51 protein-coding genes (1 of these 51 running past the window's edge) are annotated in these 57671 nt (G+C 59.3%); 15 read left to right on the forward strand and 36 right to left on the reverse strand.

Features of this window, described 5'->3' with window-relative positions; translation table 11 throughout:
- Positions 1-153 precede the first annotated feature (153 nt).
- Complete coding sequence (locus VH599_13590) at positions 154-1272, forward strand: hypothetical protein (GenBank protein HEY7349341.1); 1119 nt, start codon at positions 154-156, stop codon at positions 1270-1272.
- Between the two features lie 12 nt (positions 1273-1284).
- Entirely contained in the window at positions 1285-3414 is a 2130-nt protein-coding gene (locus VH599_13595; protein ID HEY7349342.1) for an ATP-binding protein, read from the forward strand.
- 36 nt (positions 3415-3450) lie between these two features.
- Here VH599_13595 and VH599_13600 read toward each other — a convergent pair whose 3' ends face one another.
- The 14 genes from VH599_13600 to VH599_13665 all read right to left on the reverse strand — a co-directional run bounded on the left by VH599_13600 (position 3451) and on the right by VH599_13665 (position 16540).
- Complete coding sequence (locus VH599_13600) at positions 3451-4155, reverse strand: ferric reductase-like transmembrane domain-containing protein (protein ID HEY7349343.1); 705 nt, start codon at positions 4153-4155, stop codon at positions 3451-3453.
- On the reverse strand, positions 4146-5246 hold the full coding sequence (locus VH599_13605; GenBank protein HEY7349344.1) for an FAD:protein FMN transferase: 1101 nt from the start codon (positions 5244-5246) through the stop codon (positions 4146-4148). Before VH599_13605 ends, VH599_13600 begins: the two co-directional genes overlap by 10 nt.
- 25 nt (positions 5247-5271) lie before the next feature.
- Positions 5272-6783: a 2Fe-2S iron-sulfur cluster-binding protein gene (locus VH599_13610; GenBank protein HEY7349345.1), complete on the reverse strand. Its 1512-nt coding sequence runs from the start codon at positions 6781-6783 to the stop codon at positions 5272-5274.
- 321 nt (positions 6784-7104) lie between these two features.
- Positions 7105-8628: an N-6 DNA methylase gene (locus tag VH599_13615; protein ID HEY7349346.1), complete on the reverse strand. Its 1524-nt coding sequence runs from the start codon at positions 8626-8628 to the stop codon at positions 7105-7107.
- Between the two features lie 32 nt (positions 8629-8660).
- Positions 8661-9632, reverse strand: coding sequence for an AccI family restriction endonuclease (locus VH599_13620; protein HEY7349347.1), 972 nt, complete (start codon positions 9630-9632; stop codon positions 8661-8663).
- Between the two features lie 120 nt (positions 9633-9752).
- On the reverse strand, positions 9753-10022 hold the full coding sequence (locus tag VH599_13625) for a hypothetical protein (GenBank protein HEY7349348.1): 270 nt from the start codon (positions 10020-10022) through the stop codon (positions 9753-9755).
- Positions 10019-10240 (reverse strand): hypothetical protein, encoded by a 222-nt coding sequence (locus VH599_13630; protein HEY7349349.1) that lies wholly within the window; start codon positions 10238-10240, stop codon positions 10019-10021. Before VH599_13630 ends, VH599_13625 begins: the two co-directional genes overlap by 4 nt.
- A gap of 98 nt (positions 10241-10338) precedes the next feature.
- Positions 10339-11889, reverse strand: coding sequence for an acyl-CoA carboxylase subunit beta (locus VH599_13635; protein ID HEY7349350.1), 1551 nt, complete (start codon positions 11887-11889; stop codon positions 10339-10341).
- Between the two features lie 25 nt (positions 11890-11914).
- On the reverse strand, positions 11915-12367 hold the full coding sequence (gene mce, locus VH599_13640; GenBank protein ID HEY7349351.1) for a methylmalonyl-CoA epimerase: 453 nt from the start codon (positions 12365-12367) through the stop codon (positions 11915-11917).
- The gene (locus VH599_13645; GenBank protein HEY7349352.1) at positions 12364-12933 is read right to left on the reverse strand and encodes a DUF402 domain-containing protein; all 570 of its coding nucleotides are present in this window, start codon (positions 12931-12933) and stop codon (positions 12364-12366) included. The genes mce and VH599_13645 overlap by 4 nt, the downstream gene beginning before the upstream one ends.
- 126 nt (positions 12934-13059) lie before the next feature.
- A complete protein-coding gene (locus VH599_13650; GenBank protein ID HEY7349353.1) occupies positions 13060-13635 on the reverse strand; it encodes a hypothetical protein in 576 nt (191 codons plus the stop codon).
- Between the two features lie 10 nt (positions 13636-13645).
- The gene (locus tag VH599_13655; GenBank protein HEY7349354.1) at positions 13646-14452 is read right to left on the reverse strand and encodes an MBL fold metallo-hydrolase; all 807 of its coding nucleotides are present in this window, start codon (positions 14450-14452) and stop codon (positions 13646-13648) included.
- A 151-nt stretch (positions 14453-14603) separates the two neighbouring features.
- Positions 14604-15617 carry a phosphotransferase gene (locus VH599_13660; protein HEY7349355.1) on the reverse strand — a complete coding sequence of 338 codons (1014 nt, stop codon included), beginning with the start codon at positions 15615-15617 and terminating at the stop codon, positions 14604-14606.
- Positions 15618-15685: 68 nt separating this feature from the next.
- Positions 15686-16540: an amidohydrolase family protein gene (locus tag VH599_13665; protein ID HEY7349356.1), complete on the reverse strand. Its 855-nt coding sequence runs from the start codon at positions 16538-16540 to the stop codon at positions 15686-15688.
- 372 nt (positions 16541-16912) lie between these two features.
- Between VH599_13665 and VH599_13670 the strand changes: the two genes are divergently transcribed.
- Complete coding sequence (locus tag VH599_13670; GenBank protein HEY7349357.1) at positions 16913-17599, forward strand: hypothetical protein; 687 nt, start codon at positions 16913-16915, stop codon at positions 17597-17599.
- 54 nt (positions 17600-17653) lie between these two features.
- Here the strand turns inward: VH599_13670 and VH599_13675 are convergent, their stop codons facing one another.
- From VH599_13675 to rpsO, 4 genes are all read right to left on the reverse strand, one after another.
- Positions 17654-19369 carry a ribonuclease J gene (locus tag VH599_13675; GenBank protein ID HEY7349358.1) on the reverse strand — a complete coding sequence of 572 codons (1716 nt, stop codon included), beginning with the start codon at positions 19367-19369 and terminating at the stop codon, positions 17654-17656.
- A 392-nt stretch (positions 19370-19761) separates the two neighbouring features.
- Positions 19762-20382, reverse strand: coding sequence for a uracil-DNA glycosylase (locus VH599_13680; GenBank protein HEY7349359.1), 621 nt, complete (start codon positions 20380-20382; stop codon positions 19762-19764).
- A 418-nt stretch (positions 20383-20800) separates the two neighbouring features.
- Positions 20801-23260: a polyribonucleotide nucleotidyltransferase gene (locus VH599_13685; protein HEY7349360.1), complete on the reverse strand. Its 2460-nt coding sequence runs from the start codon at positions 23258-23260 to the stop codon at positions 20801-20803.
- A gap of 766 nt (positions 23261-24026) precedes the next feature.
- Positions 24027-24296, reverse strand: coding sequence for a 30S ribosomal protein S15 (rpsO, locus tag VH599_13690; GenBank protein HEY7349361.1), 270 nt, complete (start codon positions 24294-24296; stop codon positions 24027-24029).
- 254 nt (positions 24297-24550) lie between these two features.
- On the opposite strand from rpsO, the gene VH599_13695 reads away from it, so the two are divergent.
- Positions 24551-25171 carry a DUF892 family protein gene (locus tag VH599_13695; protein HEY7349362.1) on the forward strand — a complete coding sequence of 207 codons (621 nt, stop codon included), beginning with the start codon at positions 24551-24553 and terminating at the stop codon, positions 25169-25171.
- Between the two features lie 78 nt (positions 25172-25249).
- On the opposite strand, the gene VH599_13700 is transcribed toward VH599_13695, so the two are convergent.
- Entirely contained in the window at positions 25250-26176 is a 927-nt protein-coding gene (locus tag VH599_13700) for a YihY/virulence factor BrkB family protein (protein HEY7349363.1), read from the reverse strand.
- 119 nt (positions 26177-26295) lie between these two features.
- Here VH599_13700 and VH599_13705 point away from each other — a divergent pair, with 119 nt between their 5' ends.
- The 6 genes from VH599_13705 (at position 26296) to VH599_13730 (ending at position 31824) form a co-directional block, all read left to right on the forward strand.
- Positions 26296-27015 carry a RecX family transcriptional regulator gene (locus tag VH599_13705; GenBank protein ID HEY7349364.1) on the forward strand — a complete coding sequence of 240 codons (720 nt, stop codon included), beginning with the start codon at positions 26296-26298 and terminating at the stop codon, positions 27013-27015.
- A gap of 396 nt (positions 27016-27411) precedes the next feature.
- Positions 27412-28491 carry a ribosome small subunit-dependent GTPase A gene (gene rsgA / locus VH599_13710; GenBank protein HEY7349365.1) on the forward strand — a complete coding sequence of 360 codons (1080 nt, stop codon included), beginning with the start codon at positions 27412-27414 and terminating at the stop codon, positions 28489-28491.
- Positions 28484-29758: an alpha/beta fold hydrolase gene (locus tag VH599_13715; protein ID HEY7349366.1), complete on the forward strand. Its 1275-nt coding sequence runs from the start codon at positions 28484-28486 to the stop codon at positions 29756-29758. The genes rsgA and VH599_13715 overlap by 8 nt, the downstream gene beginning before the upstream one ends.
- A 43-nt stretch (positions 29759-29801) precedes the next feature.
- Entirely contained in the window at positions 29802-30704 is a 903-nt protein-coding gene (locus tag VH599_13720) for a GNAT family N-acetyltransferase (GenBank protein ID HEY7349367.1), read from the forward strand.
- A 148-nt stretch (positions 30705-30852) separates the two neighbouring features.
- The gene (mscL, locus tag VH599_13725; GenBank protein HEY7349368.1) at positions 30853-31302 is read left to right on the forward strand and encodes a large conductance mechanosensitive channel protein MscL; all 450 of its coding nucleotides are present in this window, start codon (positions 30853-30855) and stop codon (positions 31300-31302) included.
- Between the two features lie 132 nt (positions 31303-31434).
- Positions 31435-31824, forward strand: coding sequence for a nitroreductase/quinone reductase family protein (locus tag VH599_13730; GenBank protein ID HEY7349369.1), 390 nt, complete (start codon positions 31435-31437; stop codon positions 31822-31824).
- Between the two features lie 84 nt (positions 31825-31908).
- On the opposite strand, the gene VH599_13735 is transcribed toward VH599_13730, so the two are convergent.
- A complete protein-coding gene (locus VH599_13735; protein HEY7349370.1) occupies positions 31909-33339 on the reverse strand; it encodes a replication-associated recombination protein A in 1431 nt (476 codons plus the stop codon).
- A 377-nt stretch (positions 33340-33716) separates the two neighbouring features.
- Between VH599_13735 and VH599_13740 the strand changes: the two genes are divergently transcribed.
- A complete protein-coding gene (locus VH599_13740; protein ID HEY7349371.1) occupies positions 33717-34931 on the forward strand; it encodes a transposase in 1215 nt (404 codons plus the stop codon).
- A 70-nt stretch (positions 34932-35001) separates the two neighbouring features.
- On the opposite strand, the gene VH599_13745 is transcribed toward VH599_13740, so the two are convergent.
- The 16 genes from VH599_13745 to VH599_13820 form a co-directional block, all read right to left on the reverse strand.
- On the reverse strand, positions 35002-35577 hold the full coding sequence (locus VH599_13745; GenBank protein ID HEY7349372.1) for a WHG domain-containing protein: 576 nt from the start codon (positions 35575-35577) through the stop codon (positions 35002-35004).
- Positions 35567-36286, reverse strand: a complete 720-nt coding sequence (locus VH599_13750; GenBank protein HEY7349373.1) for an MBL fold metallo-hydrolase — start codon at positions 36284-36286, stop codon at positions 35567-35569. The genes VH599_13745 and VH599_13750 overlap by 11 nt, the downstream gene beginning before the upstream one ends.
- A gap of 176 nt (positions 36287-36462) precedes the next feature.
- Entirely contained in the window at positions 36463-37329 is an 867-nt protein-coding gene (locus tag VH599_13755) for a xanthine dehydrogenase family protein subunit M (protein HEY7349374.1), read from the reverse strand.
- A 19-nt stretch (positions 37330-37348) separates the two neighbouring features.
- Positions 37349-39721 carry a molybdopterin cofactor-binding domain-containing protein gene (locus tag VH599_13760; protein HEY7349375.1) on the reverse strand — a complete coding sequence of 791 codons (2373 nt, stop codon included), beginning with the start codon at positions 39719-39721 and terminating at the stop codon, positions 37349-37351.
- A 13-nt stretch (positions 39722-39734) separates the two neighbouring features.
- Entirely contained in the window at positions 39735-40241 is a 507-nt protein-coding gene (locus tag VH599_13765) for a (2Fe-2S)-binding protein (protein ID HEY7349376.1), read from the reverse strand.
- 606 nt (positions 40242-40847) lie between these two features.
- Complete coding sequence (locus tag VH599_13770; protein HEY7349377.1) at positions 40848-41465, reverse strand: enoyl-CoA hydratase/isomerase family protein; 618 nt, start codon at positions 41463-41465, stop codon at positions 40848-40850.
- 14 nt (positions 41466-41479) lie between these two features.
- Entirely contained in the window at positions 41480-41830 is a 351-nt protein-coding gene (locus VH599_13775) for a MazG-like family protein (protein ID HEY7349378.1), read from the reverse strand.
- Positions 41831-41904: 74 nt separating this feature from the next.
- Entirely contained in the window at positions 41905-44202 is a 2298-nt protein-coding gene (locus tag VH599_13780) for a hypothetical protein (GenBank protein ID HEY7349379.1), read from the reverse strand.
- A gap of 146 nt (positions 44203-44348) precedes the next feature.
- Entirely contained in the window at positions 44349-45293 is a 945-nt protein-coding gene (locus tag VH599_13785) for an acetamidase/formamidase family protein (protein ID HEY7349380.1), read from the reverse strand.
- Between the two features lie 71 nt (positions 45294-45364).
- On the reverse strand, positions 45365-46567 hold the full coding sequence (locus tag VH599_13790) for a thiolase family protein (GenBank protein ID HEY7349381.1): 1203 nt from the start codon (positions 46565-46567) through the stop codon (positions 45365-45367).
- Positions 46568-46611: 44 nt separating this feature from the next.
- Positions 46612-47385 carry an enoyl-CoA hydratase-related protein gene (locus VH599_13795; GenBank protein ID HEY7349382.1) on the reverse strand — a complete coding sequence of 258 codons (774 nt, stop codon included), beginning with the start codon at positions 47383-47385 and terminating at the stop codon, positions 46612-46614.
- 138 nt (positions 47386-47523) lie between these two features.
- Positions 47524-48483, reverse strand: a complete 960-nt coding sequence (locus VH599_13800) for a PspA/IM30 family protein (GenBank protein HEY7349383.1) — start codon at positions 48481-48483, stop codon at positions 47524-47526.
- 15 nt (positions 48484-48498) lie between these two features.
- Positions 48499-49026, reverse strand: a complete 528-nt coding sequence (locus VH599_13805; GenBank protein ID HEY7349384.1) for a hypothetical protein — start codon at positions 49024-49026, stop codon at positions 48499-48501.
- Between the two features lie 207 nt (positions 49027-49233).
- Complete coding sequence (locus VH599_13810; protein HEY7349385.1) at positions 49234-50781, reverse strand: SPFH domain-containing protein; 1548 nt, start codon at positions 50779-50781, stop codon at positions 49234-49236.
- A gap of 83 nt (positions 50782-50864) precedes the next feature.
- Positions 50865-51680 carry a hypothetical protein gene (locus tag VH599_13815; GenBank protein HEY7349386.1) on the reverse strand — a complete coding sequence of 272 codons (816 nt, stop codon included), beginning with the start codon at positions 51678-51680 and terminating at the stop codon, positions 50865-50867.
- A gap of 55 nt (positions 51681-51735) precedes the next feature.
- Entirely contained in the window at positions 51736-52203 is a 468-nt protein-coding gene (locus VH599_13820) for a helix-turn-helix domain-containing protein (protein ID HEY7349387.1), read from the reverse strand.
- A 259-nt stretch (positions 52204-52462) separates the two neighbouring features.
- On the opposite strand from VH599_13820, the gene VH599_13825 reads away from it, so the two are divergent.
- The 4 genes from VH599_13825 to VH599_13840 form a co-directional block, all read left to right on the forward strand.
- Complete coding sequence (locus VH599_13825; protein ID HEY7349388.1) at positions 52463-53641, forward strand: citrate synthase; 1179 nt, start codon at positions 52463-52465, stop codon at positions 53639-53641.
- Positions 53642-53775: 134 nt separating this feature from the next.
- Positions 53776-55722, forward strand: a complete 1947-nt coding sequence (locus tag VH599_13830) for a serine hydrolase (protein HEY7349389.1) — start codon at positions 53776-53778, stop codon at positions 55720-55722.
- Between the two features lie 63 nt (positions 55723-55785).
- The gene (locus VH599_13835) at positions 55786-56391 is read left to right on the forward strand and encodes a class I SAM-dependent methyltransferase (GenBank protein HEY7349390.1); all 606 of its coding nucleotides are present in this window, start codon (positions 55786-55788) and stop codon (positions 56389-56391) included.
- Between the two features lie 4 nt (positions 56392-56395).
- Positions 56396-57671, forward strand: the 5' portion of a protein-coding gene (locus VH599_13840) for a sialidase family protein (protein ID HEY7349391.1). It continues 410 nt past the right edge of the window; the window shows 1276 of its 1686 coding nt (coding positions 1-1276); its start codon is at positions 56396-56398; its stop codon lies off the right edge, out of view.

Raw genomic sequence — 57671 nt, forward strand, 5'->3', positions numbered from 1 at the left:
TGTTCGGGAGCGGGTCAGGTGTTCGAGGTCAGCGCGTTCCTCGGGCGTCAGGTCACGTGTGGGCAGGGGACGGGGCATCGGGCACCTCCAGCAAGCAGATGCCCGTATTATAGCAGATACTTACCGGATGGACCACTTAGAAGGAGCCTGGCTATGATTGATCCAGAGAGCCAAAGGGCTTTAAGGCGAGAGATCGTAGAGCGTATGATGGCTGATCGCGTGGTTCTTGATAAGCTAAGGGAAGAAATTCGCCCCCTGCGTGGCGCGATCCGGCTCATTCAGCCAAGGACAACAACATCCATATCCCTGGTGGCAACTGATGGGGGAAATAATAGCTTGCAATTTGACCCCTTTTTGATGCAGCTTGTGAGGATTGTTGATTCTAGTAATAATGAGTATTGTCTGGAAGCTATTACCCCCACGACCAGTGTTGCCAGCCTCAGTGCCAGACAATTCAACGAAGATGGGAGTCCAAGCACTCCGCTTGGGGAAGTGATGGCCTATTTAGGCGTGAGCCACCTGCAAGACCTCAGTCCTATGATCCGCAGTGATGCCGATGGTCGGCCAACCAGCCCAAGTTGGATACAGGATTATAGAGAACTTGTTGAATGGGCAATCCTCTTTCACCTCTTGAGGAAGAAGGACTTTGGAACAGATACATTAATTATCTATGATGGTTTGCTTCGTAGCAAAGTCTTTGCTGGGGATTTGTTTAAGCAATACCTGATGGGTATTGGTGAGGGCATTGAGGCCCAGAAACGGAAAAATCGCAGAAAGTTGTATCTGGCCGGTGTTGCTAAACAGAGCAAGGTTCTTACACGCTATCGGCTGGCAATGATGCTTGAGAATATCCTCACGACAGATTACCCTGCATACTTGGAGATTCCTAGGGAGATCGAGGAAAAGTCTTACCTCTGGAGAGAATATGCCCACGATGATGGTCAGTTTGTTGGGGGCAAGCTGTTCTTTGTGAAGTTTGGGAGTAACCGTCGTGATCCGATCTGGCCGATTGATATTTATCTCTCCCAGGTATCTGAAGCGCAAGATATTCTTGGTTACATGTTGGCAGATGCTATCAACGGGTTCCCTGTCCCGTTTTATCCGCTCTGCCTCCAAAAAGCTCATGAGAGCGCAGCTTTAGTAGACTTTGATTTTGCTGTGCTACAAGATTACATCTATGAGGGCATCCGCCGCGCCCTTGATGATGAGGCTCCAGTGCTGGATACCTTTCGTCTCCAAGTGGATGATCCAGCGCGCAGGCGCTATGAATAGGGGAGCTTGCCGATGGGTTCTATCGACCTCTTCTCCCGCGCTCATATTGTTGGTGTCTTTCGTGGTTTCCGCGAAGGTGGTCTGGAGTTTCATGCAGATTTAACCCTTCCCTACAAGAGCCATTTCCAAAGCATCCCGATGCACGGACAGTTTCTTCTGGTTCAACTAGAAACACCCGATGCTGCGGTGCTTGGAAGAATCGTTTCTCTTTCTTCAGAAGGCAAACTTGCTAGCGGTTCCGGTGAGGAGTTTAATATCCGCGCCGTTCAAGATAATCGCCCTATCCCTGAAGATTTACGCAAGCAATATCTGAAATACCGTGTCAATATTCGAGTACTTGGCGTGCTGAGAATAAACGCGCATGGGAAGTTGGTCTTTGCTCCATCACATCGTAGGCTCCCTCATGTCGGTAGCCCGGTGGCTTTTCCTTCTGAAGAAGTGTTACGGGAAATCGCTGGACACAATAGAAATGGGGCCTCCATCGGCTACTTAGCCTTGGGGGAATATATCTACGCTCAGAAAGGGCAGGATGTTGTTATCGAGGATTGGATGCAGATGATGGAACAACCGGATGTGCTTATCAAATTTCCCATTGAAAATCTTGTCTCCCGACGCTCGTTCATTCTGGCGCGCGCAGGGTTCGGTAAATCAAATCTCAACAAATTACTCTTTAGCAAGCTTTATGAGCAGACGCCCACTGTTAAAAAGCGTAGTGGCAAACAAGTTCCTGTTGGGACGATTATTTTTGACCGCGATGGAGAGTATTTCTGGCCTGATGATAAAGGGCGGGCTGGACTATGTGATGTTCCTACTTTGCAAGATAAGTTGGTGGTCTTTACGTCACGTAAGGCTCCGAGTGCTTTTTATCAGTCGTTTGTTGCCGGGGGGATCAAATTAGACCTTCGTCGGCTCAAGCCAGCCGATGTCATTGGCATTGCGCTTTCAGCAGAGCGGCAAGAACAGCAAAATGTGCGTAAGCTCGCAGCGGTGTCCCAGGAAGGTTGGGTGGAACTGGTAAATCTCATCTCCCCTAATAAAAACCAAACTCCTCTTAAGGAGATTATGCGCCTTCTTCAACTTGACAACAAGCAAGAAATTGAGGCGCTGGCTGCACGTGGAAACATGACTACCATTGTGCAAATGCTTCATGACCCCGGAAGCCAACTCATGGATATGCTATTTGGCGCTCTTTCTGAAGGGAAGCTATGTATTGTTGATGTCTCGCAGATGCGTAGCGGCCCGGCTCTGGTTCTTTCAGGTTTGATTCTACGACAGATATTTGACAGAAATCAAGCAGAGTTTACTGCCGCAGAACCAAAAACTATTCCTACCATTGCAGTTGTTGAGGAAGCACAGGCCGTGCTGAATGAGCGAGCCTCGGCTGCGGAACCTTATATCACCTGGGTAAAGGAGGGTCGCAAATACGACCTTGGGGCCTTACTCATTACACAGCAGCCGGGGAGTATCCCTACGGAAATACTCAGCCAGGGAGATAACTGGTTCATTTTCCATCTGCTTTCATCCGCCGATCTTCTGAACCTCCAGCGTGCCAATGCGCATTTTAGTGAAGACCTCCTCAGCACCCTCTTGAATGAACCCATTGCTGGGCAAGGCGTTTTTTGGAGTTCGGTCAGCGGTACCCCCTATCCTGTTCCGCTGCGCGTACTCTCGTTTGAGCATATGTACAGTGCGCTTGACCCAACCTATACAAAGGGTTCCGTTGATACTTTTGCGCGCAGATTGCAAGCTGAGTATCAGCATCTCATCAAGCAGGCTTTACTGCACAAGCAAGGTGACATGGCAAAGCCCGATGTTACGGCACAAGAGGACCAGCTTACAGCGGATGAAGTTGATCAGGAAGGCCCAGATGTTTTAGAGATTTGCAAGCGCAAAGCCCTGGAAGCCCTCGAACATGATGCTGGCTTCATGCAGAAGATGCAAAATGAGGGAGTATCCTGGGGATTTATTGTAAAGTTCCTTGAAGAGTATTTTCCCTCCACCTTCCAAGATCGCAATCGCATTGCGCTTAATCTGGTTCGAACGGCTCTCGATACATTTTTTGGACGTGAGGGTGAGGGCTGGCATTCTTATAGGGATCTGGAGAGAAACAACAGGCTCTATGTTCGGGCAGGAAAAGGCTAAGCCAATGAAGCTTCCTGGCGATGAAGGAGCTACGCCTTATGACCCCCTGTACGGCCATTTATTAGGCCGACGTGGCGATGCTGGAATGATGACAAATTCGTCATCATCATCGTCATCCTCTGGCAACTCCTCTGGAGCTGGCTCGCGCCGGGGCCGATTGAGGAAGCGCATCAAGACCAGAAAACCAATGGCAGCGGAGGCTCCCGCGTAGAGTGCTCGCATCCAGAGTTCGCCAGCATCACTGCCCGCCAGAAGCCCGTGAAGTGTGACCAGGACAAAGGTGGCAAAGCTGGCATAGTGCAGCATGCGCCAGAAGCGATAGGGAATGGAGCGGCGTATCCACGTGCTGCATAGGACGACTACCAGCGTGTAGAGGGCGACGACCCCCAGATCGACGGCCAGCGGGCGATAGGGTTCGTCGGCAGGCAGGAGGATATTCCCCAATGAAAAGGGAAGGAAAGGATCATAGATCAATGTGACCAGATGCAAGACCACCAGGGCAGCGAAGATTGTCGCCAGCACCTGATGAAGTTCATCTACGACCCAGGATAAGTGCTCGCCAGACCCACGCGCCACCCCGCGCACCATGCCGAGCATGGCGGCAAAGGTCAGCGTCACATAGGCTGATACGGCGGTGGTGCGTGTCAGATACCAAAGCAGCGGGCTGGGGGCTGCTGCGGCCTCCGCCAGCGTGCTGGGTCTTTGCCCCCAAAGGCTGCTCGCCAACAGAGTCACATCCATACCATGCCTCCTCCACCGCAGGTATCAAGATATGCCTGCATGTTTGCGGATAAGACAACCTCGCCCGTGCCAAGGACGAGCAGCAATGCCACGCCTTTATCGGCCTTTACCTGGGCGGCTCCTGCCCAGGCTTGCTCCACCGCATGGAGCGCGTCGGGATAGCCGCGCAACAGCGCCACTTTCGTGGCAGCTTCGGCGCGGGCTGTGGTTGGCGCCAGAGCAGTAGCGGTGGCGATCAGGCGGGCCGATTCGGCTTCTTCCATCTCTTCTTCTCCTGTAAAGGAAATCCAGACATTGGCTGGAAGGCCAGTGCGCGGGTCAAGCAGATGATGCCGCCGCTGGCCTCCCTGCTGCCAAAAGCGATGGGTACCTCCTGAGGTTGCCAGGCCGCCCTGACCCAGCGTCAGGACAGCGATATTTGGCGTTGGGCCTGGGCGGTGATCGTAGCGTGGGTCACGAATGCCGACTGCCCAGTGTTCATCCGGCTGACGTTGGCCGCGCAGGCGCAGGTCGCCCCCAACGTTGATAATGACGTTCTCGAAGGAGCGAAAGCAGCGTTTCAGCGCGGCATCTGCTGCCCAGCCCTTGGCAATCCCACCCAGGTCGAGCCGTGTCCCTTCAGGGAGATGGATGCGCTGGCGCCTGGCGTCCATCTGAATCCTGTGCCAGCTTCCGTCGGAGGCCGAAGGGCCTGTTTGCGTTTCGGGCAGTGTGGCCGCCTCGCTGGTAATCTGCGCAAAGTCTCGATCATAGCCTAGCGCCTCCAGTTGTGGCAGCAAAGTCGGATCGAAGAGACCGTCGCTCATTTCTGCGGCGATTAGTGCTTCCTGCACAGCAGTAAAGGTGAGCCGGGAAACGCCGCGCCAATGACCAGCGGCGTTGTTCAACTGGCACAGTTCACTCTCAGGATTGAAACGAGTCAGCCGCTGCTCGACTTCTCTGAGCCACGCCATACAGGCGGCTATAGCCGCCTGGGCGCTGGCTTCTTCCGCAGGCGGAACGGCTACGTGTACGCTCACGTCTGTCGCCATCATCCGGGTCGTTTGCTCTACCAGCCGGTATTCTTGTTGTGCAATGCTGGCCTGCATCATGTGGCGCCTTCTAGCCTGTGTAGGGTTACGAGGTTCCTGATGTGGCGGTAGGTGTTGGCGTTGGTTTCGGAGGTTTCGGTGTTGGCGTCGGCGTCGGCGGCCTGGGCGTCGGCGTTGGCGTTACCCCTGGCTTCGGCGTTGGCGTTGCCTGTGGCCGGGGTGTAGGTGTTGTTCCTGGCCTGGGTGTGGGCGTTACGCCTGGCCTGGGTGTAGACCCGGAAGGGGCAGCGGTTGGCGTGTTTCCCTGGCTGGCCTGGGTGGGAGTGACGCCCGTTTTCGGCTGAGAGCTTGCCAGAGTGCTTGCTGGCTTGTGATTGGTGAGCATCCAGGAGCCAAAGACCAGCCCGCCTACTGCCAGCAGCGCGGTCAAGCGAGTGCGCATAATGGCAGCGTGTCGTGTGTTGATCATCGCCCCGGGAACGGCTCCAACAGTTGCGCCTCCTGCTGGCGCTCGTCCACCGGAGGCAAGCGTCACATCTCCCTGGGGCATGGCAACACAACTCAGGACATAGCCAGCCCGACGCTCAGCCGCGCTGAGCGCCTCGCCGACGGGGCTTACCTGCCCCGAAAGCACCCTCAACTTGCAGGCGCCACACGCTCCTGCCCGGCAGCTAAAATCGGGGCGATAGCCATGTCGTTCCAGAGTGGCAAGCAGTGTCTCGTTGGCCCGCGCGTCCAGAACCGCCCCCGTTTCTTCCACCCGAACCTGCGCCACGCTGGGCAAACCGCCGCTGATAGCGTTCCCTCCGCGCTCAATGGTCTGAGCCTGGCTGGTTTGCGGCGCAAAGACTTCCGCATGCACCTGCTCGTCGGGAACCTCACACTCTTCTAGCAGCCCGTGCAGATCGCGCTTCAGTGTTTCAGGGCCACACATGTACCAATGCGCCTGTAATGCCAGGTGTTCAGCCTTTGACAACACGGCTTCTGGTGTCATGCGGTTGCCATCAGAGGAGAGATAGAACCAGCGGCTCAGCCAGCGCTCTCTAGGGTCCATCTCTTGTAGTTCGCGGCGGTAAATCATATCCGCCAGCGATCTCGCCGCGTAGTGCAGTTGCACCTGTGGGCAGTATTCCGGCGGGAGGAGCGCCAGCGCGCTGAGCATCCCCATAATGGGAGTGATCCCGCTGCCTACCGCCACAAAAATTAGTGGATCGCCTGGCTGGAGGTTTTTGGGCAGGGTGAAGGTTCCACGCGGTATACTTGCGAAGAGGATCGACCCCTCTTTGACTTTATCATACAAGTAGGTGGAAACGGTACCCAGGTGGAGCCGCTTAATGGTGATTTCCCAGGGCAGGTCGGGCCGTCCATCGCCACAAAGCGAATAGGAGCGATAGATAGTCCCGCGAAATGTCGGCAGGGCCAGCGTGACGAACTGCCCCGGCTGGTACGGCGCAGGAGCCTGCTCGGTATCTGGCAGCACGAGATAGAGCGTGACGGTCTCTGGCGCAATGATCTCACGCTGGAGTACCTGCACCGGCATCATATTGGCCGGTGACACAATTGGCAGTCCGCCAGTCTCGCCATTCCTGGAACTCATGGGGTTCTTCCCTTTCTCAACTAAGCGCTTAACGCGTTAATTGTCCCACTCGGCGTTCACATGAAAGGCAACAAAAGCGCCATTTTTTCCATGATTCAGGTGAGAGTCGGCAAGTCACTGGGCTGCATAGAATGGCACACTGCTTGCCGGGATTGAAAAGCGTCAACAGCTTGACGCTGATAAAGGAAAACTCAGCAATAGCATATCATGGCGCTCGGCTGTTTGTATGCCTTTCAGGCGTCGCTGCTATTATAGAGCCAGGAGTCACTTCTTTGTGATGATGCTATGAGCCAGCTAGCCCATTTTTCCTACATCTGCCTCTCATGAGAAGAGCGTTGGCTGCCTATATTGCTTGACTGCTTCTAGCCCTGCTGCTCTTGAGGCTGAGGCAGGAATCGGAAGGCGCTCCAATGCGCGCGGCTCGACCTTGATGGCTCCAGCCCCGTAGGATTTGCCTACCAGCGGAAGGTTGGCAAGCGTATCGGGATGGGTAAGAGCGCTCCAGAGCTTCTCCAGGAAGGCCGGGTCACTTTCATGAGGGTAGACACAGAGGAAGCCCGTCAAGGGCATGACACTGGCGATGTTGCGAATGAAGCGGGCGTGCCGACGGCCAAGATAGGCAAATAAAAAGGGTGGCACAGCGCGAACCTCCATCTTATACCAGGGGCGTCGTTGCGCGATCAATGGTCGCTGTGGAAGACCAAGTTTTTCACCCTCCAGGAGATAGTGCTGTACGCTTGGTGGAAATCCAGCGAGGGGTCGACCATCCAGCGACAGCAGCAATGTAGGTCGCCCGGCTGCTTGAAGCTGCTGAAGCATTCCTGGGGTAATCGTGTTCCCATCCACGTCGCGCGTGCGCCCGACGGCCAACCGCAGAAACTCATCTGGTATCTCCAGCGATCTGGCCTGCTCTCTGGTCAGGAAGAAAAAGTCGTTGGCGCCCGTAGCAATTCCACGCCAGACCCGCGCTACATCGGCCAGGACTATTCCAGACTGGCGCTCGGCGGCTGGCGGTCGTGAGAGGCCAGTGGAGAGACCTTCGCTAAGTGGTCTGTGGTGAATGCGCAGTGGGCCATCTGGCTCCGCGCCAAAGCCTGATCTGATCCACGTCTGGAGTTGCGTTGTTTCTGCCTGAGCGCACTGCGTCCACCAGAAGTCCGTCGCTGGCTCCGTCTTGCGGATCAGAAAGATCATCGGGTTGGTGTCTACCTGGGGAAAGGGAGATGCGGCTGGGGTGAAGGTTACGACAGCTTCCAGATGATAGCGCTGTGTGATCCACTCCCACAGCGGGCGGGCAAAAACGCCCTCACAGGTATCGGCGGGCATAATGAACGCCAGCCGCCCCCCAGGGGCGAGCAGTTGCAGCGCGCGCAGCAGGAAATAGATATGGAGTCCTGCCCGGCCATCAATGGCGGCTCCTAGCAGATTGGCGCTGTACGTTTTGAGATATGCCTTGACCTCGGCAGGCAGGCGATGGTGTCGGATGTACGGCGGATTAGCGACAATGGCGTTGAAGCGTCTGGCAGGCGGGTGCAAGACAAAGTTGCTCATCTGCACTGAGGCCAGATCATCTGCCGTTAAGCCATGCTGGGCGGCCTGCTGGAGCGCCGCCTGATCAATCTCGGCGCCCAGCAGTTCAATGCGGCTGCCCAGGCGTTCACCAATGACTTTCGCCGCCTTGAAGAAGGCGCCTGCCCCGACTGCCGGATCGAAAATATGGTCAGTCTCGCTTTGCAGCACATAGCTCACCATTGCCTGGGCAATCCAATCAGGCGTCCAAAACTGCCCCTTTTCCCGAAGCGCCTCGCGGGCCGGTCCAGCGGCTGGTAGTCTTTGCGGCTGCATGCTTTCAAGTATCCTCTCACCGGAAACTGCTGCTATCTGCTGGAAGCCGAGTCAAGTTTGCTCAGCGCCTCTGAATGTATCTTTAGCGTACCACCAATAAACTTCACATACGGCAGGATGTGTCCATTCTTATCTGTAATGGAAGCTGCCTCCAGTTTTGGCTCTTCTACAGCCTCGGCAAGCGGGTAGGCATAATGATAGTAAAACTTGTAGATGGTCTTCTTTGTCGTTGCGCCGCCTGGCGCTTGAAATATTTGTGTTGTTGGTTCTATTTTACCGCTCTCAATCAATTCCTGCGCCTCATCCAGGGCTAACCCGAATGCCAGGTCATAGAAAGCCTGCCAGACATGGATAGGCACGCCTCGCTCCACTTGCCACCTGCTTAACGGTGAGAGGTCTTCTTCTTTGATAATCACTGTGGGGAGTACTGCCCTCTTTTTTAAGCCAGGCTTGCCACCCAATCGCTTCTGCGGAGTCAGCTTTGCGCCATAATCTGCCATTTGTCGGACTTTCCAGAGGCTATTCTCGCATTCAACAGCGATAATTGCTTTTGAGAGCAATGTCACCATAGCTGGATGCTCTTCAGGTATAAATGGTAACTCCTGCTCCCCTCCCAGCTTCTCAATGATTTTATTTACGCTTGCCTCATCTTCTCTGCGAAATAGAAGGAGATCAGGGCGCTTGAGCTGGCCGAGTCCAGCCGCTTCCAGCCTCTCAAAATAGAGTTCATAAGCCCTCACATCATGATCTTGATCTGGCGCTGTTCCGCTGGGGCCATATGGCAACGCTAAATATTGCCTTGTCGCATTTACAGCCTGAATCAGACAATGCTCACTCCATTGCCCCTGAGACACGCGCATGAGGAAGTCGCTGCCGCGCAGGCGACGCGGGTTGAGAAGAAAATCCGCCCAGGGTGCAGGGGCTTGCCCCCGAAGTTCCAATTCGATCTCTTCTGGCGTTACGCTCAAGGCATCCTCAAAAAGACTCCAGCGTATGGTTCTCATCAGTGTCTCCTACAGTGGAATGTTGCCATGCTTCCTGGGCGGGTTGGTGTCGCGCTTGTTTTTGAGCATTTCCAGGGTGTGGAGAAGTTTATGGGCAAATGGATGTTCTATCAGACAAGCCTAGAATTGGGCGACAATCTTGTCGTAGTCGGAATGGCTCCCAATCCAAAACCATACGATGTCTTCGCCATCTTGATAGGCCAGAACGCGAAAATGAATACCTACCCTTGCTGAATAGTAGCCGCTTCTGCCTTTCGTTGGCTTGAAGCGCAGGCTTGGATGATAGGGGTTCTGCTGAAAGAGGGCATAGGCATCTTCGGCTTGTTTCTGAACAGAGGCTGGTAGGGAAGCAAGCAAGGCTCGAAAGTCTTTGGTGACTCGTGATCTCATGAGTCATCGCGCAGCGTGTCGTAGACTTCGCCGCGCGCGACCTGCTCTTTGGCGCGCTTCACCAGCGCATCCAGCGCCCGATCTGACCTGGGGTCGGCAAAGGTTGCTTCCCACTTCGCTTCTTCGAGCAATTCCTCCCAACGGCTCGCCAATAGCTCCTGTTCCTGTTCTGAGAGCTTTTCTGCCTCAGCGACCACGGCGCGGAGTCGTTCAATCATCGCTGTGCCTCTCCTTCCTGCTGTGTAGCTCTGCTCTCATAGAGTATAGCACATCTACAGGCAGCTTGCTGGCATGCAACGAGCAATCTGCTAGCCCGCTACAATGGAATGTTGCCATGCTTCCTGGGCGGGTTGGTGTCGCGCTTGTTTTTGAGCATTTCCAGCGCGCGGATGAGTTTGGGGCGGGTGTCGCGCGGCTCGATGATCTCATCAATGTAGCCGCGCGCGGCGGCTTCGTAGGGGTTGGCAAACTTTTCCTGATAGTAGGCGATAAGTTCCTGGCGGCGCGCCGTGGGGTCTGCGGCGCGCTCGATCTCGTCTTTGAACAGGATATTGACCGCGCCTTCCGGCCCCATGACTGCGATCTCAGCAGTCGGCCAGGCGTAGTTGATGTCGCCGCGCACATGCTTGCTGCTCATCACGTCGTAAGCGCCGCCGTAGGCTTTGCGTGTAATAACGGTGAGCTTGGGGACAGTGGCCTCGCAGTAGGCAAAGAGCAGCTTCGCGCCGTGTCGGATGATGCCGCCATGCTCCTGGCCGATGCCTGGCAGGAAGCCAGGCACGTCCTCGAAGGTGATGAGCGGGATATTGAAGCAGTCGCAGAAGCGCACAAAGCGCGCCGCTTTATCTGAAGAGTTGATGTCCAGCACGCCCGCCAGGACGCTGGGCTGCTGGGCGATAACGCCGATGGAACGGCCATTGAGCCGCGCAAAGCCCACGATGATGTTGCGGGCGTATTGCTCCTGCACCTCGAAGAAATCGCCGTTATCCACGACGCGGCGGATAATCTCTTTCATGTCATAGGGCTTGTTAGGGTTGTCGGGGATGATGTCATCAAGCGCCTCGTCTACGCGGTCAGGCGAATCGCCCGGTTCCAGGCGTGGCGGGTCTTCGACGTTGTTGGAAGGGATATAGCTCATCAATTGGCGAATCTGACGCAGGCAGGCGGCTTCGTTGGGCGCGGCGAAATGCGCGACACCGCTGATCGCGTTGTGGACGCTCGCGCCGCCCAGTTCCTCAAAGGTCACATCCTCGTGGGTCACGGTCTTGACGACATTGGGGCCAGTGACAAACATGTGGCTGATCCCATCAACCATAAAGATAAAGTCGGTAATGGCGGGCGAATAGACCGCGCCGCCCGCGCATGGCCCCAGGACCGCCGAAAGCTGGGGGACGACGCCAGAGGCCAGCGTGTTGCGCAGGAAGATGTCGGCATACGCGCCCAGGCTGACGACGCCTTCTTGAATGCGCGCGCCGCCGCTGTCGTTCAGGCCGATGATCGGCGCGCCGTTCTTCATCGCCATATCCATAATCTTGCAGATTTTTTCGGCGTTGGCCTCGGACATGGTGCCGCCAAAGACGGTGAAATCCATCGCAAAGACATAGACCAGACGACCATCAATCTCGCCATAGCCGGTGACAACACCATCGCCCGCGATGCGCTGCTTCTCCAGCCCAAAGGCGCTGGAGCGGTGGGTGACGAACATATCCAGTTCATTAAAGGAGCCGGGGTCCAGCAGCAGATCAAGCCGCTCGCGGGCCGTGAGCTTGCCTTTTTTGTGCTGGGCTTCAATGCGTTTCTGTCCGCCGCCCAGCAGAGCTTCTTGCTTGAGTCGGCGGAGTTCTTCGCGGCGTTCGCGGGTATTCATAGGCGGCTCCTGCTGTGGCCTGGGGTCAGGCCCGTTGTACGAGTTCTAACAAGACGCCATTGGCGCTTTTGGGGTGCAGAAAGATGGCGCGGCCTTCGGCGGCCTGACGCGGCGTGGTATCAATGACGCGCGCGCCGCGCGCGCTGAGATAGGCAAGGGCAGCGGCGATGTCGGGTGTCTCCAGGCAGATATGGTGCAGCCCCTCGCCGCGCTTTTCCAGAAATTGAGCGATGCCAGTTGCGGGGTCAGTCGGTTCGACCAGTTCGATCTCGCTGCCCTGTGGCCCGCCGGAAGGCAGGAAAGCGATGCGCACGCCTTCGCCGGGCAGCGTCTTGATGCCGGAAGGCTGCATGCCCAGCACATCACGATAGAGAGCCAATGCTTGATCGATGCTGCGCACGACGATAGCTACATGATCGATGCGCGTAATCAGATGGCCGGGCAGATCGGCGCTGCTAAGGTCGGACTGGTTGGTCATACGGGATGCCTCACGATAGCTTCGTCGAAGTCGTCAAGAATGGCGTGTATCTCTTCGGGGCTGAGCGTCTCCAGGTCCAGGCGTGGCAGCGCCAGCGGAATAGTCATGAAGGGGCCGTTGCGCTGATTCGCCGAGCGGAGCAGGCCATCGAGGGCCAGCAGCGCGCCGATACGCATGTCTTCGGGGTAGCCCAGCCCTTCCGCCGCCAACTCGAAGGTTTCCATATGCAGCACTTCATGCCGGTAGTTAGGATGGACCAGGAGGCCAAGCTCCAGATCAGTATACGTTGCGCCTTCCCCCAGGGCAGGCGGCAGAATGACGGTGCAGTAAATGGCGTAGAGGTCATGATCACGATAGAGGGCGTTGAGGGTGTACCAACGATCAGGCCAGAAGTGCTGAAGGCTGTGATAGCGCATAGGCCAGTCGCGGGTGGACCAGTGCATGACCGTACCCGCCGGGGTCCAGATGCTCGTGCGCGCTGCGCTGGAAGGCAAGAGATACCCCTCCCATGTTCCTGCGAGCCGGTGATCGTACTTTTCCTGGCGCATGAAAACGCGCGGTAGCATAAGTCTCTCCAGTGCTGCTGGCGCTCACTTCTCCCTGTGCGCCCCAGGCGTAGCAGTGTGATCAGGATGCCAGGCGACTCTCCAGTCGCTTGCACTTAGTAACATACGCAAAAAGTGTGTGAAGAGTCAAGGTTTCACTCGCCCAAAAACCGACATCAGCAGATACCAGAGGCCGAGCGCGCCCAGCACCGCTGTTGGCAGCCAGAAAGAAAGGATGATCTTTGCGGCTGATTCTGATGCGCTGACTGCGAGCAAAAGCAGGCCAAGAACGACCACGACCAGACCTGGCAAGACCGATCCGGGGCGTACCCACGCCGGAACAATGCGCGTGGCCCAGGTGATCGCTAGCAATCCCAGGGCCAGGGCCAGCAGATAGGCCGCTTCGAGGTATTCCCCGCCAATGAGGTCGTAATCGAACAGTTGATTGACAACTCCCAGCGGCAGGACCAGCGCGGTGAGGATGAAGAGGCGGCGGGGGTACAGAAGCCAGCCAAAAAACAGGCCAATGTCCGTCGCAAGGAAGGCGTCCAGGTCGCTGCCCCCATTAATTTCCACGATGGCAGCAGCCAGCGCGAGCAGGCAGAGGAAAAGCCCTTGCAAGAAATGCGCTGCGGTCAAGAAAGGATGCCTTGATGGTCGGGCGCTGCTGCGGCGCTCTTCTGGATCGCCTGGCGCGACAGAAGGCCGGGTGGGTGGCTGCATACGGACGCTCCTAACGCGGCAGATGCTCCCAGATGTCGGCGCTGTCCCATTCCAGCCCAGGGCCAGGCGGCAGGACATCCGGGTAGATGGAAGATGCGCCCAGCCGCGCCAGCCGCGCGGCTATCTGAGCGCGGGCCAGGTCGGGGGTGTTATTCGTGCGGCTGAGGTGCGCCAGCCAGACCCAGCGGGGCGCGTTGTCTACGATGGACTCCAGCGCGTCGGCGGCCTGATCGTTGGAGAGATGGCCGGTGGGGCTGAGGATGCGCTTTTTCAGATGCCAGGGGTACGGGCCTTTGAGCAGGCGCTCGTGGTCGTGGTTGGCCTCCAGCACAAGCAACTGCGCGGCGCGCAGGGCGTCGAGCAGCGGCCCCTGCGCCATGCCCGTATCAATGGCGACGCAGACACGCCAGCTCTGCGAACTGATGAGATAACCGCAGGGAGCGATGGCGTCGTGGGACACGGGGAACGACGAGACATCCAGGCTGCCCACGCGCAAACTCGCGCCCACTGCCAGAGGCTCGATGGCGCAGCGCGGCCCGCCCTCTTCGTCGGTAGGCAAAATCTGGCGCAGCGTCTCCGGCGCGCTGATAATCGGCGCTTCCCATTCGCGGGCCAGCACAGCGGCTCCCTGGGCATGATCGCTATGCTCGTGGGTGAGCAGGATGGCGGTCAACTGGCCGCGCTTCAATCCCGCCGCGCGCAACCGCGCAAACAGGATGCGCGGCGGCAGCCCGGCATCAACGAGCAGGCAGGTAGCGCCAGATTCGATGAGCAAGGCATTGCCGCTGCTGCCGCTGCCCAACGAGCGAACTTTCATCACGCTTCCTCTCGTTCTGCTCCAGGTTTTGAGCGTCGTACCGATGTCCCAAGCTGTAGATAGATGTGCTGGTACGCTGCTGATGATTATAGCGCGGTTTTCTTACAAATGTATATACCGATCTTGTTGGCCCGGCTGCTCGCTCTCTACATCACAGGCGGGTCTCGATCTCTGCGAGCAGGGCATGTCCACGAGTGATGTAGCGGTCACTTACCGCCTCTTCGTGATGACGGAGGGACCAATCTACCTGGCGCAAGATGAGATGGGCCAGGTACACGCTCAAGATCTGTATGGGACGGCGAGTGAGCGCGTATCCCCACAGGAAGTCGCGCACCGGCCCCTCATCATAACCATAGAACAAGAGTGTGGTTCCACCAATTATCGGGGGTTGCCACTGGTAGCGCCGCCGTCCCGGCGGCTCACCGCTGCGCCAGGGCGAGCGTTCGCCCTCCGGGCCACGGCGCCCGCTGGCCAACGGTGGCCGCGGGGACGGCGGCGCTACAGGTGGCCCCCGCTTTTTGGCAGAACCGGCGCTGTCACCAGGACGAACGCCCTCCCAATCCACCACGCCGCTGATGGCGCCCTGGCGCGTCAGCAGGTTGGCGGGTTGAAAATCAAAATGGACGATTTCGTTTGTCTCCCTGATACGCTCCTGATGGGCAATTACCAAACCTTGAAGCGTTTGCAGCATATGAGCGGTCTCTGGCGAGTGCTGCTGCAATGAGGTATGCAAGCAATATCCATTGCCGCCCTCCATAACTGTTTGGATGACTTCACGGGGCCAATCGCGCGGGCCAGCAGGAGCCTGGGTTGCGTGCAAGGCGTGCAGCTTCAAGGCATCTGGCAAGTTTTGGAGGGTTAAGCGGCGCATCGTTGTGCCAGCAAGCCGCTGCTGGACACTGTAGATTCCGCCCGCAGCGACGCCGATATACAGATACACAGGGGCGGGATAGCCTTGCATGCGCAAGCGTTCCGTCACCGTTTGCGCATACAGCACGCGCTCAAGGTGGTCTGTTCCAGGCTGCCATTTGAGGATAGAGCGACGCCCCTGCGCGTCGCTCAGGGCATACGCGCCTTGCTCGCCTGTGGTGTATCGATCTCCAGATAGGAACGTAGTTTGGTGTACGGTGTTAATCTGCTGGACCACCTCTTCCAAAGGCAGCATAGAAACTCTACCCATCTATTTCGTTTTTACTGGTTAGCAAGAACATGATGCGGATTTCAGATAGCGCGCTATTGAGATAGGTGTTCTCTGGTCAGCAGAGCGCGCGCGTTTTCACCCAGCACGAGCGTCAGTTCTTCATCGCTGAGACCGGAGGCGCGGGTATAGGCGAGCATCCGGTCCTGGGAGATCAGCGGATAGTCGCTGGCAAAGAGCAGTTTGCGCGCGCCGACCAGCCGCGCCGCGATGGGGAAAATGTCGTTCCGATAGAGGTAGGGCGAGGCGGCGCTGTCGTACCAGAGGTTGGCGGCGGCCTGCTGCACTTCGGGCATCAGTTCATAGAAGGGGAAGCCGCCGCCCCAGTGTGCTGCCACCACGCGAATATCGGGGAAGGCGCGCAGAAACATCTCCAGGTCGCCGGGCGCGACGTTGCCCTTGCCATGATAGCTGTGGCCGACTGGCTCGCTGGCGTGGGTGAGGATGAAGAGGCCATAGGCGCGGGCGACTTCCACCAGCGGCGCGAGCAGCGCCAGATCGCTGAGGCGATAGCCCTGGCCGTGTGGCATCAGTTCGCCGCAGCCGGGCATTCCGGCGCGGGCGCAGCGATCCAGTTCGGCCAGCGCGCGCGCGCCAGCGGTAGGCTGGATGGCCGCCAGCCCAATGATGCGTCCGGGGTAGCGGCGCATCGCTTCCAGCAGATAGGAGTTGCTCTCTTCGATCAGGCCAGGGTCGCTCCAGCCAAACGGGAAGGCGAGAGAAGCGTCAACACCGGAGGCATCCATCGAGGCCACCAGTTCTTCGGCGGTTGCCATGCGCGCTTTGGGATTGCTGTACAGTTCGGCAAACCAGGGGTCGCGGGCGCAATATTCGGCGCGGCGGGCGCGCATCTCTGGCGGGAAGAGATGGGTATGAGCGTCAATAATCACGGTGCATGCTGGCGGTTCCCCGGCTGGCGCGCGCCAGGCAGGAAAGGCGCTTCTCCTCTGGAGGCAGTATAGCATGGGCTGATAGGCCGCTGCAATCTACGCGCAGGATGCTTTTCTTGACATCACCTGCGCCAGACCGCTATACTTTCAGCGAGCCGGGTAATGGGAGCGTGTCTGGGAAGGCAGTCCGGCTGAAACATACAGGTAAAAAAAGCGCTCAGGTGGGCTGGCACAAAACATGCCCAGACAGGCTTCTCACTTCGTTTCCCTTTCTTTCTGATGGACCAGCGGAGGGCCAGTTTGTCTTTCGTACAAACGCAGCGCCCGAACCGCCGTTTACGCTCGCCATTTTAGGGATGGGAAAGGCCGAATATGAGTGCTGCGACCGCAGCGGATGTTCGTGTGGTTGTGCTGACACAGGAGCATCGGGGGCATGGGGTTGGCACAGCTTTATTTTATCTCGGACAGGCGTTGGTGCGTCAGGGGGTGCGGGTGCTGATCGCCGATCTTTCGTTGAGACGCTCGCTCCTGGGCGCGTTATTTGAACACTCTCCAATGAAGAATCTGGGGCTGTGGACGCCGGGCGCGCTGCCGCCTGAGCAGTTGTCGAGCGTGCTGGGGCGCGCTCGCCAGGAAGTGGCTGGCCGCGCCGATTGCATTCTGGTGGATGTGGATGCGCTGCTGCTGGAGCACGCGGGGGGCATGCGGGTGGGCATTGATTATCTGATCCTGGCGATTGATAACACGACCGAGGCTCGCCAGGGCGCTACCAAACTGGCCGAGCGCCTGGGCGCGTTGGACCCTGGGGGACGAGCAGCGGTGTTATTTGCGCGCGTGCCTGCCCAGGAAGATCAAAATCTGGAGACGCGGCTGGAGGGCGGGCTGCCGGTGTTGGGGAGCCTTCCGGCTGATTACTTGCTGGCAACTGCCGATGATTACACGGTGCGTGGCGCGCCGCCGCCTTCTCCCCACGAAGCGTATGTATCGGCCATTAACCGGATCGCTACGACGCTGATTCGGCTGGCGCCTCTGCGGCGCGGCTCCGGGCGTTCGGCCTGATGAGCGAACATCCCCTGGATGCGACGAATACAAGCGCATCCAGGGGATGGTTTGTTAGACTTCCATGACGACCGGCAAGATCATCGGGCGGCGCTTGGTTTTCTCGTAGAGGAAATCACCGAGCGTATCCTTAATCTTGGCTTTGACGTAGGTCCAGTCGGCGGTATGGCCGTTGCGCGAGTGCATGCCAAAGGATTCAAGGACATGCGCGCGGGCCAGGCCGATCAGTTCATCGGCGTCGCGCATGTAGATGAAGCCGCGCGAGATGATGTCGGGACCGGATACAGGCTGGCCGGTCTCTTTGTCCACTGTCAGGACGGCCATCAGAATGCCATCCTGAGCCAGTACCTGGCGGTCGCGCATCACGATGCTGCCAATGTCGCCCACGCCCAGGCCGTCCACAAAGATGTTGCCGCAGGGGTAGTGATCGGCTTTGCGGATGCCCTCTGGCGTGACTTCGATAATGTCGCCATCTTCGGCGATGACGATATGGTCCTCCGGGATGCCCAGCGATTTGCCCAGTTTGGCATGCGCCACAAGCTGGCGCATTTCCCCATGCACCGGGACCAGGAATTGTGGGCGGACCAGATTCAGCATCAGCTTCAGTTCTTCCTGGCTGCCATGCCCGGAAACATGGACCGGCGCGATCCCAGGGTAGTAGACCTCTGCGCCCTGGCGCAGCAGGTTATTGATCGTGCGCCCGACGAGTTTTTCGTTGCCCGGCACTGGCGTGGCCGAAAGGATGACCGTATCGCCGGGCTGGACGCGCACAATCTTGTGATCGCCATTTGCCATGCGGGTCAGGGCCGAGGTCGGCTCGCCCTGGCTGCCGGTGCAGATGATGGCGATCTGCTGTGGCTCGAAGAAGAACATCTCTTCCGGGCGCACGAGCGTGCCTTCAGGGATGTTCAGATAGCCCAGTTCCATTGCCATCTGAGCGTTGCTAATCATCGTGCGGCCAACCAGCGCGACGCGTCGGTCGTAGCGGACGGCGGTATCCACGACCTGCTGCATGCGCGAGATCAGCGAGGCAAAGGTTGCCAGGATGATGCGCCCAGGGGCATTGGCAAAAAGCTTATCAAGCGTATCGTTGATGACGCGCTCGGAGGGCGTATAGCCGGGTGATTCGGCGCGGGTGCTATCGCCCAGCAGCGCCAGCACCCCTTCCTGGCCGATGCGCGCCAGCACGCCGAAGTCGGCGGGCAGGCCATCAACCGGGGTATGGTCGAATTTGTAATCGCCGGTATGCACCAGGATGCCCAGCGGCGTGCGAATGACGACTCCCACAGCGTCGGGGATGCTGTGGTTGACGCGGAAGAACTCGACGCTCAGCGCGCCCAGGTCCAGGTGGTCATCGGCGGTAATTGTGTTCAGCGCGGCCTGGCTCAGCAGACGATGTTCCTTGAGCTTGACTTCAATCAGCCCGCGCGTGAGTTTGGTGGAGTACACGGGTGGAAAGCCGAGCATAGGCAGAATATAGGGAATGCCGCCGATGTGGTCTTCGTGTCCATGCGTGATGATGAGGGCGCGAATGCGGTCAAGCTTGTCGTGCAGGTAGCCCGTGTCCGGGATAACCAGATCGACGCCCAGCATCTCTGCTTCCGGGAACATCAGTCCGGCGTCAACGATGACAATATCCTCGCCATATTCGATGACCATCATGTTTTTCCCTACCTCGCCCAATCCACCCAGCGGAACAAGCCGTACTACTGCTTTCTTGTCTCCTTGTTTTTTCCCCGACCCTCGTCCATTTACAACTTCAGAACCCAAGAGATAAAATCCTCCTAGCCGTCGAGCCTTCTTTCACTCCACGGCTGCTCAATATTTCGGCCCCGCTCACGTTTCGAGCGTTAGAGGCCGAATCTGTTTTCAGATGTGATGTTGAATCGCGCTGTTCTACAGCGGTTCCTCTCATCAATATCTTCACTCGCGCCCACCGCCGGGCGGGAGTAAAACGCTTATTTTCTCTATTTGACGCCTGACGCACAGGCGTAAGCTTAGTCTGATGTGATCCCAACCTATTCAATGTCAGAATATGATAGATGAGTTCAGGCCAACTGCCAGGCTATACAAACAGCATGCTTTTTACTTATTGTAGCACACCAGAGGCTCAAGGGCAAGGTGAAGGCGGCGGCCAATTGCCGCCGCCTTACCAGTATCTTTTAGAACAAGGAAAGCTGCTGTGGCTGGTCGTCCTGGGGCTTGGGCTTTTCTGACTCCGGCAGGCGTTCAGCTTCGGCCAGCGCCTGGGTGATCTTCTTGAAGTCTTCGACAATGGTTGAGCGCAGGCTGGCTTGATGCAGGCCCGCTGCCGGATGATACATGGCAACGCAGATGCGGCCATTGATTTTTCTGGCGCGCCCATGAATGGAACTGATGCGCTCGCCTGGGAAGAACTTTTGCATGGAAAAGCGCCCCAGGGTGACAATCACTTTGGGATTGATGGCCGCGATCTGGCGGTCAAGATAGGGGGCGCAGGCGGAGATTTCCTCTGGCAAGGGATCGCGGTTTTCGGGCGTGCGACATTTGACCACGTTGGTGATGAAGACATCGGCACGCTTGACGCCAATGCTGGCGAGCAGTTCATCCAGAAACTGTCCCGCTGCGCCGACAAAGGGACGGCCCTGTTTGTCTTCATGGTAGCCGGGGCCTTCGCCAATAAATAGGATGGTGGCGCCGGGATTCCCCTCGCCAGGGACAGCTTTGGTGCGGGTTTTGCAGAGATTGCACCTGGGACAGATGGAGACTTCAGCGGCGATTTGCTCCAATTCTTCCTTGGACATAACTCGCTCCGTTTTGTTTTTGCTCGTTTCAATATCCTCAGTTTCAATATCCTCAAAGCGGATTGTTATGAAGCGTGTATTTCGCCGCTTCAGCCCCGGGATATTGTACTGGAAACATGCTGAAAAGGTCAATTGATGGTGCGCCAGGGAAAAGGGCCAGGAGCCAGGCGCCTGCGCGAGCCAGTCGGCTGGCTTCTCTCAGGCTGCTGGCCCTGGGATTCTCGTCCGTTCTTTAAGAATGCCTCACACAACCGACGGTTGGCCCCACCCCTGCCGCCTGGAAGGACGGCGCTACAACCCCGCCCCTGCTCGTGCGGAGGTTGTGTGAGGCGCCCTTAGCAGCAATGCTACCATAACTCAAGCGGTGTGACAACGCTTGAGGAGGTATTCTGTGGCGCTGCCCCCGATGTGGAAATGGCTACCAGCCGCGCCGGTCTTGAGGGCGTCCGAACCCTGGCCGCTGACCGCCTCCACGAGCGCCGCCCTGGCCGCCAGAACCCGGGTTCATGGGACGGCGCTGGCCGGAGTTATTGGATCGCTGGCCGCCGCCCATCCCGGAGCCAAACCCTGGCGTGGGCGCGCCAAAGCCGCTGCGATTGCCGCCCCGGTCGCCGTAGCCACCGCGATCCCGGTCGCCGCCGCGACTGTAGCCGCCCCGGTCGCCGTAGCCGCCGCGATCCCGGTCGCCGCCGCGACTGTAGCCGCCCCGGTCGCCGCCGCGCCCGCCAAAGCCGCCGCGCCCGCTGCTGGGGGGACGGTCTGCCTCCAGTTCGGCAGGCGATGGAATCTCGCCGCTCAGGGCCGCGCGTCGGGAAAGGTTGATGCGCCCCTGTTGATCGACTTCGATGACCATGACGGTGATCTCATCGCCTACTGAGACGACATCCTCCGGGCGGGCGACGTGATAGTCAGCAAGCTGGCTGATGCGTACCAGCCCTTCTTTGCCAGGGAGGATTTCGACGAACGCGCCAAAATCCACGATGCGGCGCACGACGCCGTTATAGATTTTGCCAATCTCGACTTCTTCGGTCAGCGAGCGCACAGCATCCATCGCCCGGTTCATGTCGTCTTCGTTGACGCAGGAGATATGGACGGTGCCGTCTTCGTCAATGTCGATCTTGGAGCCGGTCTCTTCCTGAATCTTGCGAATGGTCTTGCCGCCTGGACCAATGACCGCGCCGATCTTGTCCGGGTTGATTTTGATCGTCTGGATACGCGGCGCGTAGGGCGAAAGCTCCTGGCGCGGCTCTGGAATGGCATCGAGCATCTTTTCCATAATGAACATGCGGCCTTCGCGCGCCTGGCTGAGAGCCGTTTCCATGATCTGTGACGTGATGCCCTTGACTTTGATGTCCATCTGGAGGGCGGTAACGCCATCAGCGGTGCCCGCGACCTTGAAGTCCATATCGCCCAGGGCGTCTTCCATGCCCTGAATGTCGGTCAGGATGGCAAAGCGTTCAGCGTTTTCGCCGTCTCCGGTGATGAGGCCCATCGCTACGCCAGCGACGGGCGCTTTAATCGGGACGCCTGCGTCCATCAGCGCCAGGGTGCTGCCGCAGACCGACCCCATCGAGGAGGAGCCGTTGGAAGAGAGCGTCTCTGAGACGATGCGGATGGTATAAGGAAACTCATCCTGACCAGGGATCACCGCAGAAACGGCGCGCTCAGCCAATGCGCCATGCCCGATCTCGCGGCGTCCAGGGCCGCGCAAGGGCTTGGTTTCGCCGGTGGAGTAGGGCGGGAAGTTATAGTGGTGCATGAAGCGTTTGCTCTCGTCAGCGCCCAGGCCATCCAAGACCTGCTCATCGCCGGGGGAGCCGAGCGTCACGACGCTGAGAATCTGTGTCTGGCCGCGCGTGAAGAGGCCGGAGCCATGCGGCCTGGGGAGCAGCCCTACTTCGCAGCTAATAGGCCGAATGTCGGTGAGGCCGCGACCATCGGGGCGCAAGCCTTTCTCCAGAATGTTGTTGCGCACGTACTGCTTGAGTTCTTTTTCGTAAAAGCCGCTTATTTCTTTGCCGCGCTCCGGGTATTCTGCGCCCAGCGTGGCGCGCAGTTCGGCTTCCACCGCCGCCAGGGCTTCTTCGCGCGCGTGCTTGTCGGGATTGTTGACGGCGCTCTCGAAGCGTGGGCGAACGAAGGCGGCAACCTTCTCTTGCAGCCCTTTGTCTGGCTGAGCGGCCTCAAAAGCACGCTTGGGCTTTCCGGCGGCCTGCACCAGCTTTTCCTGCATTTTGATGATGTCTTGCAGCGCTTCATGCCCATAGCGCACCGATTGGAGCATCAGTGCTTCGGGCAGTTCCTTCGCGCCAGCTTCTACCATCATTACCGCGTCGGAGGTGCCAGCGATGGCAAGGTCCAGACGGCTGTCGTCCATCTGAGACTCCAGCGGGTTAATGACCAGTTCGTCGTTGACATAGCCAACGCGCACCGCGCCCACCGGGCCGGCGAAGGGAATATCGGAGACGCTCAGCGCGGCGGATGCGCCGACGATGCCGAGCATGTCGGGATCGTTTTCCTGGTCGGCGGAAAGGACGGTAACGACGATCTGGACATCGTTGCGATAGCCCTTGGGGAAGAGCGGGCGCAGCGGGCGATCAGCCAGGCGACAGGCCAGAATGCTGTGTTCGGTGGGGCGGCCTTCGCGCTTGATGAAGCCGCCGGGAATCTTGCCTGCGGCGTAGAGCCGCTCTTCTACATCAACGGTCAGCGGGAAAAAATCGATCCCCTCGCGCGGGGCGTCGCTGGCCGTAGCGGTTGCCAGAATAACGGTATCTCCATAGCGCGCCAGGACCGCGCCATTGGCCTGGCCGGCCACGCGGCCAGTCTCGATGCTCATAACACGACCGCCAATGACGGCCTCAGAACGATGAATCATAGAACCTCCGGGCATCACAGCCCTTTTTCTAACTTACCCCCTGGTGAGGAGTGATGATACAGATGGTGTTGGTTCCCCTGAAAGGGCGTGGTGGATCAGGAAGGAGGGGCTGTGATCTGGGGACAAAGCAGGAGAGGACGATGCCGGTACGTGTTGGTGGGGAGAGGTGGCCCCCCACCCGCCGGGGGTATCGTTCTTTGTATACAGATCATCTCGCTGTTGAAGATGGGCGCCCATTTCTTCTGGTTGGTCGGCTGCCCTCAAGGTGACGACCGGATGATCCTGGTCGCTTGCCATTCCACCCTATCCTTCCGCCGCTGCTTCTGCTGTTCTGCGCTGCGTTTGCTGGTTAGTTTTACTCTGCTGTACTGTATGAGGTTGTACGCGCTGGGGGTAGCTGATAATACTCCGTTCGCCTACACGTCACGTTACTGATGCGCCCGCAGGCGCCTGCGGCGACGGGCGTTTGCCTCGGCATTCTCGCCTGCGGCTCGCGCGCCCGTGCCTGCGCAGGGGATGCTGTTGTACGCTCCGCGCTTCTTTCTTCTTTCTTCTTCGGTGTCGGCCTCCGTCTGGGCCGCTGGCGCCATCCGAGGGATGCGCCTGTCGTATGGTGGGCCGCCCTCCTCATCGGGCCGGTTTCTTCTCTGTTCGCTGCTGCCAGCGTATCGTTGTCGCTGGATGTGTTTTCTCCTGTGGACGGGTTGTGCGCCAGGGTCTCTGAGCGCCGGGCGGATGATGGAGCCAGAACCTGGCTCCAGTCAGCTCACCGCCGGAGTCCGAGGCTGGTAATCAGCGTGCGATAGCGTTCCGGGTCTTTCTTATTGAGATAGGTCAGCAGCCGCCGCCGCTGGCCGATCATCATTGACATGCCACGCCGCGAATGGACATCGTGCTTGTGGGCCTTCAGATGCTCGGTTAAGTCACGAATGCGGCGGGTCAGGATAGCGATCTGCACTTCCGGCGAGCCGGTATCGCCCTCGTGTGTTTGGTATTGAGCGATAATTTCGCTCTTTTCTTCTACAGGCAAGGCCATCTCTGGGGATTCACCTCTTTCGTCATGTATTGCCGCTTCTTTCAAGGTTCAGGCATATAGATGCTTGAGGCAGTATAACATATGGAGCGAGGCCATGACAATAGCAGCAGATGAGCCTGGCAGGCGAGCAAGTGGCACATTCATTGCAGCGTATCCCCCTGTCCTGGCGCAGCCAGGATAGAGTGGCTCAAAGGCGCTCTACAGATGTGGCAATCTCAGAGATCAATCCCATAAGAGAAGGAGAACAGAGGGTTATGGCGAATGGTGATAGCCGCAAGCTGCTTGTCAAAAGCCTTGAGGATGTGTATGCCCTGGAGGCGCATCTGGTGCAGATGTTCAGCGACCACGTGAAAGATGCGCAAGATGAGCCGCAGATTCGGCAGAAGATCGAGCAGCATTTGCGCGAGACAGAATTGCACCGTGACCGGATTGAGCAGCGCCTGAATGCGCTGGGTGGGAGCAAGCCGGGCCTCAAGACCACTGTGTCCAGCGTCATAGGTCAGGTGCTTGGTGGAATCGGCGGCTCACGAGCGAGCACGCTGGCGAAGAATGCGCGCGAGGAGTATGCGAGCGAGCATCTGGAGATTGCGGCCTATATCGAACTCATCACGCTCGCGCAGACGCTGGGCGACCAGGATACGGTACGGACAGCGCAGCTCAATTTGCGCGATGAGGTGTCTATGGAGCAGTGGTTGGTTGAACGCTTACCAGAAGCGACACTCAAGAGCTTGCAGCGAGAAGGGGTTCAGGTTCCGGCGGACGCGCTGCCAGCAACCCAGAGCCTTATTGCCAATATGGGGCTGGGAGCCTTTGGCGGCCAACAGCCGCCCTATGAGGCGCCGAGTCCTCAAGCTCCGCCTCCTCCGATCTCGTAGGTTCTGGAGCGATGCGCGCCTGGAGGGGAAAGAGGGGAGGGACATGGGTTTTGCCTCTCCTCCCCTTTTCTCTGCTCCTCATTTCGCTAGAGGACGCTGATGGTTCCATTTGTTGGCCTGGGCAAGAACGGTGGCGATGTCGCCTGAAGATTCGGTATGGCCGCGACTCCAGGAATTGATCTCGGCGCCCAGCAGCAGAATGACGGCGAAGTAATAGAAAAAGAGCAGCAAAATCACGATAAGGCCCGCAATCGCTCCGTAGGTGTTGGAGGGGGCGAAGAAATGGGCATAGAGGGGGAAGACAAGTTCATACGCTGAGAGCAGCAGCGCGGCAACGAGCGCGCCGCCCCAGACATCCTGGGGCCGCACGCGCTGATTCGGGACCACCACGTAGATAAATTCAATTAAAAGAAAGGCGATGATCGTCCCACACAGCCACCCGACCACGTGGCCGATGGTGGTAGGCGAGGCTTGCAAGCCGCCGATGGACCCCAGGAAACGCTGCGGGGCAAATGTGACCAGCACCGAGAGCGGGCCGAGGACGGCAAAGAGGACGGTCATGCCGAGCGCGATGACATTTTGCCGCCAGAAGCTGCGCGAGCGCAGGCGAAAGATGACGCCCAGCGAGTTTTCCAGTTTGACAAAGAGGCGCGATCCGAACCAGAGGCCGGTGATGACGCCAAACGCGGCCAGCGTGAACGACTCGTGGCTGAGCGTGGCGCAGAGGGTAGTAATGGAGGTCGCGCCGCCCTGCTCGCGGTGAGCGCCGGTAATCTGGCCGGGTAAGAAGGAGGCCAGGTTACTGATGATCTGCCCCTCAAACTGCGTGGAGGAGCAGGCCGCTGTAGAATGCTGAAAGATGATGCCCAGCAAGCTGATCGAGAGGATGAGCAGGGGAAAGACCGAAAGCATCAGGTTATAGGAGAGCATTCCGGCCAGGTTAAACATCCAGTCGCGGTTAATTTTGATCCAAAAGCGCCCAAGCTGGCGCAGCATTCCGGCCATCGTCTCTCTCTCCTGCCTGCCTCGTGCTGCCTTTCGCGCGCGGGCAGCGCCATGTAGTTTCCTCTGTAAGTAACACGACGCTCCGATTCCGCAAGATTCAGAAAGAATGATAGAGTGTATTGGTCTACATTGTCGCGTTGCTCCAGGTTGGTGAAGCTATGAAGATTACCGCCATTGAAACACAGACCAGGCGAGCAGACCGGCGCTCGATCTTTATTGACGGCGCGTTTGCGCTGGCGCTGGATGAGACGCTGGCGCTGGAATATGGGGTGTTTGTGGGGCGCGAGGTGAGCCAGGAAGAACTGGACCAGTGGCGCGCCGCCGATCTGTTTCAGCAAACCCTGAACCATGCCTTGAACTTTATCACCTATCGGCCCCGCAGCCGCCAGGAGGTGCGCCGCAATCTTCAGGGGCGGCGCGTGGCGCCGGAGGTGATCGAGCAGACGCTGGCAAAGCTGGAGGAGATGGGGGTGCTGAGCGATCAGCAGTTTGCGGAGTTCTGGGTGGAGAACCGCGAGCAGTTTAATCCGCGCGGCGCTCGCGCGCTCAGCGCGGAACTGCGCCAGAAGGGCGTGGACCGCGAAACAATTGAAGCAACGATAGCCCCGGAGCGCGACGAGGAGCGGGCGCTGGCGGCTGCGCAGAAGAAGCTGCGCAGCCTGATGAACGCTGACTATCAAACCTTCCGCAAGCAGCTGGGCGCGTTTTTGCTGCGGCGCGGCTTCAGCTATGGCGTCTCCGCTGGGGCGGTGCGCCAGCTTTGGGAGCAGCTTCACCAGGAGCGGCCAGCAGAGGAGGATGGGGAGGTGTTTGTGGAGGATGCGCGGCTGGATGAGTAACTATTTTCCGCTGAGTACCCCTTGCGCAAGCACGCTTTTTTGTGTATACTTTGCGCGGTGAGGCTCTGTGATGGAGCCTCAGAAGAATGTGTGTCTCTGATGGCCCAAAGCGCGATGCTTTGCGTGGCCTGAAAGGAGGGTGCGACGATGGATGTTTGCGCATGTGTTTTTGCGAACATGCCCGCATCTGCGCGTTGTGATCGCGGCCACCGTCTCGACTCTCCACCGCAGCCGACTCCCCAGGGCTGCGCGGTGAACGGCTCCTGACGTTAGTTCACGAAAGACACAACCGGCGGGCATGGCTCCGCCGGATTTTTGTTTCCCTCTGGTGTCATCGGCCAGCGGGACCGCGTGTGTCTTGAAAAGAACAAACGTTTCGCTAAAGGAGCTTTTGCGTTGAACGCTAAACAGACTTTTTCTTCGAGTACGCCAGCATCTTCTTCTCACAACCATACAAACGACGGCCACGCGGGCGGCGCCGCGCCGCCTCTGGCGGAGGGTATGATTATCGAGGGCAGTCGCGGCCTCTATCGCGTGGAGACACCAGAAGGCGCGCTGCTCTGCGTCATTCGTGGCCGTCTGCGCAAGCAACTGGAGTATCCCAGCAGCGCCACCGCCCATAAACGGGTGCAGAAGGCGGTGGTCAAAGAACACGATCCCGTTGCGGTGGGTGATCGCGTGCGCGTGCTGCCAACGGGCGGCGGCAAGGGAGTGATTGAAGAGGTCGTTGCCCGCGCGGGCGGCTCGTTCGCGCGGGCTGATCCCGATGTCGGCAAGGGCAAGATTCGCTCGGTTGCTGGCCTTGACCAGATGATCGCCGTTTTTGCGGCGCGCCATCCCTCGCCCCATGTGCGTATGCTGGACCGCTTTCTGGCGCTGGCGGAGATGCAGCGGGTGGCTGCCGTGATCTGCATCAACAAGGTGGACCTGGGCATCGAACCCTGGCTGGCGGAGCGCCTGGACGCTTACCGCGCCGCTGGCTATCCGGTGATCTTGACCAGTGTGACGACTGGGGAGGGCGTCGAGGCGCTCCGCTGCGCGCTGGATGGGCGTACTTCGGCGTTTCTGGGGCCATCCGGCGTGGGCAAATCGAGCCTGCTGAATGCTTTGCAGCCGGACCTTGCCAGCCGCGTGAGCGAGGTGAGCGAGGCTACCGGCAAGGGACGCCACACGACAACGGGTACGCGCTTCTATCCACTGGATGGGCCAGCGGGCGGCTATATCGCCGATACGGCGGGCATCCGCGCGCTGGCCCTGGGAGGCGCGGCAGATGGTCGGCTCGATCAGTGCTTTCCTGAGTTCCGGCCCTATCTTGGTTCGTGCCATCTCTCCGATTGCAGCCACCTGCACGAACCCCATTGCGCTGTGCGCGCGGCGGTGGCGGCCCACGCGATTGACAGCGGGCGCTACGAGAGCTATTGCCGCCTCTATGGCGGTGAGCGCGATATAGCGATGGGGGATTGGATAGATGGCTAAAGAACGGCTGCAAATGAAGCTGTGCCTGACAGAGCAGCGGCTTGAGGGCAAATGGACCTGTCGTCACCTCACCGCAGATGATATACCTGCGCTGGCGAGGCTGATGTTAGACGCCTATCGGGGTACGATTGATGATGAGGGCGAGTCGCTGGATGATGCGCTGGAAGTGGTGCAAGGCACGTTCGCCGGAACGTCTGGCGCGCTGCTGGAAGCTTGCTCATTTGTGATTGAGGAATGGGGCGAGCCGCTGGCCTGTACTCTTGTGACGTGGTGGGACGAGCAGCCGCTGCTGGCGTATGTGATGACCCATCCAACCGCCAAAAATCGGGGGATGGGCCGCTTCCTGATTGAAAAAAGCGTGAATGCCCTGCTTGCTCAGGGCTACCGGAAGGTATCTCTGTTTGTGACCAGGGGCAACCTCCCGGCGCAGCATCTCTATGAAAGGCTGGGTTTTCAGATCATGTCAACACGTGGCTCTGCTGAGGTGAATGGGACACACCTGTTTTATGAAGTGGCTGGCGCGGGGCATCCACTCGTCTTGCTGCACTCTGGCCTGACCAATTGCCAGATGTGGGATGCCCAATGGGAGACCTTCGCGCAAGAGTATCGTGTCATCCGCTACGACCTGCGCGGCTTTGGCAGGTCAGGGGCGGCTTCCGGGTCGTTCTCCCATCGTGAAGACCTCTCTCAATTACTGCGCTTTTTGAGTGTCGAGCGGGCCTACCTGATCGGCTCTTCGATGGGCGGGCAGTTGGCGATTGATTTCGCGCTGGAACATCCAGAGATGGTGGCGGCGCTGATTCCGGTTGGCTCTGGTGTGAACGGCGAAGCGCCATCGGATTTCTTGCTGGAACGCTGGAGGGAGATTGACGCGGCAGCCGAAGGGAAGGATGTTGCGCAGGCTGTCGAGCTTGAACTGCGGCTGTGGGTTGATGGCCCTGGGCGCACGCCTGAGCAAGTGGACCCTGCGGTGCGGGAGCAGGTGCGTCAGATGAATACTCACAACTTCGAGCGTTCCGAACAGGAGCAGGGACAGCCGCAGCCCCTGGAGCCGCCCGCTCTTTCGCGGCTTGGCGAGATTCGCGCGCCCACGCTGGTCCTGGTGGGTGCGTATGATGTGCCAGATAAGCTGGCGTCTGCTGATCTGCTGGCGCGGGGCATCTCAGGAGCAAAGAAGGTTGTGATGTCCGGCGCGGCGCATCTGCCCTCGATGGAGCAGCCTGGGCCATTTAACCGGCTGGCGCTGGAGTTCCTGGGGAGGCTGTAGTTCCTGTAGTTCCTGGGGGAACTGCTGGAGAAGGATAGATACCGTGTCGAGTAAACAAACCTATACGATTGAGAAATTGCTGCAACCGGGGCCGGACACGCTCACCGCGATCCGGCTCCTGGCGCGGGCATGCGAAGCAGAAGACCATGCCCCTGTACGCATAAGCTGGGGCATGCTGCAATCTCGCCCTGGACTGTCGCCGGATTTTTGCTGTTACCTGGATGGCCTGCTGGTGGGGTATCTCTTCATGGATCATTACGATCCCAAAGAGCGTGAAACCGTTATTCTGGCGCATCCGGCCTATCGCCGACGCGGGATCGGCCAGGCGCTGCTCGCGGAGGCGCGCGAAGCATGCCAGCAGACAGGCGTCGAGCGAATAGTGCTTCTCTGCGAGCGGCGGGCTGCTTCAGGGCAAGCCTTTGTTCAGCGCGTCGGAGCGAGCTTTGACTTTGCCGAACACGAGATGGTCCTGGGCGACTACCAGCCGCTCAATGCCCGCGCCTCTCAGATCATCTTGCGTCGCGCCGAATCCGCCGATCTCGACGCGCTGGCTTCTCTACAGGCCAGCAGCTTTGATGAACCTGAAGATCTGGTGCGTCAGCGTCTCATTCGGCACTGGCAAGATCAGGCCAGCAGGCAGTATATCGCCACGCTGGCGGCTGGGCAGGCTGATACAGCAGAGCCTGTGGGTCTGGTCCGTTTGACGGTAGAAGCCGATGAGACGGGCATCTATGGCCTGGGTGTTGCGCCTGCTTACCAGGGACGTGGCTACGGACGCCAGATCGTCGAGGAAGCTATTCGCGCCGCCCGATCCGCTGATCCGCGCCGCGCGATCATGCTGGATGTGGATGTGAGCAACAGCAGAGCTTTCAATCTGTATAGCTCCTGCGGCTTCCAGGTGCGCGCGACATACGACTACTATAGGCTGAACCTAACTGGCGCGTGAAAACGCTCTTGACGCTGACGATAGCAGGTGCTATGGTACGCGACGATTGAGCGCGCCACAAATCGTAGCAGATCGCTCAATGGGGGTGATGCGGGAAGCCCCGCCAGAAGAGTGTGAACAAATCGTTTGCCAACTAGAAGGATGAGCTATGGGGCTATTTAAGGGGTTCAAGGACTTTATCTTGCGTGGCAACCTGGTGGACCTGGCGGTTGGTTTTGTGGTTGGCGCGGCCTTCGCTGGTCTTGTTCAGGCGTTTGTCACCGATTTGATTACACCTCTCATCAGCATTCCCGGCAAGTTTAGCTTTCCTGAATGGGTTTTCACCATCCGAGGCAGTGTTTTTCATATAGGCCATTTCATCAATACCCTGGTTAGCTTCCTCATAATCTCCGCTGTCGTCTTTCTCTTTGTGGTGCGCCCGGTGGCTGCCATTCTCGATGAAGTCAGGAAACACGAGAAGCAAGCTGAGCCGGGTACTCGCGAGTGTCCATTCTGCCTGAACCAGATCTCCCTCAAGGCCACGCGCTGCGGCTTCTGCACGTCTGAGGTTCCTGCGGTCCCAGCGCCAACGGCTGCGCCTGAAAACGAAAAGAAATGATGCGCAAGCGGCGATGAAGGCATAGTGATTGCAGCAGCGCAGATGGGGCAGTTGAAGCGAGGAGAGAAGCGGGCAGACGCGAATACACGGCGGGTCGTAAGACGCTGCGAAGAGAAACGAGGCAGGGAATCCATGAGTACAACGGCGCCCAAGCACTTTGATGCCGATACACAGAACCGGCTGGCCCAGGCAGAGGAGATTCAGATCGAAACGCGGCGGCCTGGGGCTGGAGCTTCGGCCCATCGCACGACCATCTGGGTCGTTAAGGTAGGCGAGGATGTCTCTATACGGTCCATTCATGGGAATGCTGGCCGATGGTATCAAGAAATCAGGGCCAACCCGACCGGGGTGGTGTACATTGATGGACAACGGATACCAGTGCGGGCGGTTCCCGTGACCGATGACACGACCATTGCGCGAATAAGCGATGAATACCGACGGAAGTATGGCAGCGATCCCTTTCTGCCCTCTATGGTGCGCGATGAGATCTTGCCGATGACTCTGCGGTTGGAACCCATCTGACTCTGAGGCAAGCGGTTTAGCGCGGCCAGCGGCGTGTCCATATGTCTAGGTAGTTGATGACCAGCCCATCGGCAGCCACCATCGCTATTTCTGTTCTTCTTGCTGCTTTCCCTGACCCTGGCGGCGCTTGTCCAGCCAGCTTTTGATCGCGCCTTCTTCGCCAAAGGGCGTTGGCTCGTAATAGCGTCGTCCTTTGAGGGTATCGGGGAGATACTCCTGAAGCGCCTCTGGCGGCGGGCGTGTGGGGTCATCGGTAGTCATCTGCTGGTAGACATCGTGGCTGTAGATATAGCCCTTGCTGTAGTCCAGGTCTTTCATTAACTGGGTGGGGGCGTTGCGAATCCAGAGCGGAACTGGATCGCTGCGAGTCTGCTGCACGTCCTGCTCGACTCGCGCGTAGGCCATATACAGGGCGTTGCTTTTGGGGGCAGCAGCCAGATGCACGACAAGCTGCGCCAGGGCGAGCTTACCTTCAGGCATGCCGATGAAATGTACAGCCTGTTGGGCGGCGACGGCAACGACCAGCGCCTGGGGATCGGCCATGCCTACGTCCTCGCTGGCAAAGCGAATGAGCCGCCGGACGATATAGAGCGGGTCTTCGCCTGCCTCCAGCATGCGCCCCAGCCAGTAGAGGCTGGCGTCGGGGTCAGAGCCGCGCAGGGCTTTATGCAGGGCGGAGATGAGGTTGTAGTGTTCTTCGCCCGCTTTATCATAGAGCAGGGCGCGATGCTGAAGCGCGCCTTCGATAGCCGCGATAGTGATGATGCGCTGGCCGGTTTCGTCCGGCAGAGCGGCGTCTGTCGCCAGTTCCAGGGCGTTGAGGGCGACACGCGCGTCACCGTTGGCGGCGATGGCAAGGAAATCCAGGGCGTTGGGCTGAAGGATGGTCTGAAGACGGCCAAGGCCGCGCTCAGGGTCGCTGAGGGCGCGCTGAATGATAACTGCAACCTGCTCATCAGAGAGGGCGCGCAGGGTGAAGACGCGGGAGCGCGAGAGCAGCGCGGCGTTGACCTCAAAGCTGGGGTTTTCGGTGGTGGCCCCGATCAGCGTAACGACGCCGCGCTCGACATGGGGCAGCACAGCGTCTTGCTGCGCTTTATTGAAGCGATGAATCTCGTCAATAAAAAGGATGGTTCGCTGGTTGTAGGCTTTGCGGCGCTCATTCGCCGTTTCAACAGCTTTACGCAGTTCGACAACGCCAGCGGTCACGGCGCTCAGACGGATAAAATAGGTGTGGGTGGCTCCGGCGATGACTTCGGCCAGCGTGGTCTTGCCGGAGCCGGGCGGCCCCCACAGAATCATCGAGGGTACGTGATCGCTCTCGATGGCGCGGCGCAAGACCTTGCCTGGGCCGATGATATGCTCCTGCCCAACGATCTCATCAAGGGCGCGCGGGCGCATGCGCGCGGCCAGCGGCATATGGGCATCGCTGGCCGATTTTGAGGCAACTGAGCCTGGCGCTTCGTCGGCGTCAAAGAGCGAGCGTTGGTTGTCGGAATGCTCGGAATGAGTCATGGCACTGCTTGCCTTCTGCCTGCAACATCAACAGATACGTTAACAACGATATTCTACCCGCTTTTTCTTGACATCTTCTGTCAGGTTTTGGAGTATCCGTAAAGAGATTGCTGCCATCAAGCCTGATAGCATTATACGTTACAGAACATGAGCCAGTGAGCCGTCCGATCTTTAGTCGGGGGATGAATGGCCCAACGGAACGCGATTGACAACGTATCATATGATGTGATACATTGTTGCCATGAAACAAGGTACAGGATTCCGTTTAACATCCCAGGCCAGAGCGCTCTTAGATGCCATGAGCAAAGCAGACGGTATCTCGCGCACGGCCATGCTGGAAATCTTAATCCGTGAAGGAGCCAAGAAGCGAGGCGTGCGTGCTGATTCTGGAATACAAGCTCAGAGCTAACAAAAGCCAGCAAACAGCAATAGATGAGGCTATCCGTACCACGCAGTTTGTGCGCAATAAGGCACTCCGGCTCTGGATGGATACGCGGGGTACGGGGCCATATCAACTTCAGGCGCTCTGCTCCCAACTGGCGAAAGAGTTCCCCTTTGCCGCTCGGCTCAATGCGATGGCAAGGCAGGCAGCAGCAGACCGAGCCTGGTTCGCTATCAGCCGGTTCTACGACAACTGCAAAAGCGGCAAACCCGGCAAGAAGGGCTATCCCCGTTTCCAGAAGGATAATCGCAGCGTCGAGTACAAGACTTCTGGCTGGAAACTGGAAGCGGATGGCAAGCAGCTCACTTTCACCGATGGCCTGGGCATGGGCACGGTACGGCTCATTGGCACGCGCTCCATTGAAACCTTCCCCATTGCTCAGATCAAGCGGGTGCGTCTGCTGCGTCGTGCCGATGGCTATTATGTCCAGTTTGCCGTCCAGGCAGATCGGCAAATCACGCATGAGCCAACGGGCAAGCAGATCGGCATTGATGTGGGCCTGAAAGCCTTCTATACCGACTCGGACGGGCAACAGGTAGACAATCCCCGGTATCTGTGCAAGGCAGAAACGAAACTGAAGCGCTTGCATCGGCGTGTTTCGCGCAAGGTGAAGCGCTCCAAAAACCGCAAGAAAGCTATCAAGCGACTGGCTAAGGGCTATTTGAGAGTCAGCAGGCAGCGTAAAGATTTTGCAGTCAAGGCTGCGAGAGCGCTTATCCAATCTAGCGATTTGGTCGCCTACGAAGACTTGAAAATAGCGAGCCTGGTCAAGAACCATCACCTTGCCAAAAGGATCAGCGATGCCAGTTGGGGGCTGTTCCTGGGCTGGCTTAGATACTATGGGCAGATGCACGGCATTTCCGTGATAGCCGTCTCCCCACGCTACACGACGCAGGATTGCAGCGGGTGCGGCGAGCGGGTGAAAAAGACGCTCAGCATGCGGACCCATATCTGCCCTGCTTGTGGGCTGGTGCTTGATCGGGACTATAACGCGGCCCTCAACATTCTCTTTGCTGCCTTGGAATACCTGGCAGCCTACCGTACCGCCGGGCAGGCGGAAACGGGTCGCTCGCAAGAGCGGCAAAACGCTTCTGGACAGTGGACCTCTAGCGCTCTCAAGCGATTGAGAGTGGTCAAGCCCGCTGGCTGAAGGAAGAATCTCCCGGTTGTAACCGGGGGAGTGTCAACTGCGCTCATGATCCATTTCGCGCGAGTTTCACTCATGAGGCGCTGTGTTCCTGATGAAGCCCGCGAATCACCATTTGGACCAGCCGCCGAAAACTCTCATCCAGGTCCAGGGGGATGCCGAAGCCACCAGAGGTTTCCAGCGCGACGAAGCCGTGCAGCGCGCTGCGCAGCCCCCGGATAGCATGGATGGCCGCCTCGCCCTGAAGGCCATAGGCGGCCAGTACGGCGGCTATAACCTCGACCGCTTCTTGCGCGGCGGTTTGCCATTGCTGGTCGCCTGCATCGGGCGCGCGAACGGTGGTGGCGTACAGCCCTGGATGCTCTTTCGCAAAGGCACGAAATGCCTGGGCCAGCGCGGCGACGGCCTCGTCCGCCGCCTTGCCCATGACGGCTCGTGTCAGTCGGGCGTTCAGTTCGCGTATGCCAAGCTGCGCCAGATCGCGGCGCAAGCCTCCCAGGCCCGCTATATGGTTGTAAAGCGAGGGAGCGCGGATGCCCAGGCGTTCGGCCAGCCTGGCGAGCGTCAACTGCTCCAGTCCTTCGGCGTCGGCCAGGTCGGCTGCCGCCTGGATGACCGCTGCGCGATCCAGTCGTGCTTTAGGCAGCATGAGCGCCTGGCTCCAGGAAACGCCGCCGGGCGACAGCAATCGCGCGGTCCATCGCGGCCAGCGGCGCATTCAGCACCGGCCCATGCCCGACGGCCAGGCGCGCTGGCTCCAGGCCGCGCAGGGCTTCGGCGCTGCGCAGGGCTGTCTCTTTGTGCCAGGTTGCCATAGCGGGGAACGGGAAGAGAGGCCGCACGACCCCTGAAACGGCGATGCCGCCGCGTGTCTGGAAGGCGTCGCCAGCGATCAGCGTCCCTTCGCGGCGGTCCAGAAAGGCTACATGGCCGGGCGTATGGCCGGGGGCCGCGATAACTTCCAGCGACCCGACGTAATCGCCTGGCGCGAGGGTTCGGGTTGGCCTGGTGGCGCAGATGGGATAGCCGCCGCGCAGCTTGACCTGCGGCTCCTGGGGATCGAGGCTGTGATCGCCGCTGAGGAAGCGCGCGTCGCGGGCGCTGATCAAGACTTCCGCATCAGGCAATTGCGTGTGCAGCGCGTCGAGCGAGCCGACATGATCGACATGCGCGTGCGTCAGAGCGATGCGAACAATGGGCGCGCCCAGCGCCCGCGCAGCGTTGAGGATGGCTTGTGCGCTGCCGGAGAGGCCCGTATCAACGAGGGTAAAGCCGTCGTCTTCGCGCACGAAATAGCAGTTCACGAACCCCAGGCGCTCAAGTTGGTACAGGTACTTGCCCTGAGAAGTGGTTTTCATTGTTTTCTTCCTTTCGTCTGCTCTTGACAAACTAATATAATTAGTATATATACTAATTATATTAGTTTGTCAAGAGGAAAATGCTCAAAAAGGCAGATCATGATAAAATGCGAGCGGCGAGTTATCAACCTGATAACTCGCCGCTCTTGCTGGAATATGGGGCTGAGCGTCTGGGGTTAGCCTTTGGCGCGCTCCGCTGCGGCGGTCAGCGCCCGCCGGGTGTAGACGCGCACCAGATGCGCCCGGTATTCTTCCGAGGCATAGGCGTCGCTGAGGAAGTCCATGCCGTCGGCGGCGTGGCTGGCCGCCTCAGCGATGTTCTCGGCTGTCAGGGTTTTGCCGGTCAGCGCGGCTTCAGTGGCGCTGGCGCGGACGGCCTTGGGGCCAGCGCCGGTGATCGCCACGCGGCAGCCGGTGCAGGCGCCAGAGGCGTCGCGGGTGACGACTGCCGCCACGCCGACTACCGCGTAGCGGCTGGCAGGGTGCGGGTGCTTGATGTAGGCCGCCCCCTGGCCTGGCTTCATCGCGGGTACGCGCACCTCGGTCAGCACTTCATGGGCATCCAGGGCTGTGGTGAGCATATCCACAAAGAAGTTGTCGGCGGTGATTGTTCGTTCGCCCCTTGGCCCGACGGCGCGTACCTCTGCGCCGAGCGCCAGCATGACGGCTGGCAGATCGGACGCCGGGTCAGCGTGCGCCAGGTTGCCGCCAATCGTGCCACGATTGCGCACCTGGACATCACCGACCTCTTTTTCGGCCTCCGGGATCACCGGGCAGGACCGCTTGAGGACATCCGAGCTTTCGGCCTGATAATGCGTGGTCAGCGCGCCAATGCTGATCGACCCGTTATCGGCTTTAATGCCGCTCATCCCTGAGATGTGGGTGATGTCAATGAGCATTTCGGGCTGAGCCAGACGCAGCTTCATCATCGGCAGCAGGCTGTGACCGCCCGCGATCAGCTTGGCGTTTTCGTGTCGGCCCAGCGCCTCGATGGCCTCCTGAATGCTGTGCGCCTGATGATACTCAAATTCACTGGGGAACATAGCGTGCGTTCCTCACTTTCTATGGCTGCCGCGCATGCTGAATGGCGCGCCACACGTTTTCGGGGGTCAGCGGTATGTCTACATGCGCGATGCCAAACGGCGCGAGCGCATCCACAACCGCGTTGGCGACTGCCGGTGTCGAACCAATCGTGCCGGTTTCGCCGATGCCCTTCACACCCAGCGGCTGATGCGGCGATGGGGTCACGGTATGGGCGAGATCGAAGCTAATCAGCTCATCTGCCTTGGGGACGACGTAATCCATCATGCTGCCGCTCAACAACTGGCCGTTGTCGTCATAGACACCATGTTCATAGAGCGCCTGGCCGATGCCTTGCGCCAGGCCGCCATGTACCTGCCCATCGACGATCATCGGGTTGATGACTGGGCCACAGTCGTCAACGGCAATGTAGCGCAGCAGTTTGGTCACGCCAGTATCGGCGTCTACCTCAACCTCGCAGAGATGTGCGCCAAACGGGAAGACGAAGTTGGGCGGATCGTAGTAGTGGTTTTCTTCCAGCATTGGCGTCACATCTGGCGGCAGATTGCCCGCCATGTAAGAGGCGAAGGCGATCTCCTGAATGGCCTTCTTCTTGTCTGGACTACCCTGGACAGAGAAGGTACCATTATCGAAGATCACATCGTCCACTGCGGCTTCAAGCAGATGCGCGGCAATCTTGCGCGCTTTCTCGCGGATTTTGCGCGCGGCCATCACCAGCGCCGCGCCGCCAACAGCAGTGGTGCGGCTGCCATAGGTACCCATGCCAAAGGGTACGCTGTTGGTGTCTCCATGCAAAATCTCGACGGCCTCAATGGGTACGCCCAGTTCGTGGGAAACAATCTGTGCGAACGTCGTTTCCTCGCCCTGGCCGTGTGGGCTGGAGCCGGTGAAGACCGTGACGGAGCCAGTGGGGTGCATGCGCACGACGGCGCTCTCCCACAGGCCGCCGCCAAAGCCAATGGCGTTGGCTCCTGCCGAGGGGGCAATCCCGCAGACCTCTACATAGGTAGAAAGGCCAATGCCCAGGTATCTGCCCTGCTTGCGCGCCTCGGCCTGGCGCTGACGGAAGCCCGCGTAGTCGGCCATTGCCAGCGCCTTGTCCAGCGAAGCCTGATAGTTGCCGCTGTCATAGACAAACGTGCCGATAGAAGTGTAGGGGAACTCATCCGGCTGGACGAAGTTCTTGCGGCGAATCTCAACCGGGTCCATGCCAAGCTCGTGGGCAACGAGGTCCACGCACCGCTCCACAAGGTACGTCGCCTCCGGGCGACCCGCGCCGCGATAAGCGTCGGTGGGTACTGTGTTGGTATAGACCCCGTAGGTATCGCTTTGCAGCGCCTCGAATTTGTAACATCCCGCCAGCATGGTGGCAAAGAGCCAGGTGGGTACGCCCGGCGCGGCAGTGGAGAGATAGGCGCCCATGTTGGCAATCGCCTTGACCCGAATGCCCAGGATGGCGCCGTCCTTCCTGGCGGCGACTTCGACCTCATCCACATGGTCGCGGCCATGTGTGGTTGCCAGATAGTTTTCGCGGCGCTCCTCGGTCCATTTCACCGGGCGAGCGAGCTTTTTGGAGGCCCACATGGCGAGGGCGTCGCCAGGATAGAATTGAATTTTGCTGCCAAAGCCGCCGCCCACGTCGCGGGCAATGACGCGCAGCTTATGTTCTGGGATGCCAGTCACCAGTGTACCCAGCAGTCGGGTCACGTGGGGGTTCTGGCTGGTGGTCCAGAGGGTCATTTCCTCTGCGCCAGCGTTCCAGCTTGCCACCGTTGCGTGTGTCTCCATCGCATTGGGGATGAGCCGCTGGTTGATAAAGCGCTGTTTCACGACCACCTCTGCGCTGGCAAAGGCGGCGTCAATATCGCCATTTTTTAACTGCCAGTGGAAGGCGATATTATTGGGGGCTTCGTCGTGCAGTTGTGGCGCTCCGGCCTGCATCGCTTTTTCCTGGTTGGTGACGGCAGGCAGCGGCTCGTAGTCAATATCAATCAGGTCCAGCGCGTCTTTGGCAGTGTAGGGGTCTTCGGCGATAACTACTGCCACACCATCGCCGGTGTAGCGTACCCGATCAGCTGCCAGGGCAGGGAAGGTTGGCTGGGCCATCTTTTGCCCATTGACCATGCCCAATTCCAGCACCCAGGCACAGGGAACGGGATTGAGGCCGCCATCCGCCAGATCCTTGCCGGTGAAGACGGCGACGACGCCAGGATGCGTCTTCGCCCTTTCGGTGTTGATGCCACGAATGCGCGCGTGTCCGTAGGGGCTGCGCAGCACGGCCATGTAGGTCTGGCCGGGCAGGTTTATATCGTCGGTGTAATAGCCCTTCCCGGTGATGAGGCGCGGGTCTTCGCGCCGCTTGACGGAGGCGCCAAAGATTTGAGTGATAGCCATCTTGCTTTCCTCCCTATCTCCCAGTTTGCGCGGGCTGAGGCTGCGCTGCTGCTGTTCGCATTTGCTCGGCGGCGTATTGCACCGCTGAGACGATGTTCTGATAGCCTGTGCAGCGGCACAGATTGCCCTCCAGGGCGTGACGAATCTCGTCTTCGGTGGGGTTCGCGTTGCGCTCCAGCAGTTGGACGGCGCTTATCATCATGCCCGGTGTGCAGAAGCCGCATTGCAGGCCATGCTTCTCCCAGAACCCTTCCTGAATGGGGTGGAGCGTTCCATTGGTCGCCAGACCCTCGACGGTCTTCACCTCTCCGCCGCTGGCCTGGACGGCCAGTACGGTGCAGCTTTTCACTGCCTGACCGTTGAGCATGACGGTGCAGGCGCCGCACTGGCTCGTATCACAGCCAATGTGGGTGCCGGTCAGATTGAGTACATCGCGCAGGTAATGCACCAGCAGCAGGCGTGGTTCGACTTCGTTCTGATGCTCCACGCCATTTACTTTGAGGTGTATCTTGTGTTTCATGGTTCAGTCCTCAGTTACGCTCGCTAAAACGTCTGATCTATGCAGCCCGCGACGTTGATGGTGGGGATCTGCAAGCGCAGTCGTTGCCGACAGTGGCCGCTTTCCAGGCGCCATATCTCAGGAGATGCGTCTTCACATCTTGTCCCGCGTTCAGGGAATGCGGAGCAATGCTGTGGCTGAGGGCCGGAGGGCCGCGCGCCGCCAGTATCCTTGCAGGCGTTGGCGTAGGCACAAGGAGGGGTAGCAGCCGGTTGAGGCAGCGGCGCCAAACCGGCTGGAGGGAGGATTGTGGGGGCAGGAAACGCTTTCCTGCCAGGGTGTTGAGCCTGCCACTCGACACGCTCGCCACCTTTCTCAGTTACTGTTACCCAATGGGCCAGACCCAGAGGATATGAGAAATCCCGAAACCACCCTGCTGAGGAAGAGAACGAACCGATGGAGATTGGTTAGGATTGCAGGACGGATGCCCCCGATCTTATCGGAGATTTGTTGCTCTGAGCGAGAACGCCTGCACCACACTATTATACGCTTAAAAGTTGCTTATGGGGAATGTACTCAATGATTGAATATGCAGAAATGCCTATGCAACGATTGTGCAACGACCATTCAGCGCCGCTGCCCGCTTCCCAGCATTGCCAGCATCAGCAAGAGTTCTTCGCTATCGTCGTGAAAACGATCAGTCGCCAGCACCTGATGCGCCAGCCCCAGGCGGTACGCTTCGGCGGCGTTGATGCGTTCGCCGGTTAGCATCAGGCGCAGGGCCGCGCGCGGCGCGAGACGGCGATGAAAGAGCGCCGCCGCCAGCGGCGGGAAGACGCCCAGTTTGATTTCTGGCAGGCCAAACTGGGCGTCTTCCCGCGCGACGAGTGTATCGCAGAGCGCGGCCAGTTCGCAGCCGCCGCCCAGCGCCAGTCCCTTGACCAGCGCGACAGAGGGGATGGCTGCCGCTGTTAGCTCGGCGAAGGCGCGATATTGGTCCTGTACGGCGGCGATCATGTCCGCGTCTTTGCCAGGCAGGTGATCGCGCACATCCACGCCCGCGCAAAAGGCGCGCTCACCCTCGCTGGTCAGGACGATGAGGCGCGTCTGCCCATCGGCGCGCGCGCGCCGCAGGGCGACATTCAGCGCCTGTAATGTTGGTAGATCAAGGATATTGAGCGGGGGCCGGTTGATCGAAAGACGCAGCAGCCCGGCGCGCTGTTGGCTCAGTAGTGGTTCTGGCATGGAGCGACCTCACATTAGAAATCGGGTTCTTTCCCTAGATAGCGCATCTCGTTCCTTCGCGCCTGAAGATGCGCCTGCTCCAGATCGATATGATAATGCTCGGCGATGCGAATCAGACAGTAGAAAATATCGGCCAACTCGTCAGCAATATCGTCTTTGGTGGTGGCATAGCTGGGATCACCTGCACGGTCAGGGAGGTAATAGCGTTCGGCCATCATAACATGCTTTGAGAGATCGCCGGCCTGCTTCATCAATTCTATCATCGTCGCTTCGATAGTCCAGGGGCGCTGCTCAGCAGCAGCGAAGGCCGCGATGACCGTTCGCGTCATGTCGATCAACTCTTGGAAGCTGTAGGCGCTTGTCATACGGTTGTTCCCCCTCGGAGCGTCAGCCGGGCTGGAATCGCTTGTATCTGGCGCTGGACGCGCGCCGCGCGCCTTCATCCAGAAGGTATCTGATATAATTGGAAGTCACGAAAACTCTGCACCAGGGTAAGCGAACCTGCCAGGAATTGCCGAAAGGCGGGCAGAAAGCTGTCCAGGTAGGTGTTGTCGTGGCTCCTGACAATGTACGTCAGCAGAGTGTCATTATACAGCAGATAGGCAAATCCGTTCTGGCGCAGCAGCGTCAGCATGCCTGCTGGAGTTTGTCCGGCGGTTTCGAGATAGGGTACCCAGTCCTGGCTGGCGTCGTCAACGTAGTCGCGCCCCTCCAGGTAGTAGCCTGGCCCGATGACGAGGAGCTTTGCCGAGCGCGGGATGTTCGCGTTCACGTAGTCCACCATTGCCCAGTAGCCCGGACTCATCAACGAGGTTCTTTCCCAGCGTTGCAGCGAGACCTGACCGCTCACCAGCGGGAGCGGGTTATGGTAGGGGAGCCAGATCAGGCTGGATAATGGTATCAGATAGATGACCAGGAGCAGTATCGCGGTGGGTACGGTGGAGCGCAGCAGTTGCGCGATGACGCGCCCGAAGGGCCACTGCCAGCGTATCCGGCAGAGTCGATCCAGCGCAAACGCCGCTGGCCCGATGAGCAGCAGGAGCCAGGCCACCGCGTAGCGTTCAAGCTGCGCTCCTGAAAGCAGCCAGGCTATATATGCGCCAGCAGCCACTGCCAGCCAGAGCGCCTGTTCTCTGGCGGTGGCGTAGGTCTGCGACTGCGCCAGGGCCAGTCGTTTTGGCCCAAAGCGCGACCACCCGACGACCAGTATGATCGGAACGAGCAGCGCCGCCACCAGCAAGAAATTGGCGGGTGTGTAGAATGGCTCGCCCAGGCGATTAAGATCAAAGAAGAGTCCAAAGAAGGATTCGGGCAGGCGCTGCCAGAATGGCTCTTGTGGGCCGGTGTGGGCCATCGTCAAGTCCCATGTGATTGTGCGCGCCTCATTCCAGGCTGGCCCTCCCCAGAGGAAGGGGTAGATCGGATTGCCCAGCAGCGCCCAGTCCCGAACAAGCCAGGGCAGCAGCGGCAGGAGACAGGCTCCCCCGTAGAGAAGTAGAGCGTTTGTGTGCTGTCGCAGCAGCGGCCAGACTGGTATTCTTTGCCGCCTGACGTTCAGCAGTCTGGCGATCCCTACACCGATGAGCAGGACCAGGATACCCACCACGATCTGCCCTGCGGTGTATTTCGTACCCAGCCCAAATCCTGAGTAGAGTCCTGCCAGCAGGATCAGGTGCGCTTGCCCTGAAGCTTCTGGCTGCCTGCTCTGCTTCAGCCAGACGAAGGTCACGGCCACAGCCGCCAGGCCGTAGTAGGCCATTGCCAGTTCGTTATAGCCGCTGATGAGCAGCGTGGTGAAGAGTGGGCTGGCGAAGCAGAGCGCCAGGCCGATCCACGCCGCTGCGCTGCCGACGCGACGGTAGAGCGGCGCGATGAGCAAGATCACGATCAACACACCAAAGACGCTTTGCATCCAGGTTGCGGCTACCTCGGAGCCAAAGGCCAGCGCAAGTGTCGCCAGCAGTTCGCTGTTAAAAGGCAAATCGGCGGCGGCCCAGCCCGGCCAGACCAGGACCGCGTGATGGAGCAGATACAGCCTGGGGGCTGCCCAATGATACAGGTAGAGATCGTAGCCATAGGGGAGATATGGTGGCGCGAGCGTGTGCAGCAGCAGCAGCGCCAGTTGAATCAGGACAATAACGCCCAGGATTCTGGTCAGGATGCTGCGCGGTAGCAAGCGCCGCGCCCGGAGAACAAGGCCCGGCTGGGCGCAGAGCGCGAGGAGATGCTGCGCTTCGCGCCAGCAGAGCGCCAGCGCCAGCCCAAGCGCCGCCAGCAGCGCCCAGGGGTAGAGCAGATGGGCCAGCCCCAGCGCCAGCACGCCCAGGCTAAAGATGCCCCAGCCCAGCCCCAGCGCCAGCGCGCCGCGCTCCAGGCGAGAGAAATCAGCTAAGTTGAAGGGGCGCAGCAGGCGCATCCCCACCGCCAGACCAGCCAGAGCGACCAGCCCAACGACGCCGAGCGCGAACACGTCATCGAGCAGGGTCAGCGCGTGGGGCTTGTCGGGCTGCGGGAGATAGATCAGATAATGATAAAGGGTCGCCAGCGCCAGAAGCGTCCCCAGGGTCAGCAGCGCGAGCGCCTGCCGCCGGGATACTGGCCTGCGTGGTCCAGTGTAATAGAAGTCTTCTGCTGTGGGCTTTCTTTCTGTTAGAGGGGGTCTTTGCGCTGCTGCGCCCCCGATACTTCTCCTGGAAGCATCCATACCATCGCTGCGGTCAAAGGTATCAACCTTCATCTTTTCCTCCGTACAGTCCCTGTGGGCAGGAGGAGTATAACAAGTGGCAGATTCCTCCGCAAGATGACGAGATTGAGGTATGATGGCAGACGCAAACGCCCCAGCATAGCTCTGAGCTGTACTGGGGCGCTGGGATTGGCGACAATCTAGAACGTTGGCCGCGTGGCAAAAATGCTCAAGGGCAGATAGGCGGAGACAATCCAGTTGGGCGCGTCAACGACTTCGCTGATCTTCAGGTCAACGGCGGCTCCGCAGAGGCAATACGCCTGCTCGCGGGTCATGTTATGCTCAGCGGAGAGGTAGTCAATGATATAGCGGATAGCCTGCTGGGTGTCCTTGAACAGGTCCGGGCCATGCGCTGTTGCCACGTAATACCCGGCTTCATCGGCCACCGTCAGCTTCTTGCCTGGGGGAGTCAGGAAGCGCAGTTCGGGGATGTTTGCGCCTTTCTTCAGGTTGAAGCGCAGGGTGACGGTCATCAAGGTTTCAACGCCGGTGCCATTGACTTCGCCGTCGCCCTGGGCGGAATGGCAATCGCCGCAGGAGAAGAGTGCGCCGGGTACCAGCACCGGAAACCAGACTTTGGCGCCAGGGGTCAGGTGGCGAATATCAATATTGCCCGCGTTCTCGCGCGGCGGGATGGTGATCAAGCGACCTGATTCGCGTGGGCCAACGCCCATTACGCCACAAAACGGCTCGTAGGGGATGCGAATGTCAGGTCGGAAGATAACGGAGTTCCCCTCAAACGAGTAGTGATGCAGGTAGGGGTTAGAGAAGTCCTCGGCCAGCAAGCCAAAGCCAGGGATTACTGCATTCCAGCCCCAGCCCTTGTGCTGAATGCTGATGATGTCCACTTCCAGGGCGTCTCCGGGTTCGGCTCCCTCCACGTAGACGGGGCCGGTCAGCGGATGGATGAACGCGAAGTCCAGGGCGCTGACTACTTCAGCGGGGGATTGCGGGGTCACTTGCCCGGCTGAGGCTTCGAGCGTCTCAAAGACTACCGTGTCTCCGGGCTGGATATGCACACGCGGCGGGAGGGTGTTGTCCCAGAAGGCATGGGGTTGGGTGTCGTCGAGATGATGAGTTGCCATGTGAGTTCCCCTTTCGCTGAGATCGTTCCGTTGAACAGTTTCTACTGAAGAGTTTCTACGCTACGCCATATTCAGTTCAGCCGCTCGATGATCGTGGCGATGCCCTGGCCGACGCCAATACACATCGTCGCCAGACCCAGCCGAGCGTCGCGCCGCTCCATTTCGTAGAGCAGAGTGGTCAGAATGCGCGCGCCTGAGCAGCCCAGTGGATGGCCCAGCGCGATAGCGCCGCCGTTGACGTTGGTGTGCTCGTGGTCCAATCCCAGCGCGCGCATGCACTGGAGGGTCTGGACGGCAAACGCCTCGTTGAGTTCGGCCAGATCAAGGTCGCTGGCGCGCAGCCCGGCGCGCTCCAGGGCTTTCTGCGTAGCCGGAATCGGCCCCAGGCCCATCTGCGCCGGATCGACCCCGGCGACGGCGCTGGAAAGGATGCGCGCGCGTGGGCGCACGCCCAGGGCTTCGGCGCGTCGGCGGCTGGTAAGGACCAGGGCCGCTGCGCCGTCGTTGATGCCTGCCGAATTGCCAGCGGTGACGCTGCCGCCCTGGCGGAAGACCGGCTTGAGCGCCGCCAGCTTTTCCAGGCTGGTGTCGGCGCGCGGCTGCTCGTCGGTATCCACCAGCATCGGCTCGCCCTTTTTCTGCGGGATGGGGACCGGGACAATCTCGTCGCGGAAGCGCCCGGCGCTGATGGCCGCGACGGCCCGCTGGTGGCTCGCCAGGGCGTAGGCGTCCTGATCGGCGCGGCTCACACGATGGGCCTCGGCCACGTTTTCGGCGGTTTCGCCCATGCTGTAGGGGTGGTACATCTCCGCCAGACGTGGATTGACGAAACGCCAGCCCAGCGTCGTGTCTTGCAGGTTCAGTGCGCCACGCGGAAAGGCCGCGTCGGGCTTGCCCAGCACAAAAGGCGCGCGCGTCATGCTCTCCACGCCTCCTGCCACAAACAGGTCGCCCGCGCCGGTCTGGATGGCCTGCGCGGCGCTGTTGACGGCCTGCAAGCCTGAGCCGCAGAGGCGATTGATCGTCTGGCCTGCCACGCTGATGGGCAGCCCGGCCAGCAAGAGCGCCATGCGCGCCACGTTGCGGTTATCTTCCCCCGCCTGGTTGGCGCAGCCCAGGATCACATCCTCGATAGCGTCTTTGGGTACGCCCGCCCGTTGCACTGCTTCGGCAATGACCAGCGCGGCCAGGTCATCGGGCCGGGCATCTTTGAGCGCGCCAGCGTATTTGCCAATAGGTGTGCGTACTGCGGAAATAATGACAGCTTCGTCCATCGGTGGCTCCTCCCTTGCCTTGGGAATGGCGGATGCCGTGTTGCTTATTTGCCCTTGAAGGTTGGCTGGCGCTTTTCGACGAATGCCTGCATGCCCTCTTTCTGATCTTCGGTAGCGAAGAGCAGGGCGAAATTACGGCGCTCGAACACCAGCCCATCTTCCAACGGCGCTTCAAACGCGCGCAGAACAGACTCTTTTGCCAGCCGCAGGGCGATGGGCGCTTTGGACGCCAGCAAGCGCGCCAGCTTCTTTGCCTCGTCCAGCAACTGATCGGCGGGATACACGTGATTGACTAATCCGGCAGCGGCCATCTCCTGGGCGCTGAGCGGCGCGCCGGTCAGGACCAGTTCCATCGCTTTATATTTTCCAAGCGAGTGAGCCAGCCGCTGTGTGCCGCCCGCGCCAGGGATGACGCCCAGGTTGATCTCCGGCTGGCCGAAGCGGGCATTCTCGCTGGCAAGAATCAGATCGCAGTGCATCGCCAGTTCGCATCCGCCGCCCAACGCGAAGCCATTCACGGCGGCAATGAGCGGCTTGTGGATGCGTCGAATGCGCTCCCAGGCTTGAAAGGAGCCGGTGAGCATGGTGACAGGGGTGGCGTCGGCCATCTCGGCTATATCGGCCCCGGCGGCAAAGGCGCGATCACCCGCGCCGGTGATGATAGCGCAGCCAATCGCCGGATCGCGGTCAGCGGCCTCCAGGGCGGTGGCTACTTCGCCGATCAGATCCCAGTTGAGGGCATTTAATTTCGCAGGGCGGTTCAGCGTGATGATCTCTATCCGCTCCTCTTGCTCCACCAGAATATACTGATAGTCCACGCAAAAGACTCCTCTCTCCAGCCCAGGGCGTATCTTGTCGGCGTCGGCAAGATATTGGGCGCTGCTTGATGCTGCTCTTGCGGCCCATTATACCAAATCTGCATGAAGGGGAGCGTTTTGCTTGCAGTGCTTAACGCGCTAGGCTTTTCTGGTGGGGTGTTTTTCCTGCTTGCCCGGCTGGCCCTCCGGCCCTGGCTCTTCCTCTGGCGCAATCTTGTCGCCCAGCTTTGCCTGGTGTCGCTGTAAGACCTCATCCACCTGCTCCCTGAGCGACGCCGCCCTGGATCGGATGCGCTCGCCAGATGGCAGCGCCGACGGAGCGCCGCTGGCCTGGGCAGCAGCAGGTTCTGCGGGAGCGGCAGGCGCCCGCCGGAGCCGCGAGCCTTCGGCAGCGCCTGGAGGAGGAAGCTGGCGGCGTTGGTTGGGCTTCTGCTGCTGGCTCGCTTTCATCCGCGCGAGCTGCTCCTCTACTGTTTCGCGTTTAGAGAGGTGGGAAAGCTGGGCATCCAGGTTGTTGCTGGCGCTGCGCCGCGCCTCGTCTTGCACGGCGGCTGCCCGCGCCTCGTGGTCCATGATTTTATCTTCTGCCCGGCGCACGCGCTCCTGGGTTTCCTCTTGCTTATTTTTAGAGAGCGTTTCGTAGACAGCTTGCTGTATGTTCGCCCGGCGGCGGCGCATCTGCAACAGTTCAATATTGAGTTCAGTCTCTTCGGTTTTGGCCTGAAGCTGTTTGAGGGCGTTACGCATAGTCACAATCAGGTGCTGCTGCTCTTCGTGCTGCCGACGATAGTTCTCCAGCAGGCGCATGGTGTCCAGGCGCTGCTGAAGGCTTTTGCGCGCCTGGGCGTCGTCGTTGTGCGCTACGGCGGCCTCTGCTTTGTGCTGCCACTGGGCCGCCTCCTTAGAGAGTGCTTCGCAGCGGCTCTGGAGTTGATGTTCCTGAGCGATAGCCGTCGCTACCTGAGTCTTGACCTGCATCATCTGGTTACGCAAATCTTGCTGTAACTGGCGCAGCATGTGTTCCGGGTCTTCGGATTGTTCGAGGATGTCATTGATGTTGGCCCGGATCAGCATCATTACCCGTTGCAGCAATTTCATCGTGCGCTCCCTTTTTCAGTCGTCGCTACTCGTCTGTTCGCTATCAATCCCCATCCTGCGCAGGCGTTGTAAGAGATCGCGGTGCTGCCAGAGCCGGTCTCGCACCATCGCGCGCTCTGAGTGGCGGAAGTTGAGGCAAGAATGGGTGCGTTGTACAGCGCCCTGGCCGGACCCCCACTGGCAAACGCCCGCAGCATAGTTGTCTTCCGCAGGTTTATAGAATGAGCAGCAGCCACAATAGCGTCTCGAATAGGAGAATCGTGAAGCAGCCCACTCGACCAGCGCGAAAAACAGGCCCAGGCTGCCAAAAAACATCAGCGCGCAGCCAAAGAGCAAGAACAGCCCGGCATAGCCCACGTTATGATGCAGCACTGCTATGAAAAATCCAAAGATCAAGATCAGGCCCATGCTGACCATCACACAGGCTGCTCCCAGGCTTCGGGGGTCTTGCAGGTCCAGGAAATGTTTGAGTGAGAAGCGGCGCAGCCAGTATACGCGCTCACGGCGCTGAACACGACGGTTGGGTTGATGAGGGGCAGACATAGCGAACCTCCCGCAGTCTGGAAGGGGGCATCCACTGATCGTTCCTTCGATCTCTATCGCTCTCTCTTCTCTCCTATCACTCGCTCTTCTCTCCTATTGTACCGCTCAGCGCCCGCCACTTCAACGTAGGCAAAACGTAGAAAGAAAAACGTAGCAAGCGGAAGCGACATCAAACAGTGACGCCGCTTCCCGCCCGACAACGATGAACTAGCTGGTTTTGTCCTCATCCTGAGCGTTGGCTTCTACCGTGACGCCATTTGACCCGTTGACGCTGGCGCTGTCTTGTGTCGCTCCGTTCATGACTGGCACATGGCTCATCAGATCGGAGACTTTCTGGCCGGTCAGCGCCTCGAAGAGCGCGGGCGCCTGGGCCACCATGTTGACAATATCGGTGGTCAGACGGCTCGCTCCCAGCCCTGTGCCGTTGGCTGCGCCTGTGGAGACGATGGTCACTTTGTCCACTTTGCTCAGCGGCTCGGCTATGGCGCGCACGACTTCCGGCAGGCTGGTGAGCAGCTTATCCATCACGGCAGCCTGGTTGTACTCGTGATACGCAGCGGCCTTCACCCGCATGGCTTCGGCTTCAGCCTCGCCCTTGGCCCTGATGACTTCGGCCTCGGCCAGACCCTGCGCCCGCCGCAGTTCGGCCTCGGCCAGACCCCTGGCTTTGTTCGCGGCGGCTTCCGCCTCACCGGCCATCCGTGTCGCGTCGGCGCGGCCCGTGGCTTCCAGGGCGATCCGCTGGCGCTCGGCTTCGGCGACGGTCTCAACGCGCTTGCGCTCGTATTCGGCGGCCTTCAGGACGGTGGCTTGCAGTTCCAGTTCTCGACGCTGGATTTCGGCTTCCTGCACCTTGACCTGTGCCGTCTTTTCCAACTCCTGCACTTTCACGGCCTCGGTGATCACCTGCTGCTGCATCACGTTGGCCTGCACGTCATAGGACTTGTCGGCTTTGGCCTGCTCTTGCTTGACCTGAGCGTCGTAAGCGGCTTTCTTCAGCGCCAGGTCGCGCTGATATTCCGCCTGCTTAGTCATCGAGAGGGTTTCAGCCTCGACCCGCTTCTGGTCGGCTTCAGCCTTGGCAATAGCGGCGGCACGCATGGCGTCGGCCTGCTGGATTTGCGTATCGCGGGCGGCCAGCGCGGCGGCGATGCGCGCCTCTTTCTGGATGCGCTCGATTTCTGGCCGACCCATGTTGTTGATGAACTCGATCTTGTCGCGCACCTCTTTGATGGTGAAGGAGACGATCTCCAACCCCATCTTTGCCATGTCGCTGGAACTGGTCTGGCGCATCTTCTCGCTGACCATCTCCGGCTCTTTGACCAACTGCTCGACGGTCAACTGGCCGACGACGCCGCGCAGGTGGCCTTCCATGACCAGCCGGATGACTGCCTGGCGCTCATCCCAGGATTTGCTCAAGAACTGCTCGGCGGCAGTGATGATGCTCTCCTGGTCGGATTTGACCTTGAGCTGGGTCACGGCCTCAACGTTGACGGCGACGCCCTGATTGCTATACAGGTCTTGCGCCGGGGCGACATCAAACGACATCAACTCCAGGGAGAAGGTCGCCGCGCGCTGGAAAAGGGGCCAGACCCAGGCTGATCCCCCGGTGACGACGCTTACACCACCGCGCCCATACTTAATCAGCGCCTGGTTGGGTGGGACTTTTCTCAGCAAGCTCCCCCAAATCCAAAAGAACAGCACCAGGAAGACCGCGATTGCCACAGCCAGGATCAAGACTGTTGTCAAACCCATTTTCTGTTCCTACTCTTTCCACAGCCTCTTTCCACAGCAGAGGCTGCTCTATTCATTCACTTATGCCTGAGAGTAGCTCTGGTTTACGGTTGTTCGTTCAGGTTAGACGAGATTGCATCCGTTGTCTGCGCAGAATCATTCCCCCTTTGCTGCATGCGCAGGGCGTCATCCAATTCATCAGTATCAGCAATAAAGCGGTCCCATGTTTGTACCTGCGCAATCCCTTTTTCATAGCCAACAATGACCACCTCAGCGTCGCGGGCAATGGCCTGGGCATCCACGCTGCGTGCGCCCAGGCTTTTGCGTCCGCCGCCCCCCTTGGTGTAGATAACTTCGCCAATGCCGCCCGCGCGAATGGGCATGCTGACGGTGGCGAGCGTACCAATCAGTTCCGAGCTTTCGGCGGTCAATTCCCCATCATCCCGCCCCATGAGCCGGTGCATGACCATCGTAATCAGCACCGCGCCCACCAGGCCCACCAGCAGTGCGATCATCGAGGCGAAGAGCGATCCGACATCTGCCAGGTTTTTGAGGACATAGCCAATCAGCCCAAACCAGAAGAGAAAGGTCAACAAGGCGTACAGATTGAGGAAGCCTGCCAGCAGCGCCCAGATCGGAGGGCCGGAGGGCGCTCCCTCTCCGCTGGTGGCGTTTGTCTGGGCGCCTGTGTGCGCAGTATGCCCTGCTGCGTGGCCGTGTGGCAGCGCGTGGTGCATGACACCGCTGGCGTGGCTGGCCCCTGCCGCGTGGCCGACGTGGCCGACATGTCCCAGGTGGCCGAAATGCCCCATATGGAAGTCTTCGTGTCCGGCCCCCAACACTGAAGAGATGATGAGAAACGTGCCGGAAACGACAAAACAGCCGATAAAGACCAGGGAGAGCGGATCGGTGGCAATCATGGTAAAGATCACCTCTTTTGCTCAGACAGAACGTGCCGAAACATGCTTCATAGCACTAGCCTACCGGGTTCCCCAAGAGGCTGCCAGGCTCCTCCGGCGCCCGGTCCAGCAATTCATTCAGCACCTCAAATATGCGCCGGGGGTCTGGATGCTCCGCCAGCTTCTCAAAAACACGCTGAATCAGATGGTCAGAGCGCCATTCCTCCGCGCTGGCGGCCAGCCAGGTTGACAGACGCGCCTGGGGGTCTTCGATCTCTGTGAACAGATGCTCCTCATAGCCAGGTGGATCGCTCACCAGATAGCCCGGATGTACCTTAAAGAAACGCGCCAGCAAGGCGCGGCTTCGGGCCGAAAGATGCGGGCGCTTGCCGCCCTCGATCTGAGAGAGATACGCCTGGCTGAGCGTTTCGCCCAATTCCCGCAGCATCTCTTGCGAGACTTCAGCCTGGGTCATAGGGCGGCCCAGCCCGCGCATGCTGCCTTCGACGGCGCGCAGATGTTTCAGTTTTTGATGCAGGTCCATAAGAGTTCTGCCCGGTTCTTTTTACTATTTGTTATAATTCCTATAACAGATTGCAATCAAAAAGTCAAGAGGATTGGCCCTCCTCCATTACAAGCTACAAGCCCTTCCCGTTGACGGAATTGGGTACTTGACAGTATAATACTTGACAGAATCGCATACGACTTGTGGAACTGTCATATTGCGTTTGCTTCACTGCTGAAGTACCACTGGAGCGGCGCTTTCTGCCTGCGCCGCCGATCTGAACCACGGAGGCTTTGCTATGTCTGGAAGTTCTGGCGCCATTACCCCCTCCAAAAGCAGTCTTGCGGGAGCAGATCAACCGCTCAAAGGGGGTTTGGAAGAGGTCGTTGCTGCATCTTCCTCCATCTGCGAATTGAATGGGAAGGAAGGCAAACTTTCCTATTTTGGCATTGATATTCACGACCTGGCAAAGTATTCAACGTTTGAAGAAACCACTTATCTCCTCTGGCATGGAACACTCCCCAATAAGTCCCAACTTGACCAATTGACCAGGAGCCTGCATACCAGCCGGGAGCTTCCCGAAGAAGTTCTGGCTTTGATGCGCGCTTTCCCCAGCACCGCGAAACCGATGGATGTGCTGCGAACGGTGGTATCTACGCTGGGGCTGTATGATCCTGACGCGGGGGATGAATCTCAGGAGGCCAATATCCGTAAGGCTGCCCGCCTGACCGCGCAGTTGCCAACGATTGTTGCCAGCGCCGAACGCATTCGTAATGGTCAGAATGTCGTCGCGCCGCGCGCTGATTTGAGCCAGGCGGCCAATTTTCTCTATATGCTGACCGGCCAGGAGCCTGAGGCATACAATGCCCATGTCATGGACCTGGCGCTGATTTTGCACGCCGACCACGAGTTCAACGCCTCGACTTTTGCCGCGCGGGTCACAGCAGCTACCCTGGCCGATATGTACTCGGCGATTACTTCGGCCCTTGGCGCACTCAGCGGCCCGTTGCATGGCGGCGCCAACGAGCAGGTGATGCGCATGCTGCTGCGCATGGGCAGCGTTGACAACGTGGAACGTTATCTGGAGCAGGCGCTGGCAAAGAAAGAAAAGATCATGGGCTTCGGGCATCGCGTCTACAAGACCGAAGACCCCCGCGCGACCCACCTGCGCCAGATCTCCCATGACCTGGGCGAGCGCGCGGGCGATACGAAATGGTTCGACATGTCGTGCAAGGTGGAGTTATATATCAAAGAACACAAGGGTCTGAACGCGAACGTTGATTTCTATTCCGCCACCACCTATTACCAGATTGGCATCCCCCTCGACCTCTTTACGCCGATCTTCGCGTGCAGCCGCATCGCAGGCTGGACCGCTCACGTACTGGAACAGTACGCCAATAACCGATTGATTCGCCCTCTGGCTCACTACAGCGGCCCGACTAATGTTGCCTATACGCTCGTCGATCAGCGCGCCTGATACGCCATGACAGAAGAGGGCAGGCCACGCTGGCCTGCCCTCTCTGATGTGCGCCTTCTGCGTTTGCCATCCTGTAGATGGATGTCTCTGTGTGGCTCGCTCATCCGTTTAATAGAAAGATGAGGAGGTATAACATGTACTACAGAGAGGCGCCGGGGGAACATGAGCCGAAAAAGGCTCTGTGGCAATCTCAGGTACTGCGTCGAATACTGGTTGCTGTCCTCGTCGCGGTCTTCTTATCCGGCTCGCTCTTGTTCAGCTATTTTTTGATTAGCCAGATGTCGCGCTCCCACCACTCAACGGCGGAAACGCTCACAACGAATGGGGCTTCTCGCTGGGTTGGGGATACGCAAACGACTGCGCCAGCGTTCGAGGCCCCGGCGCCCGTTGCCCAGTCTGGCGTTGATCCACTGTTTCAGAAATACTATAACGGTAAGACGGCTGCGCATGACCTGGGAGCGCCTCTGACGCCCGCTTTCCCTATCCACCAGGGCTGGATACAGTTCTTTGCGTCCGGGGCGCTGCTGCTGCCAGCGAAGGGCCAGGCAGACCAAGGCAGCGCCGATGAAGCGATAAATAGCCTTATCAGCAGTGGGCTGGCCGATTCCGCTACTGGCGTCGTGCGCCTGCCTCTGATCCAGGCGCTGCTGACCGTCGGAAGCAAAGTGGGGATCGGCGGTGAGAACAGCACGCTCACCTATGTTGGCCTGCGCAGCGCCACCGATCCCGCGCTGATGGTACCAGGGCCAGAGGGGGCCACTTCTACCACCGCGCCTCAGAAAAGTGGCAGGCAGGGAGATGTCTTCATTGCGGGCGGAACGCGCAATGGGAAGATTGTGGGGCATATCGTTCCTGCGGCCATCTGGAGCTATCTCTCCCTCCCCGATGTGTCGCCCAACGGCTGGCAGAAGGACTTCGGCGCTCCTCTCACGGAGGCGCTGAACTTTACCGCGAAGCAGAACGGCAGCACGCATCATCTGGTGGCGCAGGTCTTCTGGCGCAACGTGATACTGCTGGATCATGGTGTTCAGGGGGCTTCGAGCCAGGGCGCCTTTGCTCATCTCGATGCTGGCCTGGCCTATCTGCGAACCCTGGGGCCGCCTGCCGTGGCGCTCAACAAGAATATGCCGATCTGGGCGCTGGGCGATACGACGCTGCTGAGCGCGGCGGGAACAGGCCAGGCAACGGTCCACATCGGCCAGCAGTTCCCGCTTACGCTCGTTGGCGACGCTTCCTGGGTCAAGGGGGCGCTCTGGTATCAGGTGCAGTGGAAAGCGCCCAAGACCTCCGGTAATGGCTGGGCGCCAGCGACGGCGCTGACCTTTACCTCGCCGGGCAATGTACCGGGCTGGGCATCGTTTGATGTCCTCTCGTCTGATCTCGCCCAGTATCTTGCCAGCCTGGACAAAACGGTGGCTGCGGTGGTGTATGATATAACACGCCTGCGCTATTACACCTACAATATGGATGGACGTTTTATCACGGGCAGTTCCATGAAGGTCACTATTATGCTCACCTTCCTGAATATGACCGAGAGTGAAGGCCGCGAACCAAACTCTCAGGAGATGCAGCTGTTGACCACCATGATTGAGAACTCCGATAACGACTCGGCCTCGACACTCTACTTCAAGAAGATTGGTGGAGCCGCAGGAGTCTCGCGGTATCTCCAGGAGATTGGCGTTACCGGCCTGGAGCCGAATCCCGAAGCCTGGGGCTACAGCACCATCTCACCGCTGGTGATGACGCACATCCTGACGCTGCTGCAAGAAGGCAAGATACTGACCCAGCAGGATCGTGATCTGGCATTTAATCTGATGGAGCATATTGAGTCAGATCAGCGATTTGGTGTGGGCGATACCGCGCCGAAGGGCGCTACGGTTGCCATGAAAAATGGCTGGCTGCGAGGACCAGGGCCAAATGGACCAGAAACGGGCCTCTGGGCGGTGAACTCTTCTGGCATTGTGATGCTGAGTGGAGAAACCTATATCGTTTCGGTCTATACCGCAGAAAATAACAGCTTCCAGGATGGTAAGGATATTCTTCATCGTATCTGTAGCGCGATGACTTCGGCGATGGTCTGATCGAAGCGCCGGAGCGGCAAGGCGTATGGTTTGCACCCCCTATCTGGTAGAAGGATTGAGGTGATGACTCTGATAAATCTGTCTCGCTTCTTTTACTGGTTCGCTTACCGACGCGGGCGCACTCCCTGGGATACCGGTGTCAGCCCACCGGAGCTGCTGGCGGTGATTGAAGGCGATAGGGCGCTGCCTCCAGGGAAGGCGCTTGATCTGGGCTGCGGCACAGGCACGAACAGTATTTATCTGGCGCAGCATGGCTGGGATGTCAGCGCCGTTGATTTCACAGCCCGCGCGCTGGAGCGCGCCAGCGAAAAGGCAGCGCGCTCCGGGGTGATGGTGAAGTTTTATCGCGGCGATGTGACCCGCCTGGGTGATCTGCCGCTCGGTGGGCCATTTGATCTGCTCTTTGATCTTGGCTGTTTCCACAGCCTGACGCCCCTGGGGCGCGCGGCCTATGCGCAGGGAGTGGCTGCCCTGAGCAGGCCGGGCGCGCTCTTTTTGCTCTATGCCTTTGTGCCGCGCAAAGTGGCGGGGCGTGTGGTGGGGGCAACGCCTGATGAAATCAAAGCGGCTTTTAACGGTCTCTTTGCCTGTGAGCAGGTTGATTGGGGCGACGATGCGCCGGGTACTGGCTCGGCCTGGTATACCTTCCGCCGATCAGGAGCAGACTAATCCCATGACCCAACGAACACCTCGCGTCCCCCGGAAGCCGCGCCGCCTGCTCTGGACAGGCGTGATCCTGCTGGCGCTGCTCAATTTACTCGGCGCGCTGGCCCTGGCCCTTCTGCCCTATCGCCAGTCGCTCTTTCCCGCGCCGGGAAGCGCCCAATCTTCCCCAACAGCGACCAGACCGCAGAGTCCCTGGTACCTTGCCGGTGGCGGCCCGTGTGTGCGGCTCCCCTCGCCACCGCCAGAGCAGGTGAGCAATATTCGCGTCAGCCAGGATGCTTTCCTGGCGCATAGCGAGCCAGAAATTGCCGAAAATCCGCTGAACCCGCTGAATCTGGTTGGCGGCTCCAAGTTCTTCACTGACCCCGCCCACTATGAGTTCAAGATCGGCTATTACACCTCGATGGATGGGGGCTGCACGTGGACGGATGGCGGTGTGTTTCCCGGCTATGATCGCTATATTCTTACGTCTGATATTAGCTTTGCCTTTGGCCGCCACAACGATGTGTATGGCGCGGTGCTGGTGGATGGCGAGACTGGCAATACGAGGTTCAGCGGCATCACCGTTTCGCGCTCAACTGATGGCGGGCGCACGTTCCTGCCCCCGGTGCTGGTACATGCTGACCCGACAGGCAGAACCTTCAGCGATAAACCCTGGATTGGCGTTGACAACACGACCGGCCCCTATGCTGGCTCTCTCTACGTCGTCTGGAATCTGGATGCAACGACCTCAGATAGCGCGCCCATCTACTTTTCGCGCTCGACTGATGGCGGGCGGACCTTCTCGGCGGGAAGAGAGATCACTGGCATCTCGCCGCGCTGCCGGTTTGGCGAGCCAGCCGGAAACAGCGGCGCGCGCCTCTGCGATTCGGCGCTGGGCGCAACGCCGGTAATTAGCCCCGATGGCACGATCTCCGTCGTCTATGCCTATCTGGACCCTATTCTTTCTGAAAATGACCATGACAACGGCCAGGGCCAGGATCAAGGGAGCGTCCAGCAGCCAGGCCCCGCTAGCCTGAACAGCCAGACCCAACCGGCGCAGTGTTCGGCGCTGCGCCCCGGCCAGGCGGCCCATACCCATATGCTGGTGGTGCAATCGCAGGATGGCGGCCAGACCTGGCGCAACCCGGTTGATGCCGCCGAGGTCTATGACCTGCCTTTCCACTTCCGCAATAGCTGCTTCCGCAATTTTTCGCTTCCGGCTTTTGCAGCGGACCAGACAAATGGCACGCTGTACATTGCCTGGTCCGATGAGCGCAATGGCGACGCCGATATTGTGCTGG

This window comes from Ktedonobacterales bacterium (genome assembly GCA_036557285.1).
Lineage (GTDB): Bacteria > Chloroflexota > Ktedonobacteria > Ktedonobacterales > DATBGS01 > DATBHW01.

Bases quoted from the DNA above. Each gene is read 5' to 3' on its own strand.
- VH599_13805 (HEY7349384.1), bottom strand. From the start codon at position 49,026: ATGTCTGCCCCTCATCAACCCAACCGTCGTGTTCAGCGCCGTGAGCGC.
- VH599_13825 (HEY7349388.1), top strand. From the start codon at position 52,463: ATGTCTGGAAGTTCTGGCGCCATTACCCCCTCCAAAAGCAGTCTTGCG.
- VH599_13700 (HEY7349363.1), bottom strand. From the start codon at position 26,176: ATGGCCGGAATGCTGCGCCAGCTTGGGCGCTTTTGGATCAAAATTAAC.
- VH599_13650 (HEY7349353.1), bottom strand. From the start codon at position 13,635: ATGCAGCCACCCACCCGGCCTTCTGTCGCGCCAGGCGATCCAGAAGAG.
- VH599_13625 (HEY7349348.1), bottom strand. From the start codon at position 10,022: ATGAGATCACGAGTCACCAAAGACTTTCGAGCCTTGCTTGCTTCCCTA.
- VH599_13775 (HEY7349378.1), bottom strand. From the start codon at position 41,830: ATGACAAGCGCCTACAGCTTCCAAGAGTTGATCGACATGACGCGAACG.
- VH599_13830 (HEY7349389.1), top strand. From the start codon at position 53,776: ATGTACTACAGAGAGGCGCCGGGGGAACATGAGCCGAAAAAGGCTCTG.
- VH599_13630 (HEY7349349.1), bottom strand. From the start codon at position 10,240: ATGATTGAACGACTCCGCGCCGTGGTCGCTGAGGCAGAAAAGCTCTCA.
- VH599_13610 (HEY7349345.1), bottom strand. From the start codon at position 6,783: ATGAGTTCCAGGAATGGCGAGACTGGCGGACTGCCAATTGTGTCACCG.
- VH599_13780 (HEY7349379.1), bottom strand. From the start codon at position 44,202: ATGAAGGTTGATACCTTTGACCGCAGCGATGGTATGGATGCTTCCAGG.
- VH599_13765 (HEY7349376.1), bottom strand. From the start codon at position 40,241: ATGAAACACAAGATACACCTCAAAGTAAATGGCGTGGAGCATCAGAAC.
- VH599_13620 (HEY7349347.1), bottom strand. From the start codon at position 9,632: ATGAGAACCATACGCTGGAGTCTTTTTGAGGATGCCTTGAGCGTAACG.
- VH599_13810 (HEY7349385.1), bottom strand. From the start codon at position 50,781: ATGGGTTTGACAACAGTCTTGATCCTGGCTGTGGCAATCGCGGTCTTC.
- mce (HEY7349351.1), bottom strand. From the start codon at position 12,367: ATGACCAACCAGTCCGACCTTAGCAGCGCCGATCTGCCCGGCCATCTG.
- mscL (HEY7349368.1), top strand. From the start codon at position 30,853: ATGGGGCTATTTAAGGGGTTCAAGGACTTTATCTTGCGTGGCAACCTG.
- VH599_13730 (HEY7349369.1), top strand. From the start codon at position 31,435: ATGAGTACAACGGCGCCCAAGCACTTTGATGCCGATACACAGAACCGG.
- VH599_13755 (HEY7349374.1), bottom strand. From the start codon at position 37,329: ATGTTCCCCAGTGAATTTGAGTATCATCAGGCGCACAGCATTCAGGAG.
- VH599_13820 (HEY7349387.1), bottom strand. From the start codon at position 52,203: ATGGACCTGCATCAAAAACTGAAACATCTGCGCGCCGTCGAAGGCAGC.
- VH599_13590 (HEY7349341.1), top strand. From the start codon at position 154: ATGATTGATCCAGAGAGCCAAAGGGCTTTAAGGCGAGAGATCGTAGAG.
- VH599_13715 (HEY7349366.1), top strand. From the start codon at position 28,484: ATGGCTAAAGAACGGCTGCAAATGAAGCTGTGCCTGACAGAGCAGCGG.
- VH599_13745 (HEY7349372.1), bottom strand. From the start codon at position 35,577: ATGCTGCCTAAAGCACGACTGGATCGCGCAGCGGTCATCCAGGCGGCA.
- VH599_13735 (HEY7349370.1), bottom strand. From the start codon at position 33,339: ATGACTCATTCCGAGCATTCCGACAACCAACGCTCGCTCTTTGACGCC.
- VH599_13685 (HEY7349360.1), bottom strand. From the start codon at position 23,260: ATGATTCATCGTTCTGAGGCCGTCATTGGCGGTCGTGTTATGAGCATC.
- VH599_13770 (HEY7349377.1), bottom strand. From the start codon at position 41,465: ATGCCAGAACCACTACTGAGCCAACAGCGCGCCGGGCTGCTGCGTCTT.
- VH599_13615 (HEY7349346.1), bottom strand. From the start codon at position 8,628: ATGCAGCCGCAAAGACTACCAGCCGCTGGACCGGCCCGCGAGGCGCTT.
- VH599_13835 (HEY7349390.1), top strand. From the start codon at position 55,786: ATGACTCTGATAAATCTGTCTCGCTTCTTTTACTGGTTCGCTTACCGA.
- VH599_13660 (HEY7349355.1), bottom strand. From the start codon at position 15,617: ATGCTGCCTTTGGAAGAGGTGGTCCAGCAGATTAACACCGTACACCAA.
- rpsO (HEY7349361.1), bottom strand. From the start codon at position 24,296: ATGGCCTTGCCTGTAGAAGAAAAGAGCGAAATTATCGCTCAATACCAA.
- VH599_13760 (HEY7349375.1), bottom strand. From the start codon at position 39,721: ATGGCTATCACTCAAATCTTTGGCGCCTCCGTCAAGCGGCGCGAAGAC.
- VH599_13785 (HEY7349380.1), bottom strand. From the start codon at position 45,293: ATGGCAACTCATCATCTCGACGACACCCAACCCCATGCCTTCTGGGAC.
- VH599_13670 (HEY7349357.1), top strand. From the start codon at position 16,913: ATGAGTGCTGCGACCGCAGCGGATGTTCGTGTGGTTGTGCTGACACAG.
- VH599_13635 (HEY7349350.1), bottom strand. From the start codon at position 11,889: ATGAATACCCGCGAACGCCGCGAAGAACTCCGCCGACTCAAGCAAGAA.
- VH599_13595 (HEY7349342.1), top strand. From the start codon at position 1,285: ATGGGTTCTATCGACCTCTTCTCCCGCGCTCATATTGTTGGTGTCTTT.
- VH599_13655 (HEY7349354.1), bottom strand. From the start codon at position 14,452: ATGAAAGTTCGCTCGTTGGGCAGCGGCAGCAGCGGCAATGCCTTGCTC.
- VH599_13790 (HEY7349381.1), bottom strand. From the start codon at position 46,567: ATGGACGAAGCTGTCATTATTTCCGCAGTACGCACACCTATTGGCAAA.
- VH599_13750 (HEY7349373.1), bottom strand. From the start codon at position 36,286: ATGAAAACCACTTCTCAGGGCAAGTACCTGTACCAACTTGAGCGCCTG.
- VH599_13600 (HEY7349343.1), bottom strand. From the start codon at position 4,155: ATGGATGTGACTCTGTTGGCGAGCAGCCTTTGGGGGCAAAGACCCAGC.
- VH599_13645 (HEY7349352.1), bottom strand. From the start codon at position 12,933: ATGCTACCGCGCGTTTTCATGCGCCAGGAAAAGTACGATCACCGGCTC.
- VH599_13815 (HEY7349386.1), bottom strand. From the start codon at position 51,680: ATGATTGCCACCGATCCGCTCTCCCTGGTCTTTATCGGCTGTTTTGTC.
- VH599_13680 (HEY7349359.1), bottom strand. From the start codon at position 20,382: ATGTCCAAGGAAGAATTGGAGCAAATCGCCGCTGAAGTCTCCATCTGT.
- VH599_13695 (HEY7349362.1), top strand. From the start codon at position 24,551: ATGGCGAATGGTGATAGCCGCAAGCTGCTTGTCAAAAGCCTTGAGGAT.
- VH599_13605 (HEY7349344.1), bottom strand. From the start codon at position 5,246: ATGATGCAGGCCAGCATTGCACAACAAGAATACCGGCTGGTAGAGCAA.
- VH599_13800 (HEY7349383.1), bottom strand. From the start codon at position 48,483: ATGAAATTGCTGCAACGGGTAATGATGCTGATCCGGGCCAACATCAAT.